Raw genomic sequence first — 57,671 nt, 5'->3', positions numbered from 1 at the left:
GAAACCCGGAACACGAACAGCAGATGGGGGCAGCCTTGCGCAAAGCCGGTTTTCTGGTGACGCTTTCCAGTGAGCTTTCCTCCGCCATTCAGTATTTGCCCCGCACACAAACGACGGCTGTCGATGCGTATCTGACCCCGGTTTTGCGTTCGTATTTGTCCAATCTGACCCGGCAACTCGGCGGCAATCCCGTTCGGGTGATGACCAGCGGAGGGGGGCTGGTGAAAGCCGACCTGTTTCAGCCCAAAGACAGTTTGCTGAGTGGCCCCGCTGGTGGGGTAATTGGTGCCGGACACGTTGCCAAAAGTCTGGCTGGTTTTTCGATTAACCGGACGCTGACCCTCGATGTCGGCGGCACCAGCACCGACGTGGCCCGGTTCGATGGCCGGGTCGACTACCAGTTTACGACCAAAGTAGGCCCGTTTACACTGCAATCCCCTTCGCTGGCCGTAGAAACCGTGGCGGCCGGGGGTGGTTCGGTTTGCTGGTTCGACGAAACCGGGTCGACGTTCGGGCAATTGCGGGTTGGGCCACAGAGTGCGGGCGCATCGCCAGGGCCGGCCTGTTACGGAGCGGGTGGCCCGCTGACGATTACCGACGTCAATCTGTTGCTGGGACGGCTGCATCCGGCCTTGTTTGGCATTCCGGTTCAGGTCGAAAAGGCAAAGGCGGCTTTGCAACGGGTTCAGAAACAGGTAGAAGAGAAAACCGGCAAAGCGGTAGACGAAAAAAATCTGCTGCTGGGATTCGAACGGATCGCCAACGAAACGATGGCCGGGGCGATTCGTAAAATTTCCGTGGCCCGCGGGTTCGATCCGAGAGATTATGCCTTGCTGGTTTTTGGTGGTGCCGGGGGGTTGCACGGCTGCGCCGTCGCGCAGTTATTGGGCATTCAGACGCTGATTCTACCGTTCGACGGTGGCCTGCTGAGTGCCTATGGAATTGGTCAGGCCCGGATTGAGCGGATGGCTGCCCGGCAAATCCTGCAATCGCTTGAAAAAGCTGCGCCCGAACTAAAACTGGTGGTCAATGAGTTGATCGGAGAAGCAACAGCGGTTTTACGGCAGGATATTGGTGAACAAACGGCTGTTGAGGTAAATAACGTTCTGTTTTTCATGCGGTTGAAGGGCCAGGAAAGTGCGATTGAAGTCCCGTATACCGAAATGATGGACCCAAAAACCGGGTCGGTTTTGGATCGGGAAAAAGCCCTCGAAGCTCTTTTCCAGGAACGGTATCAGCACCTTTACGGTCATTTTCCCGCCAATCGGGCGATTGAGCTGGAAAGCATTCGGGTCCTGGTCAGTGAAAAAAGCAAAGAACTGTTTTCCAGCCAGAATGGTGTACGAAACGTAGCGGCAACACCTGCTTTTTTCGTTGAATCAGTTCCTGTTTACGAGTGGACCACACTACCGGAAGGCGCGTTTTTCAAAGGCCCGGCCTTGTTGTTAAATAGTACATCCTCCGGTTATCTGGACGAAGGCTGGGAGGTTACCATTGGTGCGAATCGAAATGCCGTCGCCCGGTATACGGGTGAGGCTCAAACCGCCGATGCGCCCTTGCTGGAAGCAGCTCAAACGGAATTGTTCGCCCGCCGGTTTACGGCCATTGCCGAAGAAATGGGCGCTCAGTTGCAGCGAACGGCTTTTTCGGTCAATGTGAAAGAGCGGCTGGATTTCTCCTGTGCCTTGTTGAATGAAAAGGCCGAACTGCTGGTCAATGCACCCCACATTCCGGTGCATCTCGGAAGTTTAGGGATTTGCACGCGTCTGGTCTTGAGCAGGTTGTCGCTGGGTCCGGGCGATGTTGTGATCACCAACCATCCCAAATACGGCGGTTCGCATTTGCCCGATGTGACCTTGATCGCGGGCGTTTTTACCGAAACCCATGCCTTGATTGGCTATGTCGTCAACCGCGCCCATCATGCCGAGATTGGCGGAAAAGTGCCCGGTTCGATGCCGCCCGATGCTACGCGACTGATCGAGGAGGGCGTGGTGCTTGAACCGCAATACCTCGTAAAAAATGGCCGCTTTTTGTGGGATGACGTCCGGAAGCGGTTTACGGAAGCTACTTTTCCAACCCGCTCGCTGGCCGAAAACCGGGCCGATATCGAAGCCGCGCTGGCGTCTCTGCGGGCAGGCGAAACCGCTTTGCAGGCATTGGTTCGTCAACACGGTTTGGCAACGGTTCACGGCTACATGCACCGTCTTCAACAGGCGGCTGCCCATTCATTAGAACCGGTTTTGGAGCACTTTGCCGGACAAACCTTTTCGGCTCAGGAGTCGCTGGACGATGGATACCGGATTTGTGTTAACATTACCGTTGAGAAGGAGTCGATTCTCTTTGATTTTGCCGGTACGTCGTCCGTGCATCCCCATAACCTGAATGCAAATCTGTCCATTTTATACAGTGCGGTTTTGTATGTGCTTCGGTTGTGGTGTGGACAGGACCTACCGCTCAACGAAGGCCTGATGGCCCCGGTCTCGCTTCGTTTGCCCGAGTGTTTCCTAAATCCGACGTTTTCGGATGAACCGGCAGACTGTCCGGCCGTGGTGGGCGGCAATACCGAAGTCAGCCAGCGGCTGGTGGATACCCTGCTGAAAGCCCTGGGGTTAGCTGCCTGTAGTCAGGGAACGATGAATAATTTCCTGTTTGGTAATTCGGCGTTTGGCTATTACGAAACCATCGGCGGGGGTGCGGGAGCCGGACCCGGTTTTGCAGGTCGTTCGGCGGTTCATCAACACATGACCAACACCAAACTCACCGATCCGGAAGAACTGGAAAGGCGGTATCCGGTGCGCCTGCATCGGTTTGACATTCGGGCCGGTTCGGGAGGAGTGGGGGCGTGGCCGGGTGGCGATGGCATTGTCCGGGAAATCGAATTCCTGGAGCCCGTTCAGGCCACTTTGCTCAGCCAGCACCGGGAAGCAGCACCGTACGGATTACAGGGCGGTGCGCCAGGTCAAACAGGACAGCAGGTGCTGATTGATCCGAATGGAACCGAAACCGCCTTGCCGGGCATTTTTACCCGCACCATGACCCCGGGCGAACGGATCCGGATTGAAACGCCGGGCGGTGGCGGTTATGGAAGTCCCAAACCCGACCTAACCTAACGCTAAACGCTTCACTCTTAACTCCTCTTTTCGTGCCAAAATCCCTTTCTTTTCGTTCCGGTCTCGGAAGTGTATTGTTCTGGTCGGTCATCTCAGCGGCTTTCATTGGGCCCGGAACGGTCACGACCTGTGCCATGGCGGGTTCACGCTTCGGACTGGATTTACTCTGGGCGCTTACCTTCTCGACCATTGGCACGATTGTTTTGCAGGAAGCAGCCGCCCGAATCACCATCGCTTCCGGGTTAAGTCTGGGACAGGTGGTGGCCCGGTCCTACGGAACCGGGAGCCGTTGGATTGCCGGTTCGCTGCTGTTTGCCATCGGGTTAGGGTGTGCTGCCTATCAGGCCGGAAACATTCTGGGGGCAGTGGCAGGATTGTCGATGATCCTTCCGGTGTCACCGGTTTGGCTAACCGTGGGAATCGGGCTGGTCTGCATTTTTCTGCTCTGGCAGGGCTCAACACGCCTGATTGCTAATTTTTTGGGCGTGGTTGTTTTTGTTATGGGCGTTGCGTTCGCTTATGTGGCAACCCGTAGTGACGTGTCAGCCGGTATGTTTGTGAAGGCTCTGGTGGTACCGGTTGCCTCCGCCGATTCGTTTGTGCTGGTGATTGGCCTGATCGGAACGACCATTGTTCCTTATAATCTGTTTCTGGCGTCGGGCATTGGAAAGGGGCAGTCGCTGGCGGAAATGCGCTGGGGAATCGGACTGGCGGTGCTGATTGGCGGACTCATTTCCATGGCGATTTTGGTGACCGGAACCCTGGTGACCGGCGAGTTTTCATTCCAGCATGTCGCCGACACCCTGGCCAACCGGGTTGGTGGCTGGAGCCGGCGTCTCTTTGCGTTTGGCTTGTTTGCGGCCGGTTTTACGTCGGCTCTGACGGCCCCGATGGCCGCTGCGGTAACGTCCCAGAGTTTGCTGGGCTGGGCCAATGCTTCCTGGCGCTATCGGTCAGTATGGCTGGGTGTCATGGGGGTAGGATTGGCATTCGGGCTGATGAACGCGAGGCCCGTTCCGGTTATTATTGTGGTTCAGGCCATTAACGGGGTTTTACTGCCGGTGGTCACGCTATTTCTGTTTCGGGCGGTGAACGACAAAAAACTCATACCGGAAGCTTACCGGAATTCAGGACTGCAAAATCTGGCGATGCTGGTGGTGGTGGCCGTCTCCCTGCTTTTTGGCGGCTGGAACGTGTGGCTGGCGGTTCAGAATTGGCTGACGTAACAGATTAAACCCGTTCCCGTTCGTTCATCACAAAACCTTTTGATTTTGGTTCGGGAGAAGTGTATCTTCGATTAATCAAACAAATGATGGTATGAAAACGAGGAAGACTACACTGACTTTGTGGATTTCAATGGTGTTGCTGGCCGGATTAAGCGGCTGTGCGACAAAAGTATACCAACTCAAACCGGTTTCCGGCGATGTGGCCCTGATCGACGGTCGGCCGACGACCAAAGCGGAACGGGACGGCATTGTCGTCGTGGCTTCCTACGAGCGGCTGGATTTGCAGTATGTAGCGCTGGATATTGAAGTAAAGAACAAGACGGATCGCCCGTTCGAGGTTAATCCGGCCAAATTTGAATATACGGCCCTGGATGAAGAACAGCACACGGTTTTCCGGACAGCCAGTTCACCCCAGAAACCGCTCATGTTTTCGGCGGCCGACCCCATACACGAAGCCGACCGCACGGTTTACAACCAGGAGCGGGAGGTGAAACGGCTCAAAACGGCGAAAGTTATCAATACGGTTTTGCTGGTGGCGGCAGTGGCCAGTGATGTCGCCAGTTCGTCGTCGCGCAACAACCAGCGGCCCGAACGCTGGGTACAGAACCGGATTACCCACAATAACATATACTCCGCCATTCAGGCCAAACGCATCATCGACCACGGCATGTTTGCCGACCGGATGCAACGCTACGATTACGAATCCTATCGCTGGAAGGAATTAGCACTTAAACCCACGACCTTACAGCCCGGCGAATCCGTTCGGGGTCTGGTGTATTTACCGATGAGCCGCGATGCCAAACACCTGCTGGTCAACTATCCGGTGTCTGATTATGAATCGGTTATGATAACCTTTCAGCAGGAATGGGTGAAAGCGGAAAAGCGGAGGAAGTAACATGCACAAACGGATTCCAACCAGCTTTCTTACGGAGCGAATAATCTCGTCGTAGCTTTATCCGAAACCGAAGTGGCCAAGGTTTTTCGGGGGATACGTGTTCGGATATCGGTATGAAGCTGAAAAACTGAAAATTGCCAATCATATCAATGGATTGGTCGCCCGGTTTATACGGCTGGATTACGATGAAGCGAACGAGTGGGACATGTTGGTGATGGAAAGGCTTTATCCTCAGGATTTTCGCGGTATTGAAATTTCCAAACGGGAATTGTTGCTGGATGTTTTTGAGGATGAATTGAAGGAACTGCATCAGGCCGGTTTTGTCCACCAGGACATCCGTCGCCCTTCCAATCAGAGCGGGAGTACGATAATATTCTGCTGACTGATAAAGGATTACGGCTGATTGATGTCGGAATTTCGGCTCTAAAGACCCAGGTGGGTGAAAAATTGTTTGGGAAGTATCTGGAAGTTGAGTTGGAGGAATTGAATGAGTTTAAGGTATATTTTTTAAGCTGCTGAAAATCAGATTCGGGTAAATATTCTGGAGACAAACGGGTATATGCTCGTCCGAAAGCGTTATTTTAGCCTGGAAATCTCTTCTGTAACAAGTACCGATGCAATTCTCACACCTCCATTGCCATACCCAATACTCACTGCTTGACGGGCAGGCTGAGATTAAAAAACTGATTAAAAAAGCCAAATCCGACAACATGCCGGCCGTCGCCATCACCGACCACGGCAACATGTTTGGCGTATTCGAGTTTGTGGCTGAAGCCGCCAAACAGGGCATCAAGCCGATTGTGGGCTGTGAGTTTTATGTCGTCGAAGATCATACCAAAAAGCAGTTTACCAAAGAACAGAAGGACATTCGCTATCACCAGCTGCTGCTGGCGAAAAACCCGCAGGGCTATAAAAACCTGATCAAACTCTGTTCACTGGGTTATACGGAAGGGCTGTATGGCAAGTACCCCCGGATTACGAAAGAACTGATCGATCAGTACAAGGAAGGCCTGATTGCTTCGACCTGTTGCATCGGGGCGTCGGTTCCGAAAACCATTCTGAAAAAAGGCGAGGAAGCGGGTGAAAAAGAATTTCAGTGGTGGCTCGACCGGTTTGGGGAAGATTATTATGTGGAACTGCAACGCCACGAGATTCCCGATCAGATCAAGGTCAACGAAGTGCTGGTCAAATTTGCCCGGAAATACAACGTCAAAATCATTGCTTCCAACGACTCGCATTACGTGGATCGGGAAGACTGGGTGGCACACGACATCCTGCTGTGTGTCAACACGAACGAAAAACTGAGCACCCCGTCGGAAAAGGAATTCAACGATGAGGAAGGTTCTAAAAAAGGAACCCGCTTCGCGTTTTTCAGTGACCAGTTTTACTTCAAAAATACCCAGGAAATGTCGACGCTCTTCCGCGATTTGCCGGAAGCGATTGACAACACCAACGAGATTGTCGACAAGGTCGAAACGCTGAAACTGAAGCGCGACATTCTGCTGCCCAACTTCGTGATTCCCGACGGTTTTGCATCCCAGGACGATTATCTCGAATTTTTGACCTTCGAAGGTGCTAAACAACGATACCGGGTGTTGACCCCCGAAGCGGACGAGCGATTGCGGTTTGAGCTGGGGGTGATTCGCCAGATGGGTTTTGCGGGTTACTTCCTGATCGTTTCGGATTTTATTCAGGCCGGGCGCGATCTGGGTGTGATGGTGGGACCGGGCCGGGGGTCGGCGGCTGGTTCGGCGGTGGCCTATTGCATCGGGATTACGAACATCGACCCGATCAAGTACAACCTGCTTTTTGAGCGGTTTTTGAATCCCGACCGGAAGTCCATGCCCGATATTGATACCGACTTTGACGACGAGGGTCGCCAGAAGGTGATCGATTATGTGGTCAAAAAATACGGCAAGCAGCAGGTAGCCCAAATCGTGACGTATGGTACGATGGCGGCCAAATCGGCCATCAAGGACGTAGCCCGCGTGATGGAATTGCCGCTGCCCGAATCGAATGCCCTGGCGAAACTGGTGCCTGATAAACCGACGTACAACATGACCCTCAAGAAAATTTTTGAGGATTCCATCGAGTCGCTGGGCATGATGATTCAGCCGGAAGAGGTCGAGAACGTAAAAAAGATGCGGGCGATCGAGTCGGGAAATGACTTGCAGGCAAAAGTGCTGAAACAGGCCCGGAAACTGGAAGGAAACATCCGGAATACCGGTATCCATGCCGCCGGGATCATCATCGCCCCCGAGGATTTATCGAACATCGTGCCGGTTTCGACGTCCAAAGAATCTGACCTGATCATTACCCAGTATGAAGGGAAAGTGATTGAGGATGCGGGCGTTATCAAGATGGACTTTCTGGGTCTGCGAAACCTCACGATCATCAAGGAAAGCCTGCGGCTGATCAAGCAAAACCACGGCGGTTTGTTTGTCAACGGGGTCGAAACCGACATTGACGACATTCCGCTCGACGACGAAGAAACGTACAAGACTTTCCAGCGTGGTGAAACGAACGCGATTTTCCAGTTCGAATCCGACGGGATGAAGAAATACATGAAAGACCTCAAACCGGACCGTTTTGAGGACTTGATTGCCATGAACGCCCTCTACCGCCCCGGCCCGATTGCCTACATTCCGAACTTTATCAACCGGAAACACGGGCGGGAAGAAGTCAAATATGACTTACCCGAAATGGAAGAATACCTGGCAGACACCTATGGGATTACGGTCTATCAGGAGCAATTGATGCTGCTGTCGCAGAAATTGGGCAACTTCACAAAGGGGGATGCCGACGTGTTGCGGAAGGCGATGGGGAAGAAGGACCGCGCAACGCTCGACAAAATGAAGGGCAAGTTTATGGATGGTTGTGCGGCTAACAAGCTGGCCATCAAGACGTGCGAGAAAGTCTGGACCGACTGGGAAGCCTTTGCCTCCTACGCCTTCAACAAATCCCACTCGACCTGTTACGCCTTTGTTGCCTACCAAACCGCGTATTTAAAAACGCATTACAAGTCGGAGTATATGGCGGCCGTGTTGACCAGTTCACTGGGCAACATCGAAAAAATTACCTTCTTCATGGAGGAATGTAAAGCCATCGGTATTCCGGTTCTGGGGCCGGACATTAACGAATCGGAGCGGTTTTTCGGGGTGAACCAGAAAGGGGAAATCCGGTTTGGACTGGGGGCTATCAAAGGCACCGGCGACGCAGCGGTAGATTCCATCATTGAAGAACGCAAAAAAGGCGGGCCGTTTAAAGATGTCTACGATTTTGTGATTCGGATCAACCTGCGAACGGTGAATAAAAAGACGCTGGAAAGTCTGGCCTACGCAGGAGCCTTTGATAATCAGGAGGAATTCCACCGGGCGCAGTATTTTACCCCCGCCGAAGGAGAAACCGCTACCTATATTGAAAAACTGACGCGATACGCCAACAACTACCACGCCGAGAAGTCGGCGGCCCAGCAGTCGTTGTTTGGCGGAATTGGCGGAGAACCCAACATTGCCCGGCCCAAACCGCCCATTGTGGAACCCTGGAGCGAAATTGAACGCCTGAAATTTGAAAAAGACGTGGTCGGTTTTTACATTTCCGGTCACCCGCTGGATGAATTTCGGATTGAACTGGAAAGTTTCTGTACCTGCACGCTCGATAAACTATTCGATGAAGCGAATCAGGGACGGGAAATAACCGTGGGCGGCATTGTGACGACCAAGCAACTCCGGCAGTCGAAAAACGGAAACCCGTTTGTGATTTTCAAACTGGAAGATTATAACGGAACGGTCGAAATGAGTTTATTCGGCGAGGATTTTGTGCGAATGGGCAATTACATCGAAGAAGGCTTGTTTCTCCATGTGAAAGGAAAACTGCAAAACCGCTGGAACTCCGACGCCTTCGAATTCCGCCCGAATTTCATTCAGTTACTAACCGAAGTCCGGACAAAATACAGCAAAGAATTGTGTGTTCAACTGGATTTGAAGCTGATTAACAACGAGTTTGTGACCAAAATTGCCGATCTGGTGAAGTCCTATCCCGGTTCCTGCAATCTGGTGTTGCGGGTAACGGACGACGAAGACCGGGTTGACGTCAGCATGTTGTCGAGGCCGTTTAAAATCTCGCCGGTCAATGAATTACTGAAAGAATTGGACGCGATCGACGGGGTCGGCTATCGTTTGAATTAACACGTGAAGAAATCATGCTAACGTCATTGATTGAACGTAATCTTGAGACGATCAGGCAAATTGCCTCGCGACATCACGTTAATAGGCTGTATGCGTTCGGTTCAGCCTGTACCGGAAATTTTTCGACGGATAGCGACATCGATTTATTGCTTAGTTTCGATCAAAAAAAGATAAAAATCGAAGATTACGCAGATAACTATTTCGAGTTGGCGGAAGAATTGGAAACCTTATTAGGACGCCCGGTTGAATTGGTAGAAGAAGTAACTTTGCAGAATCCGTATTTTATTCGTTCCGTAAACCGTACTAAAATACCGATTTTGGAATGACTGATGAAATTCGTAAATGTTTGACAGATATTGTAATATCGATTGACTCGATTGATGGCTATCTGGCAAATAGCCGATCTTACCAGGTATATCAAACCAACAAAATGCTTCGTAGGGCCATAGAACGGGAACTCGAAATTATTGGAGAAGCAACCAATAATGCGTTACGACTGGATTCTTCGCTATCAATTTCAAATGCCCGGAGAATTGTTGATACCCGAAATCGAATCATTCATGCGTATGATGCTGTTAACGATACAGTTGTGTGGTCAATTGTGATCAAACACCTGCCAATTCTGAAAGGTGAAATAGTACAATTGTTAGAAAATGCGAATGATTCTACCGCGTGAACTTTTTTCCAATTCAAAACATTGTACGTACAGATGAGTTAAAGAAGACAAAAAATCGAGATACAATCATGGCAAAAGCGATTGAAATAACCGACGCCAACTTCGCAGAAGTAATCAATTCTGATATACCGGTACTTGTGGATTTTTGGGCTGAATGGTGTGGCCCCTGTAAAATGATCGGACCCGTTGTGGAACAACTGGCGGGCGAATATGAAGGCAAAGCCATCGTGGCGAAAATGGATGTGGACATGAATGCCCAGATTCCGGCCCAATTCGGTATCCGCAGCATTCCGACTTTGATGGTTTTTAAAAACGGAAAAATGGTGGACAAGGTCATTGGTGCCGTTGCCAAATCCGTTCTGGAACAGAAATTAGTAGCCCAATTGTAAGAATTGCGCGCTATTTTATCATAGATTGCCAAAGCCCGACAGCCATGTCGGGCTTTTTTGTTTGCATTTTGGGTAATTGAGTCACAATCTAATTCCCAAAACTTGCCCGTTTTCGCGTTTTGGCCTATCTTACGAAGGAACGAATACCGCCTTACACCCTGTACGATGCGATCTCTTTTCCTCCTGTTTTTTCTCCTGAGTGCATTCCCCGCCTGGACGCAGGCTTTCCGTCCTGACGAAGTCAAACGCTGGCAGCAGCGGGCCAAAGGCATTACCATCACCCGCGACACCTGGGATATTCCGCACATTTACGGAAAAACTGATGCCGATGTCGTTTTTGGGTTGTTATACACCCAATGCGAGGACGATTTTGCCCGGGTGGAAGAAAATTACATCGACGCCCTTGGCCGCATGGCTGAGGTCGATGGCGAAGACGCCCTGTACCACGACCTCCGCGCCCGGCTTTTTATGGATACGACTCAGGCCATGGCGATCTACAAAAAATCACCGGCCTGGATGAAAAAACTGCTGGATGCCTTTGCCGAGGGCACAAATTATTATTTGGCCACCCACCCCAATGTCAAACCCCGCTTATTGACCCGGTTTCAGCCCTGGATGCCGCTGATGTTCAGTGAAGGCAGCATCGGCGGGAACCTGAGTGTTATTTCTACGGAGCGGATCAAAGCGTTTTATACCAATTCGAAATGGTCGGCGCAGGCGCATGATTTTGAGAAGTCCGACCGTGAACCCGTCGGCTCGAACGGTTTTGCCATTGCGCCTTCCAAAACCGCATCGAAAAACGCCATGCTGTTGATCAATCCGCACACCTCGTTCTATTTTCGGTCGGAAGTGCATGTGGTCAGTAAAAAAGGTTTGAATGCGTACGGGGCGGTCACCTGGGGGCAGTTCTTTGTTTACCAGGGGTTTAACCAGAATTGCGGCTGGATGCACACCTCCGGTGATGCCGACTCGATGGACGAGTACCTGGAAACGGTAGAAAAGAAAGACGGCATTTACCAGTACAAATTTGGCACGGAATGGCGTCCGGTGAAAACCGAAAAAATCTCGTTGCCCTACAAATCCGGGAATGAAATCAAGCACAAGGACTTCACGATTTACCGCACCCACCACGGGCCGGTGGCGGGTCAGCTCGGTGACAAGTGGATCACCATCAGCATGATGAACGACCCGTTGAATGCACTCGCGCAATCGTATCTGCGGACGAAGGCCAGGGATTACAAGAGTTATCAGAGTGTCATGAAGCTGAACGGCAACGCGACCAACAACACGGTTTATGCCGACCGCCAGGGAACGATTGCGTATTGGCACGGAAATTTTATCCCGAAACGAAACCCGAAATTCAACTGGAACGAGCCCGTCGATGGGAGCGATCCGGAAACGGACTGGAAAGGACTACACGACATCACCGAGATTGTTCAGGTGAAAAACCCGGTTAGCGGCTGGATTCAGAACTGCAATTCAACGCCGTTTTCCGTTTCGGGACCCAGCAGCCCGGCCATTAGCCAGTATCCGACCTACATGGCACCGGATGCCGAAAATTACCGGGGCGTCAACGCGGTTCAGGTGTTGAGCCAGAAGTCGGTTTTTACCCTGGATACGCTGATTGCAGCCGCCAATGATCCGCATCTGCCCGGTTTCGACGACCTGATTCCGTCGCTGGTACAGGCCTACAAAACCGTTTCTGCCAAGTCAGAGGAACCTTCAAAACCGCTGGCCGAAGCCATTGACCTGTTAAACAACTGGGATAAAACGTACGGAACAACCTCGGTGGCCACCACGCTGGCGGTATTCTGGGGCGAAAAGATTCAACGGCTGGCCCGTGCGCAAATCAAAGGAAATCAGCGATTTGACTTTCTGACGTTTACGGACTACGTCGTGAAAAACACAAGCCCGGAGGATAAAGTGAAAGCACTTGCCGAAGTGCTGGAGGAGCTCACGCGGGATTTTGGCACCTGGAAAACCCCCTGGGGCGAAATCAACCGGTTTCAGCGACTCACCGGAAAAATCAAAGAAACCTTCGATGATCAGAAGCCCAGCTTTCCGGTCGGTTTCACCTCCGCTACCTGGGGATCGCTGGCGTCATTTGGAGCACGGACCTATCCGGGAACGAAAAAAAGATACGGCAGTGTGGGCAATAGTTTTGTCGCTGTCGTGGAGTTTGGCGACCGGGTGAAAGCCCGGACGGTTGTCAACGGCGGCCACAGCAGCGATCCGGCTTCCCCGCATTTCAATGACCAGTCAGCGCTGTTCAGTGCCGGGAAATTCAAGGACATCTGGTTCTACCCGGAAGATATTCAGCAACACGTTGGCAGGACGTATCATCCTGGGGAATAGGATTTCTAATTTCAAATGAAAAAGGTTGAATGTTGAATGTAAAAGTGTTTAAAGAGCGTTAAGCCACTTTTACATTCAACATTCAACCTTTTTCATTTGAAATTCTTTATGAAACAATTTATTGAAACATCCGAATGATGGCGAGAACTTCTTCGCCGATCATTTTGACTTTCGTTTTTCCGAATCCTTTTACGGTTAATAATTCATCCAGCGTTTTGGGCCGGATGCGGCTTAGTTCCAGGATCGTTTTCCGGGGTAACACCATATACCCGGCACTATCGTTTTCCCCGGCCAGATCATCCCGCCATTTCGTCAGGGCTTTGTAGAGGCTGGTACCGTTTTTACTGCCGCTGCTGTCGGACGGCTCACCGGTTTTCCGACGGTCCTTCAATTTCCGGTTTGGCTGAAAAACCAGTTCGGATTCGTTCCGGGCTTTCAGGTAAGCCAGGGCTTCAAAACCGTTTCGGCAACCCTCAAAGCAATGCATTTTGATGAACAATTCTTTTTCGAGTTCTTCCAGCGATTCGCGCAAGGATTCCTGAACCAGTTTGTTATCAGAACCGGTTGGATAATTATAAAGAATGGGTAATAGTTCGTTGTTGATCAGGTTGTCGAAGTAAGAACCTGCTTTTCGAATGCGCTCTTGCAACGGCCGGTTATCCTCTGGCAGGAGACTTTCGGCGAAGTAAGCCGGCAGTTGCTGGCGGAACCGCGTGGCCAGACTACCGGCTTTTTCATTGAAGAGGGTTTTGAAATGTCTCAGGATTTGCTCGGCCCCTTCGTCCAGACTGGCAGCATTTTCGACCACCAGCCGCAGCGATTTGTTGATTAAATACTCCGATCGGTCGAACAGAAAAAGATCCAGCAGCAGGTTTTCCTGGTTGGTTTGTTTCGAATTCCACAACTCCTGTTCGTCGGGCGTTTGCAGTTGAACCTGTTCGTGAAATTCCTCCAGCATCAGCTCGGTTTTGATGCTGTGGGAGGGGATGGGCGCGCGCAGCACCAGACCATCCAGCGATTTGCAGCGGCTTAGCGCCACGTAGACCTGCCCGTGGGCAAAAGCCGCCGACGCATCGATAATGGCCTTTTCGAACGTCAGCCCCTGGCTCTTGTGAATGGTGATGGCCCAGGCCAGTTTGAGGGGATATTGAACAAATTTACCGACCGGTTCTTCTTTGATTTCATTCGTAGTCGCATCCAGGGAATACCGGATATTCGTCCAATCCATTCGATCAACCGCGATCGCGTCAACCTCTTTGGGACATTTTACATAAATAAAATCGTCGTCGATGTCAGTTATTTGCCCGATTTTTCCGTTGTAGAACAGCTTATCGCGGGAAATGTCATTTTTAATGAACATCACCTGCGCTCCCACTTTCAGTTCCAGACTGGCATCAGTAGGGTAAGCGTGGGCCGGAAAGTCGCCCTCGATGGTGGCTTCAAAAGAGTGTGTGGGCGTCTTTAAAGCCCGCAATTTCTGGTGGTTGATTTGCTGAGCTGCGTTGTTGTGGGTCGAAAGGGTGATGAAACCTTGGGAATCGTCCGGCGAAAATTCGGGGATAAACCGCTGGTTCAACTCGTCCAGTTGCGAACGCGTGACGCGTTTTTCGCGAATGCTGTTCAGAATCTCAATAAAGCGGTGGTCAGATTGCCGGTAAATGTGTTGCAGTTCGATGGATATGTACGGCGTTTTGCGCAGGGCGCGGCTTCCGAAGAAATAGCCGGTTTCGTAATACGGTTTCAGAAAAGCCCAGTCGTCATCCCGAATCACCGGCGGCAACTGTTGCATGTCGCCAATGAGCAGCAACTGAACGCCCCCGAAAGGTTCCGGGCGGTGGCGGTAGCGTCGCAACACCTCGTCGATGCCATCGAGCACATCGGCGCGAACCATGCTGATTTCATCGATAATCAACAGGTCCAGGGTCCGGAATAATTTGATTTTTTCCCGGTTTATTTTTTTGGATTCCTGGCCGGCCGTTCCCGGTACCAGCGGGCCAAACGGCAGTTGGAACAGCGAATGAATGGTAACCCCCCCGGCATTGATAGCAGCCACGCCGGTGGGAGCCACCACCGCCAGTCGTTTGGACGTCAATTGTTTAATCTCGTGTAAAAACGTTGTTTTTCCCGTGCCCGCTTTTCCCGTCAAAAAGACATTTCGATGGGTATGCAGCACGAAGTCATGCGCAAGTTGGAGCTTTTCGTTTACAATGGTGGGCATAAGGTGACAACTAATAACAGATAGCCGATAGCAAGTAACAGATTGGGAGGAATCTTGCCGGTCTTTCCCGGAAAAGGTGAAGATAACAAATGGAAAGGGGACTGCCAACCCTTTTTTTTCCAAAAACCGCATTACCAATGTGCCGTGTTGCACCGCCGTTTTGGCTCGTAGGGTCATCGAAATAGCACTATTCTTTTAACAATATTTATTTATCACACGGATCCTGGTAAAGAAAAAATCATACTGACTGTAGGGCTTGCGGTTTTGGTGACTGCGACTTATTTTTACTCATCAGATGATATGATGACTACCGATACGATCCTAATCAAGCGCGAGAGTCTGGCCGATGCCGTTGTCAACAAGCTCCAGCACCAAATCGCGTCGAATCACTACAAAATTGGCGAAAGGCTGCCTTCCGAGCCCGAACTCATGCAGCAGTTTGGTGTGGGCCGCTCGACCGTCCGGGAAGCGATTCGTATCCTGGCCAACAAGGGTTTGATCCGGGTGCAACAGGGGGTAGGCACCTTCGTGGAACTCCAGCAGAACAGCGTCGAACCATTTCACCAGAGTTTATCGCGGGCCGAGGGCGACGATGTGAACGAGGTTCGCCAGTTGCTGGAACTCAAAATTGCCGAAAAAGCCGCCCTGAACCGGACGCAGGAAGACATCGAACTCATGACCGGCTACCTCCAGAAACGGCACGAAGCCGCCCTGCAAAACCGCCCGGAAGAATGCATTGAGGCCGATATTCAGTTTCATATCCGCCTGGCGATGGCTTCGAAAAATGAAGTCCTCGTGGATCTCTACAAGATCATTGCCAATAAAATGAAGAAGTCGTTCATGGAAGTTTTTATAACGACGGAGACGTTGCTGAGTAAACAAAACATGCACACCTCCCTGCTGCAAAGTGTCGCCGACCGTGATCCTAAAAAAGCATGGTATTGGGCGGCAAAGATTACGGGCCAGATCCGGTAGTGCGTTCGATACCCGTAGATTCCAACTTCTAACAAAGGACAGTACGTTATGGATTTAATCCGATCAGCCCTTCGCAAACCCATTACCGTGCTGGTATTGGTGGCGGGTTTATTTTATTTCGGTGTCGGTGCCGTTCGCACGATCAAAATCGACATTTTTCCCAATCTGGATTTACCGGTTATTTACATTTCCCACCCTTTTGGCGGTTACACACCCAACCAGATGGAGTCGTTTTTCGGGAAACAGTACGTCAACCTGTTGCTCTACGTGTCGGGCGTTAAAAGCATCGAAACCAAGAACATCCAGGGGCTTACGCTGATCAAACTGTCGTTTTACGAAGGTACGAACATGGCGCAGGCGGCCGCTGAAGTGTCGTCGTATACCAACCGGGCGCAGGCCATTTTTCCACCCGGATCCCAGCCACCTTTCATCCTTCGGTTCGATGCGTCGACGCTGCCGGTGGGTCAGTTGGTGTTGAGCAGTCCGATCCGCACCAACAACGAACTACAGGATTTAGCCAACGTGTATGTCCGGGCGCGGTTCAGTGCCATTCCCGGTCTGGTGGCTCCGGCACCCTTTGGCGGCAACTCACGAACGATCGTGATCCGGGCCGACCCGGCACTGCTGCGTTCCCACAACCTGACGCCCGATCAGCTCGTTCTGGCTTTGCGGGCCAACAACCAGGCGACGCCGGCCGGTAACGTGCGGGTGGGCGATCTGAATTATTTTACCCCGGCCAACACCACCATCCGGGAGGTGAAAGACTTCGGAAACATTCCGTTGTATACCGGATCGGTTCAGAGTCTGTACCTGAAAGATGTGGCGCAGGTGGAAGATGGCGCGGACATTACGTCGGGTTATGTGCTGGTAAATGGCCGCCGGTCGGTGTATTTGCCCATCACCAAATCGGCAGATGCGTCGACCTGGGAAGTGGTTCAGAATCTGAAAAAAGAGCTGCCCAATTTTCAGTCGTTATTGCCCGAAGACGTCACGTTATCGTATGAATTTGACCAGTCGGTTTACGTCATTAACTCGGTCGAAAGTTTGATTACCGAAGGCGTCATTGGGGCGATTTTAACCGGGTTGATGGTCTTGCTTTTTTTGGGCGATCCACGGGGCGCGTTGATCGTTATTATCACCATTCCGATCTGTATTATTGCCGGGGTTTTATTCCTGTCGCTATTCGGGCAAACCATCAACATCATGACGTTGAGCGGTTTGTCACTGGCCATCGGTATTCTCGTGGATGAATCGACGGTAACGATCGAGAATATTCACCAGCACCTGGACATGAAAAAGCCCAAGGCGCTGGCCATCTGGGATGCCTGCCAGGAAATCGCTTTCTCTAAACTGCTGATTCTCTTTTGTATTCTGGCGGTTTTTGCCCCGGCCTTTACCATGAAGGGCATACCGGGGGCTTTGTTTTTGCCGCTTTCGCTGGCCATCGCGTTTTCCATGATTACGTCCTACATCATGGCCCAGACGCTGGTGCCGGTATTGGCAAACTGGCTGATGAAAGCGCACGTCATTAAAACCAACGGAAAAGCCGGGAAACACGACGCCAACCAGGCTCAGGCGATTCCGGTGGCGGCCCAGTCGTCGGAAGAACGAATCCTAAGTGGAAAACAGAAATTAGCGCACCAGGCCGATTTGAATAATGACGGTAAAATTGGCCGTTTCGAGCGGTTACGGATTAATTTCGTGCGCTTTATTTCATGGACTCTTCCCTATAAAAAATCCATAACCGTCGGCTATGTCGTGGTTGCATTGGCCAGCACGGCTTTCTTTTTGAGCACCATTGGCCGCGATGTTTTACCACGCGTCAACGCCGGTCAGTTTCAGGTAAGATTGCGGGCTCCGGATGGCACCCGGCTTGAGAAAACCGAGCTTACGATGTTGAAAGCGATCGATGTATTGCACCAGTTGGTGGGGAAAGAAAATGTCGATATTACCTCCGCCATGGTGGGCATGCACAGCTCCCAGTTCTCCACCAGCCCGATTTATCTCTTCATGGCCGGGCCGCAGGAAGGCGTTTTACAGGCGAGTTTAAAACCCGATTATGAGGTCGATCTGGATCAGTTAAAAGACCAGTACCGCGACAAAATGAAGGAGGCTTTGCCGAATATAAAGATGTCGTTCGAGCCGATTGAACTGACCGATAAAATCCTCAGCCAGGGTTCGCCAACGCCCATTGAAGTGAAGGTGATCGGGAAGAACAAACCGCAGAATGAAGAATACGCCAACAAGGTAATTGCCAGTCTGAAAAAGATCCCCTATCTGCGGGATATCCAAATTGGTCAGGCGGTCAATTACCCGGCCATCGACATTGAAATTGACCGCGTCCGGGCGGCCCAGTTGGGAACGGACATTTCGGCGATTTCGCGCTCGCTAACGGCCTCGACCTCGTCGTCACGGTTTACCGAAAAAAACGTCTGGATCGATCCGAAAAGTGGTCAGATGTACAGCGTTCAAGTGGTAGTGCCGGAAAGCAAGATGGCGAACCTCAGCGATATTGGCGAAATTCCGGTGACGCCCAATGCCAATCGCCCGGTTCTGAGCGATGTCGCCACCATTAAAAAAGGGCGGACCTACGGCGAAAACGACAACATTGGTGCCGTACCGGTTTTATCGGTCACGGCGAATCTGAACGACATGGATTTGGGAACGGCGACGGTCGACGTTAAAAAAGCCATCGCCGATCTGGGTGAATTGCCGCGCGGCTTGACCATCGAAACCCGGGGACTGACCCAGGTGCTGACCGAGACCCTGGACAGTTTACAAACCGGTTTATTAACGGCGATCATCGTGATTTTTTTGATGCTGGCGGCTAATTTCCAGTCGTTTAAAGTGTCGCTGGTCGTTTTGTGTACCGTTCCGGCGGTTTTGGCGGGCTCCCTGGCCCTGTTGCTGCTGACGGGCTCAACGCTCAACCTGCAATCGTACATGGGCATGATCATGTCGGTGGGGGTGTCCATTTCCAATGCGGTTTTGCTGGTGACCAACGCCGAGCAGTTGCGGATGAAAAATCACAACGCCCTGCTGGCGGCCAAAGAAGCCGCTTCGCTGCGGATGCGACCCATTCTGATGACCAGCGTGGCGATGGTGGTGGGCATGCTCCCCATGGCCCTTGGGTTTGGGGAAGGCGGTTCGCAAACCGCCCCACTGGGCCGGGCCGTCATTGGCGGGCTGATCGCGTCAACGTTTGCGGCTTTGCATATTTTGCCGCTGGTATTTGCCTGGGTGCAGGAAAAATCATCGACCCAGTCGGTATCGTTAGACCCTGAAGACAAAGAAAGTAAACATTATATTCCCGGCGTATATGAATCGGTTAATTAACAGAGTAGGGTATTCAGTATTGGCGGTTTTTTCCGGAATTCTGGTGGTCAGTTCATTGAATGGCTGCCACTCGAGTGAGGGGAAAACAGAAAAGACAGCCGTGGCGGAGGAGCCGCAACCCCTGGAAGTGATTGCGTTGCGCAAGGGCAAACTGTCGTCGAGTCTGCAGATTCCCGGCGAACTGATGGCTTTTCGGGATGTGGATATCTACGCCAAAGTGAGCGGTTTTATCAAGTCCATTCATGCCGACGTGGGCACGGAAGTGAAAGAAGGGCAGTTGCTGGCCCTGGCCGAAGCTCCCGAACTGAATGCGCAACTGTCGGCTGCCCATTCGAGATTGAAGTCGCAGGAAGCGTTGTACATCGCCAGCAAGGCCAATTACGACCGCTATGTGGATGCCGCCAAAACGCCGGGAACCGTCGCCCAGACGATGATTGAACAGACGCTGGCGAAAAAAGAATCGGACCTGGCCCAACTGGAAGCCGCCAAATCATCGTACCGGGAAGTGTCCGATATGCGCAAATACCTGGAAATCCGGGCACCTTTCAGTGGGATCATCAGTCTGCGGAACGCCAGCACCGGGGCTTATATCGGGCCGTCGGGAAAGGGTTCGGAGTTTCCGCTGTTCGTATTGACGGAACAAAAACGACTGCGGCTGGTCATTGCCGTTCCCGAAGCTTATACGGGGTATGTCGACCTGAATGACGAAGTGACGTTTACCGTGAAAGCCTATCCCGATAAAAAATTCAGTGGAAAGGTGAAACGGCTGGCGGGGGCGCTCGACAAACGCCTGCGCTCGGAACGAACCGAAGTGGATGTGATCAACAACGACCGCAAACTTCTGCCGGGTATGATTGCTGAGGTAACCATTCCGTTGCCGACCAAAAACACGACTTTCGTGGTGCCCAAATCCGCCGTCATCAATGCCACAACGGGCGTTTTTATCGTCAAAGTGATCAATCAGAAGGCCGAATGGGTTCCGGTTCAGAAAGGGCTGGAAGACGGCGACAGCGTCGAGGTGTTTGGCGAGGTGAAAGAAGGCGATCAGATTCTGACCACCGCCACGGAAGAAGTGCGGAACGGTTCTGCCATTCGTTCGGTAAAACAACGGACGTAGTCGCCGGCGATCCGCTTTTCAGGAATCGATGGCATTCAAAATAACCGCGCACGCTTCCCGAATCTGTTCATCGGTGATGATCAGCGGGGGCGCAATGCGCATGGAATTGTCGCAGAACAGAAACCAGTCCGTAATCACGCCCTTCGCAATGGCCCGGTCGATGACCGGTTTCAAAATGTCGAATGATTCAAATTCGGCTGCCAGCATCAGCCCTTTACCACGGACCTCTTTGATGGCCGGATGAACCAGCAACTGCTTGAACAACTGGCCTTTGGCTTCAGCCTGTTCGTGCAGTTTTCCGTCCTGAACAACGCGCAGGGTGGCCAGCGAAGCCGCCGAGCAAACCGGGTGGCCGCCAAACGTCGTGATGTGTCCCAGGATCGGGTTGGTTTTGAAAACGCTCATGATTTCGGCGGAACTGATGAACGCGCCGATCGGCATACCACCCCCCATGCCTTTGGCGCAAACCAGCACGTCGGGAACGACCCCAAAATCCTCGAAAGCCCAGAAGGTTCCGGTTCGCCCAAAACCGGTTTGAATTTCATCAAAAACCAGCAACGCGCCTACCTCCGAACAACGCTGCCGCACTGCCTGAAGATATGCCACTTCCGGTACCCGGACGCCCGCTTCACCCTGCACGACTTCCATAATCACGGCAGCGGTTTTTTGGGTGATTTTCTCAAGGTGCTGCCAGTCAGCGTGCTGGATGTGCCGAATGCCGGGTAGGAGGGGGCGGAAACTGCGTTTGAAATTCTCACTGCCCGACAGCGAAAGCGCGCCCTGTGTGGCGCCGTGGTAGGCATTGAAACAGGAAATGATTTCCCGACGTCCCGTAAACCGTTTGGCGAGCTTCATGGTGCCTTCGATGGCTTCCGTGCCGGAGTTGGTGAAATAGACGCTGGACAGCGGTTCCGGCAGCGTTTGGGCCAGCGCGTGGGCCAGTTCGACCTGGGGCGTCTGCACATATTCACCGTACACCATCAAATGCAGGTATTTATCCAGTTGTTCCTGAATGGCCGCCAGTACCCGTGGATGCCGGTGTCCGACGTTGCTCACGCCGATGCCGGAGATCAAATCGAGGTAGCGCTGCCCGGAACCGTACAGGTAAATGCCCTCAGCCCGCTCGATTTCAAGAGCCAGCGGAAAGTCGGACGTTTGGGCGATGTGCTGAAAAAACAGTTGCCGATGGGTTACTACTGTGTTGTTCTTCAAGGAAATAGTTAGTTGCCGGTGCAAAAATACACCTATATAACGCTTGGGCGAAATCGGTAAGTTTATTAACTTTAATAGTTATGAAAAAAGTCTGCCTATGAAGCTAATCTACCTGTCTGTTTTTCTGGGAATTTTGCTGGTTTCGAAGGGGTGGTCCCAGGACGTGTATTACGAACCGGGTCAGTCGCATATTCCCGGAACGTATGATTTTCTGCTCAAAAATGGCACCACAATACGTGGACAATTCGTCCGGCGGGATAGTGCTTCCTATCTCATCCGAACCAAAAAAGAGGGCGACCGGTTGCTGGCAGCCCACGAAATTCAACGCGCCGATCTGGTTGGCGGCACCCTCCGCAGTGGCCCCGACTTTCCGAACGGTTTTCCCTTCCGGTTATTTTTGATGCCCACAGCGTATATGCCCGAAAAAAAGAGCCTGTATTTTCAAAGCAGCTACGTTTTATTCAGTCGGCTGGACGTTGGAATCACCAAAAACCTGAGTGTGGGCACGACCTTTCAGACCCTGAATCCCCGAAATTTCCACACGTTTTCAGCCAAATACGGTACCAAACTGATGCACCGAACCCACATCGCGCTGAATGTCCAGTACATCGGTATTCGCCTGAACGAACGCTTGCTGACCAAACTGGGATTAGCCCAGGGCGTGGTGACTGTGGGAGATGCGGAACGCAATATTACTGTGGGAGCCGGTGTCACTTTCTCCCGGCAGGGCATTGCTTCGTCGGGCGTTGTCACCATCGGCTACGTCCGCAAACTGACGCCGGATCTGACGTTCATCAATCAGAACAACATCCTGGTGGGAGAAGCCATCGAGCCGCAATATACCTACCTGTCCGGCTTGACTTCGGCGGGTTTGCGGTTTAACCGCCGTCGACACGCATTCGATACGGCGATTCTGCTCCCCGTCTACAGTTCCAACGGCCTGATTCGCACCAGCCCGCTGCCGTATCTGAGTTACCAGGTCCGGCTTGGAAAGTGAATATGAATAGAGAGGTGAGACCAGAGAGTACAGACCAAAAACCGTTAAGGAGGTCTTTACTCTCTGGTCTCACCTCTTTATTCTATTGCTCACTCTTCAAAAAAACACACGGTTCCGCCCACCCAGTCGAAGTCTTTATTGAATCGAACGCCAATCATTTCGCCCCGGCTCAAACGCGCCAGATTGGTCAGGAGCGTTGGGCGCGGGTCTTTCTCGTGCCAGATGTAGAGCATCCGGATTTCGCACTTCACCAACCCGTCCGGTGATTGAATGACCGGTTCGTATTTGACTTTTTTCTGGAGTAAATAATTCTCTTTGTCAGATATTGAATCCAGATCTTCTTTCGAAATATTCAGCATGACGCCACTGCCTGCGAAGGAAAAAAGCGGTTTCAAAACGTAATTTTCCAGATCATCAGGATAGGTTTCTACCCGATCCAGGTATTGACTGGTCGGAACATACGGGCTGTTCAGCAGCGGCAGCGTGTGTTTGCTGATGCGGAAAAACCAGTTGGGGTGGCCAATCCATTCGACGTCTACGTCGTCCGTTAAGGAAAAAGCGGTTTTTAGTTCCGGAAAGTTTTCTAACTCATCGAATATCAGTCGGTTATAGATTCGTTTGATGTGGTAACGCTGACCGTCTTTTTCGTAATAGAGCTTCCGGCCCTCTTTCTGAATCTTCGTCAGGCAAACCGCTTCGATGCCCAGCATCTCGTGGGTGATGGCAAAATCGATGCGGGTTTTCTGTTTTTCCGGGTAAATTTCCAGCAGAATCACCTGTTCCGGCGGCTCCGTTCCAATGATCAGTCGGCGCAGATGCTGGCGGTAGGTTTCGTCGGAATCGACGTCGAACAAATGGTTGAAACCGTCGGGAATGGGAAAGTATTTTCTGAAATTACCGGACAAATAAGACTGAAAGCCGAATATCGACGGAAAGCCCTGCAGTTCGATCAATTGCGGCAGTAAATCGCCGTTTTCATCCTTACAAATGGCAAAGTCGATGGCCAGAAAAGACGTATGCCCGTTCTCGTTCGGCACCCGCTGGCCCGGCGGAATGGCGGCTTCCGACCACGCTTTAAACTGCTCTTCAGTGATCGTATCGACAATTGCATCGCAGGCTTCCAGAATCCGGTTTTTCAAGGCCAGGGGCACAAAAACCGGGGTTTCGGCCACCCGGAAATCCAGTTGGCCCGGATAATCGTGCTGAATCTGATCCAAAAAAGCCCGGTAATTTTCCGGGCTGAATGCTTCATTGTAGGCCTGACGAATCGATTGAATCATAGTGGTTGGACGTGACCCGATGTCTGAAAAAACGGGCCACGTTTTAAAGGTGGTCAGATGGTTTGGCGTAGAAAATCCGGAATCAGCACCGATTCGGTCAGCCCGATTTTTTGAGGGTCCAGCAGCGACTCGACCATTTCGTTGTACTTTTCTTCGCCGTGGTTCTCGACAATCTGCCGTCTTTTCTCGTCTTTCATGAAATACCGCAACATGCCTTCGCCGTCGGCTTCCGGGTGAAACTGGGTGCCAAACACCTCGTCGGTGAACCGGACAGCCATGATTGCCCGTTCGTAGTCGACGTGGGGACGGATTTTTTCCAGACACAACACCTTGGCATCCAGTTCACTAATGCGCTGCCAATTGGGTTCGGTGAGTTGGTAATCCCGCGAATCGACCGCAAAAAACGGATCGGGCAATTTCTGAAACAAAGGATCGGTCTGGCCTTCGTCGGTTTTGTGAATCGGGAAAATACCAAAGGAGGTCGACCGCCGTTTGCTGATGGTGCCGATGCCGAGGTGCCGTGAAACGAGTTGAAAAGAATGGCAAATCAGAAACAGATATTTCTTCTGGTTGCTCGTCCGGTTGTGCGAAAAAAGCTGGTCGATCAGCTGGAAATAGGGTTCTTCCCAGGGTTCATCGCTCGGCAGCGGACTGCCGGGGCCACCGCTCGAAATGTAAATATCGTAGTCGAGTCCGGGCACTTCGTTCTTGCCGCGGACATCGAAAACCGTATGGGTTAATTCAAGCTGTTCTTTTTCGCTGATATTCCGGATCAGTTGCAGAATACAGCGCATGCCTTCATTCGGGACATTGTTGTACAGGTCTAAAACGGCCACTTTCATCGATTCCATTGGGTACGTTTTTAGAGCCTCCGGTCTTTTATGGGTGACCGGAGGCAATATGGTATAGTTGATAACTATCTCAAACCGTGAGAAGTTTCCTCCACAATGTAATCTACAACACGCTTGAGATCATTGGTTTGCCGAAAAACCGCCAATTGACGATCGGCACCGGTGCCCGTTTCGAGAATGGTTTTCACGTATTCGACATCTTTTCGGCTACCGAGTTCGTCGACCACATCGTCGATAAAATCGAGCAGTTCCTGCGCCAGGGTGTGGTACGGAACCTCCTCCTGTTTGCCGAAGTCGATCAGTTTTCCTTCAATACCGTACCGGGCCGCCCGCCATTTGTTTTCGTTGATCAGCAACCGGCGATATGGTCTGAAATTCAGGTTTTGCTTGTGCAGTTTGTGGATCTTCGCCACCAGCGCCTGCATCACGGCCGCCAGACAAATCGTTTCATCGACGCGCATTGGCACGTCACAGATCCGGAATTCGATGGTGTCGAAAAACGGATGGAGCCGGATGTCCCACCAGATTTTTTTGCCGTTGTCGATGCAATTCGTCTTGACGAGCAGGTTGATGTAATCGTCGTATTCGGCCGCCGACGAAAAATAGTCGGGAATGCCCGTTCGCGGAAATTTATCGAACACCTTGGAGCGGTATGACTTGAAACCGGTATTTCGCCCGCACCAGAACGGCGAATTGGTCGAAAGGGCATAAATGTGGGGCAGAAAATACCGCACGGCATTCATGATGTGAAGCCCTTCGTTCCGGCTTTCGATGCCGACGTGAACGTGCAGGCCAAAAATCAGGTTCGACCGGGCCACGTCGCGCATCTCGTCGATGAGCTTGTCGTAGCGTTCGTTGTCCGTGATGAGCTGATCCTGCCAGTCGGAAATGGGGTGGGTGCCCGCAGCCGCAATCCGCAGGTTCTGCTTGTCGGCCAGATCCAGAATCATCTTGCGGAGGTAGGTAACTTCCTCGCGGGCTTCGTGAATGTTTGTGCAGATGTTCGTACCGACTTCCACCACGGCCTGGTGCATCTCGGCTTTCACCCGTTCCTGCAACTGAATTTGACCGCCCTCCACAATTTTTGACATGTGCGAACGCAATTCGCGCGTGACGGGGTCGATCGTCTGAAATTCTTCTTCGATTCCTAACGTGAATACTGGCATGAAACAGAGTTGGGCTGCGTGAACCGATTACTTAGTGGACTTTTTCGCCTTTTTCTTCTCGACAGGTGCCGCCACGGGTTCTTCCACCAGCGTTTCCGGAACAAAAAGCCGACCGTGCGATGAGCTTTGAACATACGACCCCCAGGTCAGGTTGTCCTCGCCCGGTTTTTGGGCTTTCGCCCGCGCAATGGCCATGGTGGCGGCTGCTTCCACGACCCACTCAAAATTATCCTGGCCCACCGAATGAATATCGGCGTCCGGTGCCGGGTTGCAGAAGTCAATGGCGTAGGGAATGCCGTCGCGGATGGCAAACTCGACCGTGTTAAAATCGTAGCCCAGCGCCCGGTTGAGGGCGATGACGTAATTTTTAACGGTGGTCATCAGTTTTTTGTAGGCATCGCCGGTCACTTTTGGCTCAGCCGCGTAGCGCAGGTGGTGCGGATTGCGCGGTTCGTAAGGCATAATCCTGACGTCGGTGCCGCCAATGCAATAGCAGCGGAAATAGTCATCGAAAATGATTTCTTCCTGCAACATCATCACCAGCTGAGCGGTTTCGGCGTATTTTTCCCACAAATCCTCCGCGTTGTAGATCTTGTAAACACTTTTCCAGCCCCCGCCGGAATGCGGTTTCATGTAAGCCGGAAAACCGATGTACTTGAAAATGAATTCCCAATCCATCATTTTCAGGTTGCGGAACGAGTTTTCGTTCGTATCGTCGGGCCGGTCTTTCGAGGGCAGCAGAACGGTATTCGGAACCGGCACATTCAGTTTGGTCGCAATCGCATTGTTGAAAAATTTCTCGTCAGCACTCCACCAGAAGGGGTTGTTGATGACGGCGGTTCCGCACAGGGCCGCGTTTTTCAGATAGGCCCGGTAAAACGGAACGTCCTGCGAAATCCGGTCGATGATGACGGCGTAGTCGGTGGCTTCGCCTTGAACAACCTTGTCGATGGTCACGAATTCGGCCACGATGTCGGTTTCTTTTTTGCTGTTGACGCGGTCGATAAAGGCTTGGGGAAAAGAGTTTTCCTGCCCAAATAGTATTCCAATTTTCTTCATATGCGTTTTATGGGATCAAAATCGGTCGTAACTGGATAAAGGATATGCCCACTAAAATTGTTTAAAATGATGCCCTAAATGCGCCACATAATCGTCGATGAGCCACAGAAGGGTTACCGTCGGCGAATCATCAGGCGGTATCACCGGCTTTTGAAGAGTTTCCTCCGGCATATTTTCGGTAACATACAAAATTTGTCGATTCAACGATTGCCAGTACGTCAGTAAATGTTCCAGCGGAAGTTCCTGATAGCGGTTATAGACCACCGACTGGTTCTGATCATACCGCTCAACGACAAACGGCGACGGCAGAAACTGCGCATCCGTAAACCGCTTGAGGTTGTTGAGACCCGAATCGATCAGGTGCCCCAGAATTTCTTTTCGAGACCATTTTCCGGGCTTTCGAAAGGTCAATTCCTCCTCACTGAAGCCCCGCAAACGCACCGGAACTTCCAGGAGGTACGTTCGAAGCTGCTGCAAAGCCTCCGGCAGCGGGCGCTGGTTTTCGATATAGCCGTATTTCAAAGCGGAAGGTGGTTTATGGTGTTCGGTTTTCGGTATTCAGTTTTCGGTTGTGGGAACTGGCAGATTCCGTATTTTTCTTTCGTTATTCAAAATTCGTTATTCATTATTCGATATTAAAAAAGCGAACGCCAGCCTCCATAAACCGCCTTCACACCTGTGACAGATAATGCGGAAACATTTCGCGCCAGACGGGCCAGTCATGGGCGCCCCAGGGCCGGACATCGAGCCAGTGGTGAATGCCTTTGCGGTTCAGGATGCCCGACATCGCATAGTTATCCGGTTTACAGAAATCATACTCCGACGTTCCCAGAATGATTTTCATCTGGTAAAACTGATCGTTGTGGGCATTCGGAATGTAATCCGGCGGGTTGTTAAAATAAACGTTATCGTCGTAATAACCACCCATAAACGATTTAATGTCGAACTTGGCACCCATCGACCAGAGGTGGGCAACTTTGTCGGGATGGCGGAACGCGAAGTTCAGGGCCTGAAAACCGCCGAAACTGCAGCCGCCCACCGCGATTTTTCCGACCTGACACTCGTGCTGAATCCACGGCACCAGTTCTTCGTTCACCATTTTGTCGTACCAGATGTGGTTTTGAATCCGGACCGAGGGATGCAGGTGTTTGGCATACCAGCTATCCCGGTCGATGCTGTCGATGCAATAGATTTTAATTTTTCGGTTGTCGACAAACCATTGGGCGGATTCGATCAGTTTAAAGTCTTTGGCTTCGTAATACCGCCCCATCGTGGTGGGAAAAAGGAGTACGGGATACCCCCAGTCACCATAAACCAGCATTTCAATGTCGCGACCCAGGTGGCGCGAATACCATTTTCTATAGTGTTCCTGCAAAATATCGGTTGTTTTTTTGTTGATGATTCCGGAGGAAAGATAACCATATTTACGAACTACCACGAAAACTGTCCGTAATTTTGGGGTAATTTGCCGATCAAACTTGGGCACTTCTCAGCGGAATGAATGGACGATGAACAGGTGGTAACTTTCTTATAATGCGTATAGTTGGTGAAATAGCTTCGCTTGCCGATGGCGTAACGAGCCGGGCAGACACCGGTTTGGTATCCGTTTACCTGAACCGGAGCGTTCGGCTGGATGTCGTTTTGCCGAAAGAATACGCGGGGTCAGCCGAGTCCTTTCCGGTTTTGTTTCTCAACGATGGTCAGGATCTGGAACGACTCCGTCTGGTCGCGGTTTTGAATACTCTGTACGACCAGAAAGCCATCCAGCCGTTTATTCTGGTGGCCATCCATTGCGGGGACCGGATTCAGGAATACGGCGTGGCCGCGCAGGCCGATTACCTGCACCGGGGTGCCAAAGCGGGGGCTTATGCGGACTTTGTCATTCACGAATTACTCCCGCACGTACGGAAACAATACCGGGTTTCGACTGATCCGAACGAGTCGGTTTTTGCCGGTTTTTCACTCGGTGGTCTGTCGGCTTTCGACCTGGTCTGGCATCGCCCGGAACTGTTCCGAAAAGCCGGTGTGTTTTCGGGTTCCTTCTGGTGGCGGCAGCGCGGGCTGAACGATGGCTATTCGGATGATAACGACCGGATTATGCACGCCCAGGTTCGCGAAACGAAGCCGCCGGTCGGCTCGGCGTTTTGGTTTCAAACCGGAACGCTGGACGAAACCGACGACCGTGACCACGACGGTATTATCGACTCCATTGCCGACACCCTCGACCTGATTGCCGAAGTCGAGCGCCGGGGTTTTCGCTGGGGCCGTGATGTGCAGTATGTGGAGGTGAAAGACGGTCGGCACGACCCTGAAACCTGGGGGCAGGTGATGCCGCAATTTTTGACCTGGGCGTTTCCCCGGACTTTAGAGACAACTAGTGTGTTAACTGATTCCTGAAACCCATGAAAACGATCCTTTCAACCGTCGCCATTGCCACCTTAATCGCCTGTAATTTCCCGGAACCGGCCGGAACTGTTGCCAAACGCAAGCTCGTCTGGTCCGACGAATTCGACAAGGCCGGGTTGCTCGACCCCGGAAAATGGGCGTATGACGTGGGCGGCAGCGGTTTTGGAAACAACGAACTGCAATTTTACCGCGCATCCCGCCCGGAAAATGCCCGCGTTGAAAACGGTTTTCTGATCATCGAAGCCCGGAAGGAAAAGCACGAAAACCGCGACTATACCTCCGCCAAACTGATCACGAAAGGGATTGCCGAATGGAAATACGGACGAATCGACGTACGGGCGAAGCTGCCGAAAGGGCGGGGAACCTGGCCGGCGATCTGGATGCTCAGTGCCAAAACGCCCCTGAAATGGCCGCTTGACGGCGAAATCGATATCATGGAACACGTCGGTTTCAACGAAAACCAGATTCACGGCACCATTCATACCGAAGCCTACAACCATACCAAAAACACCCACAAAACCGGCATCAAAGTCATTCCCGGTGCCACGGACGATTTTCATACCTACTCCATCGACTGGACAGCGGAGAAGATTGATTTCCTGATCGACGACGACACGTATTTCACGATCACCAAAAAAGAAACCGGCAGCAGTTACGAACAATGGCCGCTCGACCAGCCGTTTTATCTCATCCTGAATCTGGCCGTTGGCGGCAACTGGGGTGGGCAAAAGGGCGTCGATGAGTCAATCTGGCCGCAGCGGCTGGCGGTCGATTTTGTCCGGGTGTATCAATAAACCGCCTTCGGTTTCCGGCTTCGCTGGCGGAATCGTCGGCCCATCACAAGGGCCAGAATGACAACGAAACCGCCCCCCAGCCACCACCAGGTCGTGTGGTAGACAGACAGCGGTTCGGCATTGCCCACCAGAATCAGTCCGGCCCAGCGGTACGGCAACTGGTCGGCGCGGGAAGCACTGGCCAGCCAGTCGAGCTTCGCCTGCTGAAGGGCCTGATCTTTCGGAAGTCCCTCGCTTAAATGGTAATAAAACCGCTCCGTTAGCTGGTACGTCGCCTGATCCTCCACACTCCAGAGCGTGGTCAGAACACTTGGAATCCCGAGCGTGGCAAATCCGCGCGCCAGACTGAAAATGCCTTCGCCCTGCTGGTTGACACCCAGACTGGTTTTACAGGCCGATAAAACGATGAGTTGCGTCTGGTAGGGGCCATCGTCGCTGAGTTCCGACAACCGCAGGGTCGAATCGGCAAAGTATAGCAAAGGCTCACGGCCAATGCTATCGGCTTCGGCGTGCGTAAACAACTGAACGACGCGGTAATTGGGAGCCATTGTCCGGAACGCCCGGCGGGTCGCGGCCTGGTCGGTCAAAATCGTCGGATGACTGAACAGCTCACCGATGTTGGCCAGCACCTGGTCAGAGCCGGTGAGCGTGGCCTGCTGGAAGGTCTGGTTGAAATGCACCGGAGCCAGGCCCAGAAATTCCGAACTTTTCGCCGATGAACGTTCCGTCTCTTTCAGCAAAACCGTGGCCGAATAACCGTAACTGAACGCGTGGTGATTGAGGAGAAAGTCGGGTTGGTTGGCGGATTTACTGAGGGTTTCAAACGGGATAAAGTGGTAATCGGGCGAAACAATGACGCGTTCGGTGGTCAGAGTCAGCGGTTTAAGAAGTTGGTTGTAAACCTGGTGGCTCAGCGTTAAGAACCGCCCGAACTGCCGGTTTTGCCGTTCGGTGGCACAGAGCGGCAAAAATTCATTCACCACCTTTTGATAGTCCTGAACGGATTGTCGCACCAACCGGGTGACCGATGGCCCAACGGCCAGACTATACAGGGCACTGTCGCCGACAAAATAGGAAACCAGCGTCGATTTTCGGTCGTTCAGCCAGTTTTGAAGACGCGAAAGGGACGGAACCGTATTGTCGAATTTGTAGCGGTAATACGTGGGGTTTTCCTGCTCCAGTTTTTTGAGAAACGCATCCAGTTTTTCCTGTTCGGTCAGCAGAACGGTTCGCGTTGAATCGTAGGAACGGTTGCCGGGTTTCAACTCCGACAACGCATTTTGCATCGTGTTGATCCGCTGGCGAAAATCCTGTTCCTGCTGCGCTTGTTGCGGGGGCAATTCCTGCCGTGCGCCCAGTTCGTTGAGTTTGTCGCTCAGCAAAACCGCCCGGCTTTTTTCAAAAAAATGGAACGCCAGCCCACTGTCATTCAGTCGGTAAGCGGTTTCAATCGCCCGTTCATACATGCTGTGTGTTTTCTGCCGCCAGTAGAGTTTCGACTGCTGACCCGGCTGCTCAAACCGCATGATGTCGATCATCTGGTCGGCAATCTGGTAGCGTTTCAGGGCTTCTTGAAAAAAAACACGATGGTTTCGGGGCCTGCTTTTGGCGTAGTCGAGCCAGGTGTCGGCCTTGTTCTGGATCACCGTCAGCAGGTACTCTTTGTAGGGCGTCAGCCGGATGGTCCGGGTCAGTTCGGCCGGTTTTTGCCGGTCATCGAAGTGCAGCGTGTCGAGGGCTTGCTGGAAATACCGGAGAGCGGTTTGGTAGTTTTTTTTGCGCCAATAAACTTCACCAATGTTGCTCAGGATTCGTACGCGACCATATCGGTCGTCGGCAATGGTTTCCAGCGCTTTCCGGTATTGAACCAACGCCTTATCGTACTGGTGGAGGTAATTGTCATACAAAAAGCCGATGTTGGAGGTCACTTCCGACTGGCCGGCTGGGTTCTGGATTTGCACATGAACTGCATAGGCTTTTTCATACGATTTAAGGGCCTCCCCAAATCGACGCAAACGGCCCAGCACACTGGCCTGGGACGAATATGCATTGGCCAGCCTGATCGACGGCTCGGGCGAAGAGCCAAACAAAAGGACGATCTGGTTGACGATTTGTAGCGCCTGTGCGTTATCACCGGTTTCTTTCAGGCAGTTGGCTTTTTCGGTGAGATTAGCCGCCATCAATTCGGCGTTACCGATTCGTTCGGCATACGAAACCCCTAATTCAGCCTGGCGGATGCTTTTCTGGTAGTCGGACTCTTTAAAAAACAGATTGGCCAAGTGCCAGTAGGCCAGTCCCACCAGCTCATACCGTTCGGGATAGCGGCTTCCCATTGTGACAAACTGCTGAAAAACCAGTCGGGCCGTTCGAAAATCCTGCTGGTCCAGGTAAATATTGCCCAGGTTAAAATAGCTTTTGGCCAGAAAAGAGGGGCTGACATCGTTTCGTTTCTGGGAATTCAGCCGGATGGCCCGGCGGGTGTAGTCGATTGCGGTTGGGTAATCTTTTTTAAGATAAGCCAGGGTGCCCAGCCGGTGCCAGATCTTGGCATAAGTCGAGTCGCGGTTGAGCCGACAGCGGTCGCAGAGCCGAACCAGCGCAGGAAAGCCAATGGCCTGTCGGTCGTTATCCAGTGTCATCAGGCTATCATACCGCGACCGGATCATTTCGGGCTGCGGACATTGGCCCAGGCCCTCGAAAAACAGGAAAAAGCCGGTCAGAATACCACAAAACCGCCACCCTGCCCGACGTGTTCGGAAGGGGAGCGTGGCTCCGGCAAAACCGCCTGGCATCATGGGGTGGGTTTGTTAGGGTTCATGACGAAGCACGTAGTGATCTTTTAGCTGATTGGTCAGGCTGGGATCGGTTTTAAGTGTTGTCGGAGAAAGGGTACGCATTTTGGTGTACAGTCCCGCCCGTTTGTGAGCAGACCAGTCCGGTCCGAGTTTGTTGACCAGTTTGCCCGTCACCACCGGAGCCGCGAAGGAACTCCCCGATTTTGTTCTTCCATTAGTGGCTGTAATGTCGAGCACCTCACAGCCCGGGATGATCGGGCCGGTTTCTTTCAGGTTGAGGTTATTCAATACGCCGATATTGACCGCATGACTCGAATAATTCTGGTTGGGGCAAACGGCAAACGGCCCCTCCGGTAAAACGGCGGGATTGGCTTTGCTTTCTTTGGAGTCAGAATGAATGGTCGTAACCGCAATAACATTTTCATGGGTCGTACTGAATGCCGCCGGCCAGAAAGGATTGGTGTCCAGATTGCGGTAGATCCCCGTCAGCCACCCCAGTGGATTTCTCTCCAGACTTTCGATTTTATTGCCGGCGGCTGCCACCAGGGTAATTCCGGTGGTGTTCAGTTGTTGAATGAAATGACCCAGCAGTTTGCTTTCCTGCTGGCTGTAAAATCCCCAACTGGCATTGATCATTTTTGCGTTCATTTGGCGGGCATACGACAGGGCGCAGAGGTTATCGAAGAGCGTTCCCTGGCCGTTGGCACCAAAGGTTTTGAGGTGCATAAAGCGGACCTTGCCCGTGGCCCAGGGGTTGTTTCTGAGCTGTTCGTGAATGAGCGAAGTCACCAGCGTTCCGTGGTTATTGTCGTCGTACGGAAAACTGGCATTGTTCACAAAATCATAGCCAAACTGGTCACCCACCAATCCATTGTGATCGTGATCGGAACCGGAAACTTCGGCCGTGTTGACCCAAAATGAATTGGAGGCAGGAGTATAGAGAGAGCCATCAAAGCCCGTATCCAGTATCGCGATAATAAAAGGTTGATCGGTTGGATTCGCCGGTGGAAGTATTACCTTAACCGCCTTACCCGGCTCATTAACGGGACCGTAGGGCATTGAAAGCCGGTAGTTTTTAGAACCTGGGGAGTCCAGTTGCGGCCAGTTCAGACTGCCATCGGGATTCCATTTAATTCCATACGGGGGCTCTCCACTGACGCCACTGCCCCCCCCTGTACTGGACGCCATTTCTTTTCCGCTGATAATCAACTGGTCCAGTCTTTTTCCTTCCAGCAACACGAGGGCGCTATCACAAGGACACCAGTGCTTAATTTTTAGGGTCTCTTTCCCGTTTCTTAAAAGCACTTTATTGACTGAATCGACCATCTCCTTTTGCTTGGCAACTGGGATGGCAACTTTTGCACCTTTCACATCGATGAGGGAAAATAAAATGATGTTCTGGTCGGGAAGATGCCCGGATTCTGGGTACGATCGAATCAAATCGCAGGATAGCAGGGCCCAAAAAGCCACAGAGAGGATGAGCAGTCTGGTAAAAATACGCATGGGAGTATGAAAAATTTAGTTAGTTGAACTTGATCTTCTCGACCAACTGCCCGGCTTCTTCCTTTCCTTCCAAATTGCCTTGAATAACAGTCAGTAACAATTTTTTAGCCTGGTTTTTATCCATCGGTTGTCCGCGCTTCAAAAGGGCGAGGGCTTCCAGAAAAATACCCGGGTTGGCATACAGATCGGTTTGCTGGCCAAGCCGACGAAACCGTTCAATAGCTTGGTCGTAATTTCCGAGCCGCAGGGAAACAAGACCGGCCCGTTTTAGTGCTTCTGGATGCGTGGGTTCCCGCTCAAGCATGCTTTCAAAAACCGTTTCTGCTTTTCTGAATTCCCCCATATTGTAGTAGTGAGAACCGGTTTTCAGGCTGTCGCTCTGGCCATCGAGCGAAACCGGCAGTTGACCATAGCGTTCTGAGAGATACTGATCGGCCACTTCGACGGCCGACGGGGGCTTTTGCCAGACCGTCAAAAACCAGCCCACCCCCAGTACCAGAAGCAGACAGGCGGCCAGGAGCGTCAAAAACCGCACCGGCAGTCGGCGCACCGGCACCGGTTTCAGCATCCGCCGGGCTTCCTGACGGGCGGTTTGGCGGGCCAGCAGGTAAAAGGCCACGGAGCGGGCGAGGGCCGGATTGTGGGGTAAAGTGGCCTCAAAACGATCCCGGTCGGCGGGTGGCAACCGCCCTGCGAAGTAATCGTCGATTCGTTCCAGTTCTTTCATCACGGGCGATGCGTTTCCACCTTGGGTTGGTGTGGAATGCGTCAACCCCTTAGTCGTTTTTTTGTCGGATCAGGCTAACAACTTGTCTGGAAATTCAGGGAGGTATACGGTTTTCAGTTTTCGGTGGCTGTCGCACACGAAACTGCCAATAGCTTGTAAGGCGGTAGACTCGCCGAAAACCGTATACCGTAAACCTGTTTCCCTTTCACCGACTTCTGCCGACTAAGAGAATGAACCCAACGTAAGGAAATGTATGGCAGTTCGTATTGTGATTTATGAGGGAGATTGTAGTTTTCGAAAAGCCCTGTCCAGTCAGATTGCCGTCACGGCGGGATACGTCTTGCTGGGCGCGTTTGCGGATACGCAGGAATTGGAAAACCAACTCCGCGGGCTGAATCCGCAGGTGGTTCTGCTGGATATTGAACTCTCCGTAGAGCACGGAAAAACCGCCAACGGGCAACTGCATCGTGAATTTCCGGAGGTCGATGTGTTGTTGCTGACCAGCGATGACCTGGACGAACGGGTGATGGAAGGGATTTGCGCGGGCGCTTCCGGGTATTTGCTCAAAAAAAGACCCCCCGACCGGATTCTACGGGCCATTTGCGAGATTTACGACCGGTCGCAATAACCGAAAAACCGTCTGGCAAAACCGGCTCTATAGTTTTTCAATCAGCACTTCGGCTTCCGCCTTTCCCTCCAGATTCTGCTCGATGACCGTTTTGAACAGCGTTTCGGCCTCACGAAGATCGCCCGGTTGTCCGCGTTTGAGTCGGCTCAGGGCTTCCAGAAACAGACCGGGGTTGGCAAACAGATCGGTGCGTTCGCCCAGCCGGTGGAAATGGTCGATGGCCTGGTTGTACTGACCGGTTCGGAGGGCAACCAGGCCAGCCAGTTTCCGGGCGCGATCATCGGTGGGGTTGCGTTGCAGCAGGTCATTGAAAACCACCCCGGCTTCCGGTAGTTTTCCTTCATTGTAGCGGGCAATCCCGGTTTGAAGGCTGTCGGTTTGTCCATCCATCCGGGTAGGCAACTGGCTGAAATGCTGCCGAATATACTGATCGGCCAGTTCAGCAGCCGATGGCGTCTGACGCTGGAACAGCCAGTAACCACCCAGTCCGAGAACCAGCATTACGCTTGCTGCCATGGCGAGCCAGACGCGAGCCGGCAACTGACGAACCGGCCCCGACTCTTCCCGCAACGTTTCAAACCGCGCTTTGCGGTCGGCGCGGGCTTCGTTTTGGGCCGCTTGCCGCGCGGTCAGGTAGAAAGCGACGGCTTCGGCCAGCGCGGAATCGGTTTCCAGGGAAGTTTCAAACCGCGCCCGTTCCTCCACCGGCAAGCGGCCCGAAAAATAGTCATCGATGCGTTCCAGGTTGTTCATTTGTATAAGTCCCTCAAACGTTCCAAACACCGCAACCGGCTGGTTTTGGCAACTGCCGCCGTGTTATAATTCAGTTGCCGGGCAATTTCCTCGTCAGAATACCCTTCACCCCAGGCCAGAATCATCTCCCGGCACTTGTCACCGAGCGTACCAACCAGTTTACGCAACCGCTCGACATCGCTCTGGGCAATGAGTTGTTGCACAACCGAACGGGCCGAATCGGGCAGTTGCAGCAGCGAATCATCCAGTGAAAGTGTATCATGAACCCGATCCCGCTGCGTTGATTTTCTCCGAATCAGATCGATACACTTGTTGGTAAAAATCTGGTAAATATACGTTTTCAGTTCTGACCGCCCTTCAAACTGACCCGCAAGGATATTCTCAATGACGGTGAGAATGGTATCGGAATAGGCACTGGCGCAGTCGTCTTCCCCCAAACGGTGTTTGCGGGCACCGTCAACAATGAGATAGGCGTATTTCTGGTACAGACGATCTTCACATTGTCTGCGCTGAACACTACCGGCTTCTAGTCCGGCAATCAGGTCTGAATCGGTTGGCTGGCGAGCAAAAAACCGCATGAGTAGAAGAGTCTGCTTGAACCAAATATGCCGAAAAAAGCGCGCTTTTCAATTTTTTCTGCGCAAGATGTTACCAACGTGGGGGAAGTGTGCGACTAAGAAAGCAGAACAAAACTTCTGCACACACCATGAAAACGATTTTAAGTAGTTCACTCCTCTGCCTGCTTTCTGTTGGGACGTTACTCGCACAAACGAAGTCTTCCGCCGATGCGGTTACACCAATCGACCGGCCCGGTTATTGGGAGGTCTCGACTGATTACCGCACCAACGGAACGGCCATCCGGTATTTCAATGCCGACCAGCAATTGATTCACCAGGAAGTTCATTCCAACAAACTGGTCAAACTGACAAAAAACAACGTACGACGGCTGAATGCCACGATGACGAAAGTGACCCGAAATCAGTTGCAACCCGCCAACGTCAAAACGGTGAACCTGCCGATCAGCAACGAAGACCCGCGAATTGTCCACGACCGCAACCGACTGATGAACGCGGAACGCCGGGCCTCGACTGCCGATATCATGGCAAGGGTTGTGCCCGCAGCGGATGGCTATGAAGCCTTTCTGAAAGTGTTCATTTATAATCCGCACGAAGAACGGTTGCGGATCGAAATTCTCAACTCGAAGGGCTACTCGGTTTGTCAGGAGTTCAGCAACAGTTACCAGCGGTATTACCGGTTTAACCTGAGCAGCATGCCCGCCGGTGATTACCGGGTTCAGATCTATAAGACGTCGGGGAAAAAGCCGGCCTTCGACAATTTGGTTTCACTGAGTCGCAAACCCGCACAGACGTTATGGTCGATGAAGTCCGAAATGCCATTGGGAGCCAGAACCGACTCGCTCATTTCGGAGAAAGACTGACCATGCTGATAGGTTAACGAATCGGATTCCGGGAAGACGCGCTGACTTCCCGGAATTTTGTATGGGTAAACCGCTGCAATCAGATGGTGAGCAGAAAGGCCATCGTATCGACCCCGTCCGCATAATCGCTCAGGCCGGGACGCTGCGTGTGGCCAAGGGGGACGCTGCCCGGATAAGAACCGTCTTTCGAAGCCACACACTGAATTCGGTCGGAAAGGGCGTTCAGTTTTCCTGCCAGGTTTTCCGGGTCGGCGTAGGTTTGGTAATAGAGGGTGGAAATGGGTGAGACCAGCCCTTCGTTTTCAGTTACCAGCAAAAAACCGTTGTCGTAGTGGGGCACACCGTTGATGAGGTAAATCGACTTATTGTAGTCGTAGTTGTTGTTGTATTTGTGGTGGCTCGTGAATTGAAAAGCGAGCGGATCCAGTCGTTGGAGGAACGGAATGAAATCGTAATGTTCCGGAACGAACAGCGTGGAGACGTTGCGGCAGCCCAGACCGAAATAGTCGAGGGCGTCGTGACCCAGTTTGTCCAAATCGTCGGTTGTTTCTTCGCCGGTCAAGATGGCGACGGACGAGCGGTTTCGGCGAATAATGTGCGGTTTTTTGGAGAAATAATACTCAAAGTACCGGGCCGAATTGGAACTACCGGTGGCGATGAACGCATCGGCCTGGTTCAAACGTTCACTAACCTGGATACGATTCGCAAATTTGGGGTTAATTTCAATGATTTTTTGTATTAAATAATTGATAAGTACAAAATCGGGTGTACTTAGCTTGGCCAGCAAGTGGTGGCCACTCAGCAATACACACAGCAAATCATGAAAACCGACGGCGGGGATATTGCCCGCCATGACAACGCCCACATTTTTAGGGGTTTCAGTAGTGACGTTATAACCTTTTATCCATGCCGATAACTTTTCTTCATTTAGGTATTCATCGGCAATGGCCAGGAGGGCTTTTAAGCTGTTTTCCGGCGTAAACCAGTGGTTGGAATAAAAGGCTTTTTCGGCGATTTCAGGCAATTCAGACGTGTTTTGGGCTTCTTTTAGAAAAATTCCCAACTGGACAAATGTGGCAACGCGTTCGCTTAAATTCATTCTGATACGGGATACTGGACGGACTATTGAACGGGCAAAATTAAATTATAGTTTGGTGTCAAACTTTAAATAATTATATTTGTTGATTAATTAACATTCACAATTAACCAGCAACCGTTTCGAAAGGTACGATTCTTTCCTGGAAGAAGGCGTTCCCCACGAATCATTAACTTTCTACCTGCAAATGGCAATCATGATCACAGATGAGTGCATCAATTGTGGTGCCTGCGAACCCGAATGTCCGAACACGGCCATCTATGAAGGTGGTGTCGAATGGACCTGGGGCGGAGGAACCGAATTGGATGTCGTCGATTTTGGTGATGGTACGGTAGTCAACGGTAAAGATCCGCAAACCCCGGTATCCGACGAATTTTATTACATCGTTTCTGATAAATGTACGGAATGTGTTGGTTTCCATGAGGAACCACAGTGTGCAGCCGTTTGTCCGGTCGACTGTTGTGTACCCGATCCGGACAATGTGGAAGAAGAAGATACGCTTCTGGCCAAAAAATCCTGGCTCCATGCCGAAGCGGCCTGATTGACTCACCAGATACCAAAAAAAAATCCCGGATCGCCGATCCGGGATTTTTTTTTGCCCCACGCTTTTCAAAATTGTAAACTATAATAGGATTATTTAAATAATTAATTGAATGGCATGTTAAGGTCTAACTTGTATATTATTCCAAAATAACGTCAGTTTACAAAATATGCTATATTGGTATATTTCATTTAAAAATACTCAATATGGCTCTAGTTTTAAGTGACTTTTGGCAATTTTTATGTATTTATAAGGAAAACTGGATTAAATTTTAGCAAATACTTGCAAATTAGGTATTGAGTAATAATATTTGTGCGTCAATTTAATTAATCAGCTAATTCTCGAACAAACCAAAGAAAATTATGAAAAAAACTGTTTTACTGGTATGTTGTTCGTTTTCTATCTTATTGTCCAAAGCTCAGGACGCCACGACGACTACTTCTAAGCCGCAGGAAGTAGCCGCCACAGAGCCTGAAGCCGAAAACAAGGGTAAATTTTCTTTTTCTGGCTACATCGATTCTTTTTACAGCGGTAATCTCAATAATCCTCGTTCGGGCAGCAACCTCGGAGCAGCCGGCACGGCTCGCGTTTTTGATCAGCGGGCTGGCCAAATTTCTCTGGGTCTCATTCAAACCAAAATCGGGTACAGCACTGACAAGGTCGATGCCGTACTTGACCTGACCTTTGGTCCGAATGCTGATCTGGGCAACTATGGTAACGTGATCGGTCCCCTCTCGGGCGGTACGTCACTGGCCGCCATCAAGCAGGCTTACATCAACTGGAAGACGTCCGATAAATTCTCAATCATGGTGGGCCAGTTCGGTACCCACATCGGGTATGAAGTAATCGACGCTCCGGTCAACTACAATTACTCTTTATCGAACCTGTTCAACAACGGTCCTTTCTATCACACTGGTATCAAGGGTACATATGCTTTCAGCGACAAAGCGTCGTTGATGCTGGGTATTGTCAATAACGTCGATAGCTGGAGAGACAACAACAAGGCAAAAGGCATCATTGGTCAATTGTTTTTTGCACCGGTTTCGGGCTGGAACGTCTACCTGAATGGAATTGTGAGCAACGAGGCCAACCCGGATTCGACGGGAAAAGCCGTAAAAGGGATGTATTCTGTATTTGATCTGACGACGACCTACCAGATCACGGAGAAATTCTTCCTGGGTTTGAATGCCGCCATCGGTTCACAGAAAGAAGATTTTCAAGGCTATGCACCGGTTAAAACGGGGACTTCAACCTGGAGCGGGGTTGCCGTATACACGAACTACGCTTTCACCGGCAAATTTGGCCTGGGCGCTCGCTACGAATATTTTGACAACAAAGATGGTGCGCGCGGTCTGCGTAATTTCAATGGCGAAGGAACGAGTGTCAACTCCATCACCATCACGGGCAACATTACGGCTGCCGACGGTAATTTGCTGATCAAACCGGAGTTCCGGCTCGACAGCTACGCCAAACCCGCTGGCAGCAACACGGCTGAATCCCAGCAGTTTGAAGACAGCGACGGCGCCTATACCAAATCCTCGCAATCGACGCTGGGACTGGCCTTTATCTACAAGTTTTAGTACGCAACCCCACACTGGTCTTTCGGGACCTTTCTCAACCTAATGTACAACTAAACCGTTCAAGTATCATGCAAAAACCATCTTACTTACCGCTTGCCCTACTGCTGATAGTCAGTGTATTGGGTGTGATTTTTCCAGCCGTTCCGAAGGGAATTGTCACCGAAGGCATTAATTCGGGGGATACGGCCTGGATGCTCGTTTCCGCTGCGCTGGTCTTGTTGATGACCCCTGGTCTGGCCTACTTCTACGGAGGTATGGTGAACAACAAAAACGTCATCTCGACGATGCTGCAAAGCTTCATTGCGATGGGTGTCATCAGTATTCTCTGGGTGGTAGTCGGTTTTAGTCTGGCTTTTGGCGAAAGCATCGGGGGTTTTATCGGAAACCCAACCACTTTCTTCATGTTCAATGGCGTACTGGATGGCAAACCATGGCCGTTAGCAGCAACAGTTCCCCTGGTCGTATTCGCGTTCTTTCAATTAAAATTTGCCATGATTACCCCGGCTCTCGTAACCGGTTCGATGGCAGAACGGGTGAATTTCAAATCCTACGTGTTGTTCATGATCCTGTTCAGCCTGATTGTGTATACGCCCCTGGCTCACATGACCTGGCACCCGGACGGTTTCCTGTTTAAACTGGGTGTTCTGGACTTTGCCGGTGGTACGGTGGTGCACATGTCGGCCGGTTGGGCTGCTTTGGCGGGTGCTTTGTACCTGAAACGCCGTAAATCACACATGGAAGCCAGCTACTTCCCACCAGCCAACATTCCTTTCGTTCTGCTGGGTACGGGCTTGCTGTGGTTTGGCTGGTTCGGGTTCAACGCCGGTTCGGCAGTAGGTGCAACGCCCCTGGCTGCTTCGGCTTTCGCCACCACCAACACGGCTGCGGCTGCGGCTGGTTTGGGCTGGGTGTTGTTCGATGCTGCTAAAGGCAAGAAAGTATCCGGCTTAGGATTTGCCATTGGTGCGGTTGTCGGTCTGGTTGCCATCACGCCGGCGGCTGGTTTCGTAACGATCCCGACGTCAATCTTTATCGGAACGGTCGCTTCACTGGTTAGTAATACGGTGGCTCACCTGCGTACGAAATCAAGACTGGATGATACGCTGGATGTGTTCCCCTGCCACGGTGTAGGCGGTATGGTCGGGATGCTGATGACGGGTATTTTCGCTTCGAAAGGTGTTAACTCGGCGGTTGTCGACGAAGGTCTGGCGTTCGGTGATACCAAATTGTTCTTCATCCACCTGATGGCCCTGGTGATCGTATCGGTTTTCGCTTTCGGGACTTCATACCTGCTGCTGATCATCACCAACGCCATCCTGCCACTGCGGGTTAGCGAAGAAGACGAGAAAGTGGGTCTGGATGTGAGCCAGCACGACGAATTCTTAGTAGACGCTTAGTCCAAGATATACTGACAGAGCCACAGGGGTTGCCTGTGGTTTTGTTGTACTCGATGAAGGTATCTGTCTTTGACGGATACCTTCTTTTTTGGAAAAGGAATTATAAATATAAAATGATGAATGCTAAATGTAAAAGGGATTGAGGATGCGATCCTTACCTTTTAAATTTAGCATTCATCATTTTATATTTATAATTCCTTGATTTTAAAGGTGATACCTTAGTGAAGATAAACGATGGATGGCTCTGAAACACTTTCCGTCACTTCCATTAACCCGGCGCTGTTCAGTCCCGTCAGCAGAACGTGTTTGGTTTCGTTGATGAGCAGCGGATCGTAGGTGGCCGTCACCCGAACGTAGTTTTCGGTGAAGCCCAGCATCTGACCGTTTTCGATGTCTTCTTCAAACAGAACGGAGGCTTCACGGCCAACCTGCTGTTCGTAGAAAAACCGCCTTTTATTGTCGGAAAGGCTGTGCAGCATTTTCGAGCGGTCGGCCCGTTTTGACGGATTGACCACCGGTTTTAGGTTCAGGGCGTGCGTGTTGGGCCGCTCGGAATACGTAAAAACGTGCAGATATGAGACCGGAAGTTCGTTCAGAAAGTGGAAGGTTTCCAAAAAAGCCTCGTCCGTTTCGCCGGGATGGCCCACAATCACATCGACGCCAATGCAGGCATGCGGCATCAACTCCTTGATTTTTGCCACCCGTTCGGCATACAGTTCGCGCTTGTAACGACGGCGCATCAACGCCAGGACGGCATTGGAACCCGACTGGAGCGGAACGTGGAAATGGGGGACAAACCGCTTCGAGCGGGCGACGAACGCAATGATGTCGTCGGTCAGCAAATTGGGTTCGATGGACGAAATCCGGAACCGTTCGATGCCTTCCACCTCATCCAGCGCCTGAATCAGTTGCAGGAACGTTTCTTTCGGCAAAACATCCTGCCCGGTTTGGGGTTGCCGCCCAAAATCGCCGATGTTCACCCCTGTCAACACAATTTCCTTCACGTTGCGGGCGGCAATTTCGCGGGCGGCCCGCACCACATTGGCAATCGTGTCGCTCCGGCTGCTGCCGCGCGCCAGTGGAATGGTGCAGTAAGCGCAGGGGTAATCGCAGCCGTCCTGCACTTTCAGGAACGTGCGGGTGCGGTCGTTGAGTGAATAGGACGCATGGTAATCGACGGCTTCTTCAATGGGCGAATTATAAACGGCAGCTTTCCCGGACGGTTCCTTGACAAAATCGCCCAGCAATTCGGCCAGCCGAAATTTCTCGGAGGCTCCCAAAACGGCATCCACACCGGGAATGGTAGCAATTTCCGTCGGTTTGAGTTGCGCGTAACATCCCACAATGGCCACATAGCCATCGGGGTTGATGTGTTGCGCTTCCCGGACAATCTTTCGGCATTTCTTGTCCGCATTGTCCGTAACCGAGCAGGTATTGATGATAAAAATATCGGGCTTTTGATTAAATTCTACGCGCTCATATCCCTTTTGCTCCAGGATGCGGGCCAGGGTGGAGGTTTCGGAGAAGTTGAGTTTGCAGCCGAGTGTATAAAAGGCAATTTTTTTCATTGACTGCAAAATTACAAAACTATTCGGTACAGCCGCAACGAAAGCCGCAAGGTCTTTGAGACGGGGGCACCCAGACCTTGCGGGTTCAAAGCTTTTCGGGATTTCAAGATTATTTATTCAAAAAATCCTGATAGGATTCCTCTTCGTAGGCTTCTCCCAGTTCGATGTCCTGTTGTTGAATGACGCCATTGGAAGAAATGAGTTGGCGGCTGTTGTTGTCGAACAGCAGATGCCGGTTGGGCTGGACGACGCCAAAACCGTTGTTAAACGCAAAATAAGCAAAGGGGCGGTTTTGTGGATTCAGCAAATCCCGGCTCCATTTAAAATCGGTAGCGTCGACCTTCAGTTGTTGTAACAGGGTGGCGGCCAGATCGGTTTGGGATCCGATGCGGTCGATGACCTGCGGTTTGGCTTTCAAAGCGCCCCCCAGCCACAACATGGGAATGTGAAAATCCCGTACCCGGTCGGTTGACAAAACCGGCAGCCGGTGTCCGTGATCCGCCGTAATGACAACGAGCGTGTTTGCCCACCACGGCTGCTTTTTAGCCTGGGCGATAAACTCGCCCAAACTGCGGTCGGCATAATACATCGAATTCAGAAACAAAGATTCTTCATCTGTGCCGGGAAATACCGTCGGCATTGGCACTTCGAAAGGTTCGTGACTGCTTAAGGTGAATAGCGATACAAAAAAAGGCTGCTTGGCTCCGCTCAGATCCGACAGAATACGGCTGTACACCACATGGTCGTGGGCGCCCCATTTGGAATTCCAGTCGCTGGATTTAAAATCCGGTTTGGAAATGATCCGGCCAAACTGGTTGTGGTAGAGGTAGGATTTGATGTTGGCAAATTCGGTTTCACCGCCGTAATAAAACGACGTCTGGTAACCGGCTTTTTTAAATTTCTCGCCCAGCGTTGGCAATTTCGCCGATTTGGTCGGTAAAGTCATAATCGAAGCAGTGGCCTGCGCCGGAAAACCGCTCAAAAGCGCAATCAACCCTTTTTCACTGCGGTCGCCACTGGCGAAGAGCTGGTTGAACAGGATGCCTTCGCGGGCGAGCTTTTCAAACTGCGGGGTAACACCGGCCCGCCCGCCCAAACCGGCAACGGTTTTGGCCGTAAAGCTTTCCCAGACGATGAGAATGACATTCGGTTTCGGGGTGTTCAGCAACGACTGGTGGTTGGTGACCGGCTGAAAGAGTGGTTGTAACGTTCGGTTTGCCTGCCCTTTCGGGAGAAAATGGAAGGGGTTTTTGCCGTATTTATTCCGTTCCAGAACCGAATGCATAAAATTCCATTGGGGGGTTACGGCGGCATAGTTGGCAAAAGCGACCGGTGAGAAATATACGGCACTGACATTCATCGGAGCCAGTTGGGTTCCACCCCGAATGGGAATAACCAGAGCCGCCGTTGCGACCAGCAAAACGGGCGACGCAATCCACCACCGAACCGGTTTCAGCCGAAACACCAGGGGGTGAATCAGCCGTTTAAAATAATAATCGCCCACGAGTAACATACCCACAAAGAGCGTAGTCAGTGATAAAACCGGCGAAGCCGCCACCGACGCGGCTGCTTCCCGCGGGGATTTTAAATAATGCAGTGGTGTAATATCCAGGTGAAAACCCCAGGTTCGGAACACCTCAAGATCGGCCACCGTAATGAGGGAAACAACGATCAGTTCGATGAAGGTGATGATTCGCAGGGACCGCGTGAGTTTCGGGGAAGACCAGTTGGGCAACAACGTGATGAGCAGGGCGGGGATAACGGTCAGGTAACCGGCCGTTGAAAGGTCCATTCGCAAACCGTTGGCAAAAACACCGGCTACAGCCGCGGCATTCAACTGACTGGATTGGGGTTGATACATCAAAAAGAGAACGCGGCTCACCAGCAACCAGCCGGTCCAGCCCGTCAAATACGCCATTAGAATAAGCAAACGACTCTTCATTATTTTGGTAAATACAATGGCCAGGGGAACGCAAAGGTAATACGATTCCGGGCGGGATAATGGCTTATTATGTAAACGGTTATAGAATTGTGGTTTACTTTATCTTTCGTAGGTACAATTTGTTCTGGGGTAGGTGCAAAATTTGGATGAAATAGGTATTTTCTCAGATGAAGGAATTTCAATAGTCAAAAACCAATTTTTGTAATTTTCAGCAATTTTTCGTGAAAAATAGGTTAAAACGGATGTTATTTCTTGGAAATTACAACAAATAATCAGTATTTTTGGGTGTTTTTAATCCAAAAACCACCTCGAACCTAATATGTCAAACTTTCGGTTTAAAGCTCTCGAAATTGCACAAAGTCGGCAAGCCCTCACTGTTCCACCTCCGGCAGAACGTGTAACGGAATACTATGGTTCCTACACATTTAACAACGAGGTTATGCGTTCCCTGCTGTCGCCGGAAGCATATCTGAAAATTACACAGGCCATCGATACCGGCGGTAAAATTGACCGCGACATTGCCGACGAAGTGGCAAATGCCATGAAAGCCTGGGCAACGGCGAAAGGTGCCACCCACTATACGCACTGGTTTCAGCCTTTGACGGGAGCAACGGCCGAAAAACACGACGCTTTCTTCGATGTGACGATGGACGGAAAAGCCATCGAAAAATTCAAAGGGGGCGCTCTGGTTCAGCAGGAACCGGATGCATCCTCGTTTCCAAGTGGTGGTCTGCGGAACACCTTCGAAGCACGCGGCTACACCGGTTGGGATCCGAGCTCGCCGGCTTTTTTAATGGACAATGGCGCGGGTGGAAAAACCCTTTGTATTCCCTCCGTATTTATATCGTATACCGGTGAAGCGCTTGACTACAAAACGCCTTTGCTGAAAGCCCTCCTGGAAGTTGACAAAGCCGCTACCGCAGTTTGTCAGTATTTCGACCGGAATGTTACCAAAGTAACCCCAACCCTGGGTGTCGAGCAGGAATATTTTGTCGTTGACAAAGCCCTGTTCTATGCCCGTCCGGATTTGGTTATGGCCGGTCGCAGTGTTTTCGGACATTCTCCGGCGCGTGGTCAGCAACTGGAAGACCACTATTTTGGCACGATTCCTCCCCGGGTGAATGCCTACATGGTTGACTTTGAATTTGAAGCCATGAAACTGGGCATGCCGGTTCGGACGCGTCACAACGAGGTGGCACCGGGTCAGTTCGAGGTAGCGCCAACGTTTGAAGAAGTAAACCTGGCCATCGACCACAACGCCCTGTTGATGGATTTGATGGAAAAAGTGGCCGAAAGACACAACTTCAAAGTGTTGTTCCACGAAAAACCGTTCGCCGGTATCAACGGTAGCGGGAAGCACAACAACTGGTCGCTGGGCACCAATACCGGCGTGAACCTGCTGGCTCCCAGCTCGAAACCAAAAGAAAGCCTGCGGTTTCTGACGTTCCTGGTCAACGTGGTAAAAGCCGTTCACGATCACGCGGATCTGCTGCGCGCCAGCATTGCCTCGGCGGGTAACGAATACCGTCTGGGTGCCAACGAAGCGCCCCCGGCTATTGTATCCGTGTTCCTGGGCGAGTCGCTGACAAAAGCTCTGGAAGACCTCGAAACGAAGTCGGAAGTGATTGTCAACAAAGGCGATAACGTCTATTACAAATTGGGGATCAACCGCATTCCGTCACTGCTGCGGGACAACACCGACCGGAACCGGACCTCACCGTTTGCTTTCACCGGAAACAAGTTCGAATTCCGCGCCGTGGGTGGTGGAGCCAACTCGGCGTCTACCATGACGGTTCTGAATACGATCGTTGCCGCCCAGTTGGTTACTTTCAAACAGGAACTGGATGCCCGTCTGGCCAATGGCGAGAAGAAAGAACTGGCCATCGTCGAGATTCTGAAAGACTACTACAAGTCGTCGAAACGGATTCTGTTCGAAGGAAACGGCTATTCGGATGAGTGGGTTGAAGAAGCCGCCAAACGGGGTCTGTCGAACATCAAATCGACACCGGAAGCATTGGGTGTGTATCTGAAACCCGAATCGCTGGAATTGTTCGAGCGCGTAGGTGTTCTGAGCCATGCCGAAGTAGAATCACGCTACGAAATCGAACTGGAGAAATACATCAAAAAAGTACAGATCGAGTCACGGGTTGTGGGTGATCTGGCGATGAATCACATCGTTTCAACGGCGCTGAAATACCTGAACAAACTGGCAGAAACCGCCAAAGCGCTGGTGGATCTGGGCATGACTGACGAAGCTGAGCCGATCAAAGACCTGATCAAAGAGATTTCAGCCCGCGTCATCGCCATCAAGAAAAACGTCGAAGAAATGACGGAAACCCGCAAGAAGGCGAACAATTTGACTGATACGGCCGAAATGGCGAAGCTATACGCTACAGAAGTAAAAGACTTCTTTGACGTTATTCGCTACGAAGTTGACAAGCTGGAACTCATCATCGATGATGAAGACTGGCCTCTGGTAAAATACCGCGAGTTACTTTTCGTCAAGTAATAGTAATTTTCCAACCATATCGTTACATAAAGCCTGCGCCAATTGGTGCAGGCTTTTGTTTTGCTACGGCACGAGGCTTTTTTTTAGTCCTAATTATCGGTTTTGACAACAATGAGTGGTTTATTTACATTTCTGCCCGCAAAACCCAAAAACCGGTTTTGCGCGTTTAGAAAGTAAAGGCCCAACCTCTAACCGAACAAGTAATGCCGTTTTCGATGGACACCCTGCTGCGCGATTTAAGCCGCCTGCCACACCGGGGGGCGGCCACGGCTTTCGAAGCGTCCGCGATTGAACGGTTGTCATTGGCCCTTCGGGAACTGCAGGCCACCGTAACGGTCGAATCCTTCCGGACGCCCCGTACCTATGTGACGGTGATTTACTGGTTAATCGCCGGCATCGTTACCGGGCTGCTGACGGCACCCTGGCTGGGCTGGCTGGCGGTGCTCTGGACGTGGGGCTGGGTAACGTTGGCCTGGTTGTTTTTCAACTGGCGGTTTTCGCCTGTCACCCGGCTTCCTCCCCAGGTAACTTCCCACAATGTCATTGGCCGATGGCGTGAAACCGGGTTTGGGTATGCCGGTGACCAGGAAAAACCGGTGATGAAAGCCATTTTGATGGCGCATTACGATACCGCTCCGATCTCGCTCTTATACCGAACCGGCACCGTCAATAGTTTCCATACCACCCTTGTTCTGTCGCTGGTGCTGATGCTGGGGGCCGGGCTGTTGGTACTCTTCGAACAACTGGGCGTAAACAGCGACTGGATGCCGTGGATTCGCTACGGTCTGATTGCCTACTTTGTTCTGCAGGCCCTGCTCGGAACGCTCGGGTATTGGCTCTATGGCTACACCAACGGAGCAAGCGACAACGCAACGGGGGTAGTGGCCGCCATCGCCACCGCCGAACGGCTGAAGCAATTGTATATGCCCGGACTGGAAACCGAAGTGGTGCTGACCGGGGCGGAAGAAGCGGGTATGATTGGCTCCCGGGCCTATCTTGACAAACACATCGACAGTTGGCCCAAAGGACGGACAGTGGTGGTTAACTTCGATACGCTGGGCAATGGATCACTGCGGATCATTAAACATACCGGAACCGTTGAAGTTATTGAATACACCAACGACCTGATGAAAACGGCGGAGCGTTTGCTGGAGGAAAAACCGTTCCGTGGGGTGGTCAAACCCGGGCGCTGGCACACCGCCGATTTCGACAGCGTCTGGTTTGTGCGCCGGAAAATTCCGGTAATGACCCTGACGGCGATGGATGCCAAAGGCCGGATGCCCAACATTCACCGCCCGGAAGATCAGTTGCTGGTGACGGATGTCAGTGCCATTCCAACGGCGGTCGATTTTGCCATTCAGACGCTTGTCCGGCATTACCAGACGTATGAAATCACCGCCGAGCGGTTGTGAATTGAACGGTCTGCCGGTTTTAGATGTTGAATTTTACGGGCGGGTTTGTAGATTTGCCCAATCGATCACACGCAAATTTTAACGATTACTGCCATGGGGACGTATAAAAACGAGGGATTTGAACCCGCGACGATTCAACTTCTGAAAGAGGAATGCCAGGAAGAAGGAAGTTCATTCGTCTATGTAGAGGATGAAGATGACGATTTGGAGGTTCTGAATTCCGGCGAATGCGTTCACGTTCAGTTTGTTGGCAAACATAAGGATAACGAAGTTATTTACGATGCCATTATCTATACGTTGCGGCTTCACCACAGCAGCCTGGTGTATGAAATGGCCATGGAAAAGGTCAAGAAATCGTTCCCTCAATACATTCCCGTAGAAGAGCGGAAACCCGATTATCGGATTGACGCGGAACTGGAAGAGGAAATTGAGTTGTTCTTAACCGAGTTGATCGAAGAAATCGAAGAGACCGAAGCGGTTAAGGTGCAGGAACACATTGAAATCGATCACGAATTTGAATATGGAATTAGTCTGGATGTCTGCCTGAATGTGGAAGAAATTTCGGAAGAGGTCATCGAAGATTTCATCGCTCAGTTCAACAGCAATTCACTGAAACTGGACAAGACGATGTATTCCTTTACCAACGACGAACCCGAAGAATAAGCGTTAATTTCGACGGTTCGTCCGCATTTATGCACCTGTTTTATCAGCCCGAATCGGAAACAAACGCTTTTCTGAGCGAAGAAGAATCCCGGCATTGCGTCAAAACGCTGCGGCTGACCAAAGGAGCGGCTATCGATGTGACCGATGGTCGGGGCAAACGTCACAACTGTGTCATTGAAACCGCCGATCCGCGCCGGTGTACTTTTCGGATTGTTGACACGCGTAGCGAAGTTCCCCGGCCGTACCGGATTCACCTGGCCGTGGCTCCGACCAAGAATATGGACCGGATCGAATGGCTGGTGGAAAAAGCGGTCGAATTGGGCGTCGATCAGTTCAGTTTTTTTGTTAGCCAGCATTCTGAACGCCGGATGCTCAAAACCGACCGACTGGAGAAGATCGCTGTCGCTGCCATGAAGCAATCCCTGCAGTTGTTTATGCCGGTGATCGATCCTGTGCAGGATTTCAAAACCGTACTGATCCAACCTGCCGACGAGCGATTTATTGCGCATCTTCCCGAAAACGCACCAGCGGAATCTTTGTTGAAAGCCGCTAAACCGGGACGATCGACTTTGGTGCTGATTGGTCCTGAGGGCGATTTTTCGGAGCGTGAAATTCAACAGGCCCTTGAAAATGGGTTCAAAATGGTTAAATTAGGGGAGACCCGGCTGCGGACTGAGACGGCGGCTCTGGCGGCCTGTCATACGATTCATCTACTTAATACGTTAACCTGAGCATGAAGCGACGTACTGGATTTCTTTTAACGGTTTTGTTTTTCACGTTGACGACAACGTTGTCGGTGAAAGCCCAGTATTCGTATAAAATTGCCAAATTGAAATACAACGGCGGGGGCGACTGGTACGCCAACAAAACGTCCATTCCCAACCTGATCAAGTTTTGCAATGCCAACCTGCGGATGAATATTTTTCCGGAAGAAGACATTGTGGAGGTAGGAAGCCCCGAATTATTTTCGTATCCCTTCGTTCACATGACGGGCCACGGGAACGTCGTTTTTTCGGATGCCGAAGCCCAAAACATGCGCCGGTATCTGATGTCGGGCGGTTTTTTGCACATCGACGACAACTACGGGCTGGATAAATTCATCCGGCGCGAGATGAAAAAGGTGTTTCCGGAACTGTCGTTCATCGAATTGCCGTACAATCATCCGGTTTATCACCAGAAATTCAACTTCGCCAACGGCTTGCCTAAAGTACATGAACACGATGGGAAGGCACCACAGGGATTTGGATTAATCTGGGAAGGGCGTTTAATCTGTTTTTACAGTTTTGAGTGCGATTTGGGGAATGGCTGGGAAGATCAATCCGTTTATAATGACCCTGAAGAGGCTCGCCAGCAAGCTTTACGCATGGGAGCCAACCTGTTACAGTATTCGACGACCGCTTTTTGAGAAAATAAATAAAAAATAAAAATTTGTCTTATTCGGTTAACTATCGGCGTTATTGTTGTAGATTTGTAGAATCTAATTGCACTGAAGTTGGTTTTTAGCCATTCACCTTTAACAAATTTAATCCCGTGGTAATAATCCTTATTGCCTTTGTTGTTCACTGGTACGTATCGCTTTTCTGCCAGACATTTTTTCTGCACCGGTATTCGGCTCACAAAATGTTCACGATGAGCAAGGTATGGGAACGCTTTTTCTTTTTCCTGACCTATCTCTCACAAGGGTCCTCGTATTTGAGTCCTCGCGCTTACGCCGTTCTGCACCGGATGCACCATGCTTTCAGTGATACTCCCAAAGACCCGCACTCTCCACACCACACGAAAAACGTGTTTACGATGATGTGGAAAACGAAAGATCTATACAATGCCGTCCTGAACCGGGTGCGGCCAATTGAAGCTAAATTTGACCGCAACTACCCGGAATGGTATGCACTGGAAAAAATCGGTGATTCCTGGATTTCACGCGTAGCCTGGGGAACCGTGTATTCATTGTTCTACATCTTCGCCTTCGTTTACCTGGATATGCACTGGGCGTTTTTCTTCCTGCTGCCGATTCACTTCCTGATGGGACCGATCCACGGAGCGATTGTGAACTGGAGCGGACACAAATACGGTTACGCCAACTTCGACAACCACGACCGGTCTAAAAACTCGATGTTTTTTGATTGGCTGATGATGGGCGAACTGTTCCAGAACAACCACCACAAACGTCCGAATGCCGCTAATTTCGGTGCGCGTTGGTTTGAACTCGATCCGACTTACCCGGTTATCCGGCTGTTGTCGGCGGTGGGAATCATTAAAATGCGCCCGGCAAAAGTGACCAGCCCGGAATTTGAAACGGGTCATGATCGTCTGGTTGAACATAATGAGAAAATGTCGGCTTAATCTGCCTTGACTTCTAACATAAAAAATGCCCGCCAGTCTGACTGGCGGGCATTTTTTATGTTAGAGAAGAAAGAGGGTAGACAAGAGAATAAAGACTTTATCATGGTGGAACGGTCTTTATTCTCTTGTCTAATCTCTTTCCTCTCTTTCTACAACAACTCCTTCGCCACTTCATTCCACGAGAGCACCCGTTGGAAAATGGTATTGTCGCGGTTGTGGGGGGCGTCGAACAGAAGGCCTTTTCCCTGAAAACTGACCAGATTATACGGCATGTCGTCGATCATGATGTCGGCCCGCAGAATGCTCTTGTCTCCACAGAAGACCCGGTTTTTCCAGTGAATGTGCGGGAAATGCTGATCCAGCCAGTCGTATTTTTCCGAAAGGGAATTGCGAAACTCCATAGCCGCCGAGGTAACGAACAGGTCGTATTTTTCGGAAAGCGCCTGCGTCACTTCAATGGCTCCGGGCATAACGGGAATGTCGGCAAAGAAACCCGGTTCGTGGACATAATCCGCCAGACGTTTGTACACATCCTTTTCCAGCAGTTCATGAAACGAATTCTCCCGGAATACAGTGGGCAATGCCGATGTATCAAAATCACGGCGGTAAATGGCAATAAACTTGCCGACGGTGTCCGCCAGCACATCATCCATGTCGATGGCAATACGTGGTTTCATTCTTTGAATTTTATACCAATGGCTCTTTTGCCGCTTGAATAGACAATGGCGTCGATGGGCTTCTTGGCTTCGGTTGCTTCTTTTTTTACACGGCGAACAAATTGTTCGATATCTTCTTCAATGGAATTGTTCACAATGCCACTGGTAAAGTAGGATTTGGCTTTCACACCCCCGGAAGCATCGACTACAGTTTCGTAATCCAGTAGCGGCTCATTCATGACGTAAACGGCCAACCCGTCAATTTTTCGGACCTTAGCAAGTCCTTTGTTGGCGCCCGCTTCCTCTTTGAATTTAACGGCAATAGCGGTTTTTGAGCCCGAGATGACGACAGCATCGAATGCTTTGTTGTCTTTTTTGCCGTCCTTACTGGCCCGTCGAACAAACTGGGCGGCTTTTTCAGAAACCCCTTCATTCACGACTCCGCCGGTAAACAGGGATGCGGCTTTGGCACCGGATGCGATTTCGAACACGGTTTCGTAGGCGCGCAGCGGTTCGCACATCACGTACGTTTCAATGCCCTGAATTTTATCAACCCGTGCGTTTGTCTGCGCGAAAACGGTCGTAAAACTAAGAATGCTACAAAAAACAGCAGGAAAAACGAGTTGCAATTTCATGAGTAAAGTATGTCGTTTGGGTGAAATGATCCGAAACTACAACTTTGACAGACCCAAAAACCGTATAAAATGCTTCGCATGGCATTTTTGAGTCCTGAAAGGCATAAATGCCGGGATGAACGGTCAGACAATCTTTCGGTCCGGATCGAACCCTTCCAGGTAATCCGAAACGCGCTTGACAAATTGCCCGCCCAGCGAACCGTCGACCACCCGGTGGTCGTAGCTGTGGGAGATGAACATCTTTTGCCGGACCCCGATCAGATCGCCCTGGGGCGTTTCGATAACCGCCGGTTTTTTCTCAATCGCTCCAAAAGCCATGATGGCCACCTGCGGCTGCACGATAATGGGCGTTCCCATCACATTGCCGAACGTGCCGATGTTGGAAACCGTGTAGGTGCCGTTGGCCAGGTCGTCGGCGGTGAGTTTATTCTCTCTCGCACGACGGCTCAGGTCGTTCACTTTCCGGGTCAAACCAACCAGATTATACTGATCGGCATTGTGAATGACCGGCACAATGAGATTACCGCTCGGCAGCGCCACGGCCATGCCAACATTGATGGCTTTTTTAACGATGATCGTATCGCCATCCACGGAAACATTAATCATTGGGAAGTCTCGAATGGCTTTTACAACGGCTTCGATCAGGAGGGGCGTGTAGGTGATGTTTTCGCCGTACTGTTGCTGAAACGCCGTCTTGTTGCGTTCGCGCCATTGCACCAGAACCGTCATGTCGGTTTCGACAAACGAAGACACGTGGGGCGCAATCCGCTTCGATTCGACCATCCGTTCGGCAATCATCTTCCGCATCCGATCCATCTGAATGATGTCGTTCTGGCCGGTGATGGAAGCGGCTTTGGGAAACGAAGAACCTGTCGAAACCGGTTCGCTTTTCCGTTTTTCAACGTACGCCAGAATATCGTTTTTGGTGATGCGGTTCTCAGCACCTGTACCCTTGATCGACGCCAGTTCAGCCTGAGAAATTCCTTCGGCCTTGACAATACTTAACACCAGGGGCGAATAAAAACGGTTGTTTTCGGCTACAGCGGTTTCGGCATCGGTCCGGATTTCCGGATTGCGCACCGAAATTTGCGAAATGTCGTCTTCGAGTTTAGCCGCCACGCTGGCTACGTCCTGCTCCTCGGTTTCTCCGAATGGGTGCGATAGCGGTGCCGGGACAGCCGACTCATCCTGGGCAATCTCCCCGGCATGTTCGACTTCAATGCGGGCCACCGGGCTGCCAATGGCCACAACATCACCATCGTTTACCAGAATTTCTTTGAGAATACCGGCATGGGAAGAGGGCACCTCGGTGTCCACTTTGTCGGTGGCCACTTCCAGAAGCGAGTCGTCGGCTTCAATGCGGTCGCCGGGCTTTTTGAGCCAGGAAATGATCGTACATTCTACAATACTTTCGCCCATTTTGGGCATAACCATGTCAACAAGTGCCATTGGCAGTGAGTTTATTTTTCTTCCAGCAACGTTTGCCGGAGAAGGTTTAAGACTTGAACCGACGTGTTCTGAATATTCTGCTCGCGGTAAGGCCCCAGTTTCAGCAAGCGGGCGACGGTCTGTTTTTCGGTCGAACAGGCAATCCAGATCGTACCAACTGGTTTTTCGGGGGTTCCACCGTCGGGGCCGGCAATCCCGCTGGTGGCAATACCGACGTTGGCACCCAGCCTCGTTCGAACGCCTTCCGCCATCTCCCGCACGGTTTGTTCACTGACCGCGCCGAACTGGCTCAGGGTCTCCGGTTGAACACCCAACTGGTTGACCTTAACGGTATTGCTGTAACTGACTACCCCGCCGACAAAATACCGGGACGAACCGGCGTATTTGGTCATCTGACTTGCCACAAAACCGCCCGTGCAGCTTTCGGCGGTAGCCAGCATCCAGTTTCTTTCGGACAACAACTGCGCCACTTTCGTTTCCAGTTCATCGTCGTCATACCCAAACACAAAAGGCTGGATCAACGGCAGAACGGCTTCGACCTGTTCATCGATTTCCTGTTTCAGCACCACCGGATCGCTGCCGGTTCCGGTGAGCCGCAGCCGCACCTGGCCAAAATGGGGCAGGTAGGCCAGTTTGATGTGTGCGGGCAGCGCATCTTCCCAGTTGGCAATTGTTTCGGCCAGAAAAGACTCGCCGATTCCCACCGTCCGAATCATTTTATGAACGATCGTCGGCGTTTCAAACTGGTTTTGCAACATCGGAATGATCCGATATTGCATGAGGTTCTTCATTTCAAACGGTACGCCCGGCAGGGAGACATAAATGGTTTCATTTTCATTGAACCACATGCCCGGCGCGGTTCCCCAGTCATTCGGCACGTAAGTACAGTTGAGGGGCAGATCGGCCTGTTTGGCGTTTATTTCGGTAATCGAACGGCCCCGGCTTTCAAAGAACTTCGTCACAAACGCCAGTGCTTCGGGATTTCGTTCGAGGGTCGTATTAAAATACTCGCAAATCGTGACTTTCGTAATGTCATCCTTGGTGGGGCCGAGACCACCAGTCAGAATGACCAGATCGGCGCGTTCGGTCGCTTCTTTCAGGATGTTCAGAATGGCTTCTTTCTGATCGCCAACCGACGATTTTCGGACGGTCCGGATTCCGATTTTTGTCAATTCCGCCCCAATCCATTGGGTGTTGGTATCGGTAATTTGTCCAAACAGTATTTCGTCACCAATCGTTATAATTTCGGCCAGGATGGGTTTCATGAAAAAAAATCTACAAGTTTTTGTGGCTCGACCCTTTACTTTTTATCAGTTTTGCTGTCTTATAGAGAAAGGCCGATTGACAAACTAACAGCAGAACGCTGTCTTTCGAGCCAAAAATACGTAAAAAAACGGTTTATCTTTTGCCGACCAGCCATCGGCGAACGTTTCACAAAGAGAATCAACCTGAGAAGCACATGAAAAAAACAGTCCTTTTTGCCCTCTTGCTTGCCGGTTATTCCGGTGCCGCAATGGCCCAGTCCGATTCAACCCAACCGAAAAAGAAGGGTATCTTCGGACAAATTCTGGATAAAGTAGGCGATGTCGCTTCGGGCGGAAGCTCATCCAATGATGAAATTGCCAATGGATTGAAAGAAGCCCTCCGGATCGGGATCAGCAAAGGCTCCGATCAGGCTTCGGCGGTGGATGGATATTACAAAAACACGCTGATCAAGATTCTGATGCCGCCGGAAGCCCAGAAGGTGGAATCGGCCCTGCGGAAACTCGGCATGGGAAAACAGGTCG

At 51.4% G+C, this 57,671-nt stretch carries 47 protein-coding genes (2 of these 47 only partly in view); 27 read left to right on the top strand and 20 right to left on the bottom strand.

Going from position 1 to position 57,671, the window contains the following annotated elements:
• The 9 genes from FH871_RS13390 to FH871_RS13350 form a co-directional block, all read left to right on the top strand.
• Positions 1-3,110, top strand: the 3' portion of a protein-coding gene (locus FH871_RS13390) for a hydantoinase B/oxoprolinase family protein (RefSeq protein ID WP_138991916.1). It extends 682 nt beyond the left edge of the window; 3,110 of the gene's 3,792 nt are visible here — the last part of the coding sequence; the start codon falls outside the window, past its left edge; its stop codon occupies positions 3,108-3,110.
• 32 nt (positions 3,111-3,142) lie between these two features.
• Positions 3,143-4,336, top strand: a complete 1,194-nt coding sequence (locus tag FH871_RS13385) for an NRAMP family divalent metal transporter (protein WP_138991915.1) — start codon at positions 3,143-3,145, stop codon at positions 4,334-4,336.
• A gap of 91 nt (positions 4,337-4,427) precedes the next feature.
• Positions 4,428-5,231, top strand: coding sequence for a hypothetical protein (locus FH871_RS13380; RefSeq protein WP_138991914.1), 804 nt, complete (start codon positions 4,428-4,430; stop codon positions 5,229-5,231).
• A 97-nt stretch (positions 5,232-5,328) separates the two neighbouring features.
• Positions 5,329-5,613: a hypothetical protein gene (locus tag FH871_RS33480; protein WP_212768227.1), complete on the top strand. Its 285-nt coding sequence runs from the start codon at positions 5,329-5,331 to the stop codon at positions 5,611-5,613.
• Between the two features lie 232 nt (positions 5,614-5,845).
• Complete coding sequence (gene dnaE / locus FH871_RS13370; RefSeq protein ID WP_138991913.1) at positions 5,846-9,418, top strand: DNA polymerase III subunit alpha; 3,573 nt, start codon at positions 5,846-5,848, stop codon at positions 9,416-9,418.
• A gap of 14 nt (positions 9,419-9,432) precedes the next feature.
• Positions 9,433-9,744: a nucleotidyltransferase family protein gene (locus FH871_RS13365; protein WP_138991912.1), complete on the top strand. Its 312-nt coding sequence runs from the start codon at positions 9,433-9,435 to the stop codon at positions 9,742-9,744.
• Positions 9,741-10,094, top strand: coding sequence for a DUF86 domain-containing protein (locus FH871_RS13360; protein WP_138991911.1), 354 nt, complete (start codon positions 9,741-9,743; stop codon positions 10,092-10,094). The genes FH871_RS13365 and FH871_RS13360 overlap by 4 nt, the downstream gene beginning before the upstream one ends.
• A 68-nt stretch (positions 10,095-10,162) precedes the next feature.
• Positions 10,163-10,483, top strand: coding sequence for a thioredoxin (gene trxA / locus FH871_RS13355; RefSeq protein WP_114406522.1), 321 nt, complete (start codon positions 10,163-10,165; stop codon positions 10,481-10,483).
• A 165-nt stretch (positions 10,484-10,648) separates the two neighbouring features.
• Positions 10,649-12,838, top strand: a complete 2,190-nt coding sequence (locus FH871_RS13350) for a penicillin acylase family protein (RefSeq protein ID WP_138991910.1) — start codon at positions 10,649-10,651, stop codon at positions 12,836-12,838.
• Between the two features lie 118 nt (positions 12,839-12,956).
• On the opposite strand, the gene FH871_RS13345 is transcribed toward FH871_RS13350, so the two are convergent.
• On the bottom strand, positions 12,957-15,056 hold the full coding sequence (locus tag FH871_RS13345) for an HRDC domain-containing protein (RefSeq protein WP_138991909.1): 2,100 nt from the start codon (positions 15,054-15,056) through the stop codon (positions 12,957-12,959).
• 300 nt (positions 15,057-15,356) lie between these two features.
• Here FH871_RS13345 and FH871_RS13340 point away from each other — a divergent pair, with 300 nt between their 5' ends.
• The 3 genes from FH871_RS13340 to FH871_RS13330 are packed head-to-tail and all read left to right on the top strand — an operon-like array spanning position 15,357 to position 20,484.
• Positions 15,357-16,031, top strand: coding sequence for a FadR/GntR family transcriptional regulator (locus FH871_RS13340; RefSeq protein WP_212768226.1), 675 nt, complete (start codon positions 15,357-15,359; stop codon positions 16,029-16,031).
• A gap of 48 nt (positions 16,032-16,079) precedes the next feature.
• Positions 16,080-19,367 (top strand): efflux RND transporter permease subunit, encoded by a 3,288-nt coding sequence (locus FH871_RS13335; protein ID WP_138991908.1) that lies wholly within the window; start codon positions 16,080-16,082, stop codon positions 19,365-19,367.
• Complete coding sequence (locus FH871_RS13330; protein ID WP_138991907.1) at positions 19,351-20,484, top strand: efflux RND transporter periplasmic adaptor subunit; 1,134 nt, start codon at positions 19,351-19,353, stop codon at positions 20,482-20,484. Before FH871_RS13335 ends, FH871_RS13330 begins: the two co-directional genes overlap by 17 nt.
• Before the next feature lie 18 nt (positions 20,485-20,502).
• Here FH871_RS13330 and FH871_RS13325 read toward each other — a convergent pair whose 3' ends face one another.
• A complete protein-coding gene (locus FH871_RS13325; protein WP_138991906.1) occupies positions 20,503-21,696 on the bottom strand; it encodes an aspartate aminotransferase family protein in 1,194 nt (397 codons plus the stop codon).
• 97 nt (positions 21,697-21,793) lie between these two features.
• On the opposite strand from FH871_RS13325, the gene FH871_RS13320 reads away from it, so the two are divergent.
• Complete coding sequence (locus FH871_RS13320) at positions 21,794-22,693, top strand: hypothetical protein (RefSeq protein WP_138991905.1); 900 nt, start codon at positions 21,794-21,796, stop codon at positions 22,691-22,693.
• Positions 22,694-22,782: 89 nt separating this feature from the next.
• Here the strand turns inward: FH871_RS13320 and FH871_RS13315 are convergent, their stop codons facing one another.
• From FH871_RS13315 to FH871_RS13290, 6 genes are all read right to left on the bottom strand, one after another.
• On the bottom strand, positions 22,783-23,973 hold the full coding sequence (locus FH871_RS13315) for a hypothetical protein (protein ID WP_138991904.1): 1,191 nt from the start codon (positions 23,971-23,973) through the stop codon (positions 22,783-22,785).
• Positions 23,974-24,026: 53 nt separating this feature from the next.
• Positions 24,027-24,824, bottom strand: a complete 798-nt coding sequence (locus FH871_RS13310) for a type 1 glutamine amidotransferase (protein ID WP_138991903.1) — start codon at positions 24,822-24,824, stop codon at positions 24,027-24,029.
• A gap of 65 nt (positions 24,825-24,889) precedes the next feature.
• Positions 24,890-25,990 (bottom strand): carboxylate-amine ligase, encoded by a 1,101-nt coding sequence (locus FH871_RS13305; protein ID WP_138991902.1) that lies wholly within the window; start codon positions 25,988-25,990, stop codon positions 24,890-24,892.
• A 27-nt stretch (positions 25,991-26,017) separates the two neighbouring features.
• Positions 26,018-27,049 (bottom strand): RimK family alpha-L-glutamate ligase, encoded by a 1,032-nt coding sequence (locus FH871_RS13300; protein ID WP_229317269.1) that lies wholly within the window; start codon positions 27,047-27,049, stop codon positions 26,018-26,020.
• A gap of 51 nt (positions 27,050-27,100) precedes the next feature.
• Positions 27,101-27,571, bottom strand: coding sequence for a DinB family protein (locus FH871_RS13295; protein WP_171062837.1), 471 nt, complete (start codon positions 27,569-27,571; stop codon positions 27,101-27,103).
• 148 nt (positions 27,572-27,719) lie between these two features.
• Complete coding sequence (locus FH871_RS13290) at positions 27,720-28,424, bottom strand: esterase family protein (protein ID WP_138992014.1); 705 nt, start codon at positions 28,422-28,424, stop codon at positions 27,720-27,722.
• Between the two features lie 158 nt (positions 28,425-28,582).
• Here FH871_RS13290 and FH871_RS13285 point away from each other — a divergent pair, with 158 nt between their 5' ends.
• Together FH871_RS13285 and FH871_RS13280 are read left to right on the top strand one after the other, a co-directional pair.
• Positions 28,583-29,446 carry an esterase family protein gene (locus tag FH871_RS13285; protein WP_138991900.1) on the top strand — a complete coding sequence of 288 codons (864 nt, stop codon included), beginning with the start codon at positions 28,583-28,585 and terminating at the stop codon, positions 29,444-29,446.
• 5 nt (positions 29,447-29,451) lie between these two features.
• Positions 29,452-30,249 (top strand): family 16 glycosylhydrolase, encoded by a 798-nt coding sequence (locus FH871_RS13280; RefSeq protein WP_138991899.1) that lies wholly within the window; start codon positions 29,452-29,454, stop codon positions 30,247-30,249.
• On the opposite strand, the gene FH871_RS13275 is transcribed toward FH871_RS13280, so the two are convergent.
• The 3 genes from FH871_RS13275 to FH871_RS13265 are packed head-to-tail and all read right to left on the bottom strand — an operon-like array spanning position 30,243 to position 35,274.
• Positions 30,243-33,044: a CHAT domain-containing protein gene (locus FH871_RS13275; protein ID WP_138991898.1), complete on the bottom strand. Its 2,802-nt coding sequence runs from the start codon at positions 33,042-33,044 to the stop codon at positions 30,243-30,245. The genes FH871_RS13280 and FH871_RS13275 overlap by 7 nt on opposite strands.
• Before the next feature lie 12 nt (positions 33,045-33,056).
• Positions 33,057-34,547, bottom strand: a complete 1,491-nt coding sequence (locus FH871_RS13270; protein ID WP_138991897.1) for a S8 family serine peptidase — start codon at positions 34,545-34,547, stop codon at positions 33,057-33,059.
• A gap of 19 nt (positions 34,548-34,566) precedes the next feature.
• A complete protein-coding gene (locus tag FH871_RS13265; protein WP_138991896.1) occupies positions 34,567-35,274 on the bottom strand; it encodes a tetratricopeptide repeat protein in 708 nt (235 codons plus the stop codon).
• Between the two features lie 253 nt (positions 35,275-35,527).
• On the opposite strand from FH871_RS13265, the gene FH871_RS13260 reads away from it, so the two are divergent.
• Positions 35,528-35,902, top strand: a complete 375-nt coding sequence (locus FH871_RS13260; RefSeq protein ID WP_138991895.1) for a response regulator transcription factor — start codon at positions 35,528-35,530, stop codon at positions 35,900-35,902.
• Positions 35,903-35,929: 27 nt separating this feature from the next.
• Here FH871_RS13260 and FH871_RS13255 read toward each other — a convergent pair whose 3' ends face one another.
• Positions 35,930-36,655: a hypothetical protein gene (locus tag FH871_RS13255; protein ID WP_138991894.1), complete on the bottom strand. Its 726-nt coding sequence runs from the start codon at positions 36,653-36,655 to the stop codon at positions 35,930-35,932.
• Positions 36,652-37,233 (bottom strand): RNA polymerase sigma factor, encoded by a 582-nt coding sequence (locus FH871_RS13250; RefSeq protein WP_138991893.1) that lies wholly within the window; start codon positions 37,231-37,233, stop codon positions 36,652-36,654. The genes FH871_RS13255 and FH871_RS13250 overlap by 4 nt, the downstream gene beginning before the upstream one ends.
• A 128-nt stretch (positions 37,234-37,361) precedes the next feature.
• Between FH871_RS13250 and FH871_RS13245 the strand changes: the two genes are divergently transcribed.
• Complete coding sequence (locus tag FH871_RS13245; protein WP_138991892.1) at positions 37,362-38,093, top strand: hypothetical protein; 732 nt, start codon at positions 37,362-37,364, stop codon at positions 38,091-38,093.
• Between the two features lie 79 nt (positions 38,094-38,172).
• On the opposite strand, the gene FH871_RS13240 is transcribed toward FH871_RS13245, so the two are convergent.
• Positions 38,173-39,192 carry an acyl-CoA reductase gene (locus tag FH871_RS13240; RefSeq protein ID WP_138991891.1) on the bottom strand — a complete coding sequence of 340 codons (1,020 nt, stop codon included), beginning with the start codon at positions 39,190-39,192 and terminating at the stop codon, positions 38,173-38,175.
• 184 nt (positions 39,193-39,376) lie between these two features.
• Here FH871_RS13240 and FH871_RS13235 point away from each other — a divergent pair, with 184 nt between their 5' ends.
• The 3 genes from FH871_RS13235 (at position 39,377) to FH871_RS13225 (ending at position 42,707) form a co-directional block, all read left to right on the top strand.
• On the top strand, positions 39,377-39,730 hold the full coding sequence (locus FH871_RS13235) for a 4Fe-4S dicluster domain-containing protein (protein ID WP_114406544.1): 354 nt from the start codon (positions 39,377-39,379) through the stop codon (positions 39,728-39,730).
• 362 nt (positions 39,731-40,092) lie between these two features.
• A complete protein-coding gene (locus tag FH871_RS13230; protein ID WP_138991890.1) occupies positions 40,093-41,310 on the top strand; it encodes a porin in 1,218 nt (405 codons plus the stop codon).
• Between the two features lie 68 nt (positions 41,311-41,378).
• Positions 41,379-42,707, top strand: a complete 1,329-nt coding sequence (locus tag FH871_RS13225; protein ID WP_138991889.1) for an ammonium transporter — start codon at positions 41,379-41,381, stop codon at positions 42,705-42,707.
• A 218-nt stretch (positions 42,708-42,925) separates the two neighbouring features.
• On the opposite strand, the gene mtaB is transcribed toward FH871_RS13225, so the two are convergent.
• Together mtaB and FH871_RS13215 are read right to left on the bottom strand one after the other, a co-directional pair.
• Positions 42,926-44,275, bottom strand: a complete 1,350-nt coding sequence (mtaB, locus tag FH871_RS13220) for a tRNA (N(6)-L-threonylcarbamoyladenosine(37)-C(2))-methylthiotransferase MtaB (protein ID WP_138991888.1) — start codon at positions 44,273-44,275, stop codon at positions 42,926-42,928.
• 109 nt (positions 44,276-44,384) lie between these two features.
• Complete coding sequence (locus FH871_RS13215; protein ID WP_138991887.1) at positions 44,385-46,217, bottom strand: LTA synthase family protein; 1,833 nt, start codon at positions 46,215-46,217, stop codon at positions 44,385-44,387.
• Between the two features lie 319 nt (positions 46,218-46,536).
• On the opposite strand from FH871_RS13215, the gene FH871_RS13210 reads away from it, so the two are divergent.
• The 6 genes from FH871_RS13210 to FH871_RS13185 all read left to right on the top strand — a co-directional run bounded on the left by FH871_RS13210 (position 46,537) and on the right by FH871_RS13185 (position 53,144).
• Positions 46,537-48,726 carry a glutamine synthetase III gene (locus FH871_RS13210; RefSeq protein WP_138991886.1) on the top strand — a complete coding sequence of 730 codons (2,190 nt, stop codon included), beginning with the start codon at positions 46,537-46,539 and terminating at the stop codon, positions 48,724-48,726.
• Positions 48,727-48,929: 203 nt separating this feature from the next.
• Positions 48,930-50,138 carry a M28 family peptidase gene (locus tag FH871_RS13205; RefSeq protein WP_138991885.1) on the top strand — a complete coding sequence of 403 codons (1,209 nt, stop codon included), beginning with the start codon at positions 48,930-48,932 and terminating at the stop codon, positions 50,136-50,138.
• Positions 50,139-50,231: 93 nt separating this feature from the next.
• Complete coding sequence (locus FH871_RS13200; RefSeq protein WP_138991884.1) at positions 50,232-50,801, top strand: hypothetical protein; 570 nt, start codon at positions 50,232-50,234, stop codon at positions 50,799-50,801.
• A gap of 29 nt (positions 50,802-50,830) precedes the next feature.
• Positions 50,831-51,532: a 16S rRNA (uracil(1498)-N(3))-methyltransferase gene (locus tag FH871_RS13195; RefSeq protein ID WP_138991883.1), complete on the top strand. Its 702-nt coding sequence runs from the start codon at positions 50,831-50,833 to the stop codon at positions 51,530-51,532.
• A gap of 2 nt (positions 51,533-51,534) precedes the next feature.
• Complete coding sequence (locus FH871_RS13190; protein WP_138991882.1) at positions 51,535-52,206, top strand: DUF4159 domain-containing protein; 672 nt, start codon at positions 51,535-51,537, stop codon at positions 52,204-52,206.
• A 125-nt stretch (positions 52,207-52,331) separates the two neighbouring features.
• The gene (locus FH871_RS13185) at positions 52,332-53,144 is read left to right on the top strand and encodes an acyl-CoA desaturase (protein WP_138991881.1); all 813 of its coding nucleotides are present in this window, start codon (positions 52,332-52,334) and stop codon (positions 53,142-53,144) included.
• A 149-nt stretch (positions 53,145-53,293) separates the two neighbouring features.
• On the opposite strand, the gene FH871_RS13180 is transcribed toward FH871_RS13185, so the two are convergent.
• From FH871_RS13180 to FH871_RS13165, 4 genes are all read right to left on the bottom strand, one after another.
• The gene (locus tag FH871_RS13180) at positions 53,294-53,821 is read right to left on the bottom strand and encodes a 5'(3')-deoxyribonucleotidase (protein ID WP_138991880.1); all 528 of its coding nucleotides are present in this window, start codon (positions 53,819-53,821) and stop codon (positions 53,294-53,296) included.
• Positions 53,818-54,435 (bottom strand): hypothetical protein, encoded by a 618-nt coding sequence (locus tag FH871_RS13175; protein ID WP_138991879.1) that lies wholly within the window; start codon positions 54,433-54,435, stop codon positions 53,818-53,820. Before FH871_RS13175 ends, FH871_RS13180 begins: the two co-directional genes overlap by 4 nt.
• 123 nt (positions 54,436-54,558) lie before the next feature.
• Positions 54,559-55,884 carry a dihydrolipoamide acetyltransferase family protein gene (locus FH871_RS13170; RefSeq protein WP_138991878.1) on the bottom strand — a complete coding sequence of 442 codons (1,326 nt, stop codon included), beginning with the start codon at positions 55,882-55,884 and terminating at the stop codon, positions 54,559-54,561.
• An 11-nt stretch (positions 55,885-55,895) separates the two neighbouring features.
• On the bottom strand, positions 55,896-57,149 hold the full coding sequence (locus tag FH871_RS13165; RefSeq protein ID WP_138991877.1) for a competence/damage-inducible protein A: 1,254 nt from the start codon (positions 57,147-57,149) through the stop codon (positions 55,896-55,898).
• Positions 57,150-57,343: 194 nt separating this feature from the next.
• On the opposite strand from FH871_RS13165, the gene FH871_RS13160 reads away from it, so the two are divergent.
• A protein-coding gene (locus FH871_RS13160) for a DUF4197 domain-containing protein (RefSeq protein WP_138991876.1) crosses the window boundary here: on the top strand, positions 57,344-57,671 show its 5' end (the start). It continues 425 nt past the right edge of the window; only the first 328 of its 753 coding nucleotides appear in the window; it begins with the start codon at positions 57,344-57,346; its stop codon lies off the right edge, out of view.

It is taken from the genome of Larkinella sp. C7, assembly GCF_006149005.1.
GTDB lineage: Bacteria > Bacteroidota > Bacteroidia > Cytophagales > Spirosomataceae > Larkinella.
This window is presented reverse-complemented; position numbering and strand designations above follow the sequence as displayed.

Bases quoted from the DNA above. Each gene is read 5' to 3' on its own strand.
- FH871_RS13380 (WP_138991914.1), top strand. From the start codon at position 4,428: ATGAAAACGAGGAAGACTACACTGACTTTGTGGATTTCAATGGTGTTG.
- dnaE (WP_138991913.1), top strand. From the start codon at position 5,846: ATGCAATTCTCACACCTCCATTGCCATACCCAATACTCACTGCTTGAC.
- FH871_RS13365 (WP_138991912.1), top strand. From the start codon at position 9,433: ATGCTAACGTCATTGATTGAACGTAATCTTGAGACGATCAGGCAAATT.
- FH871_RS13360 (WP_138991911.1), top strand. From the start codon at position 9,741: ATGACTGATGAAATTCGTAAATGTTTGACAGATATTGTAATATCGATT.
- trxA (WP_114406522.1), top strand. From the start codon at position 10,163: ATGGCAAAAGCGATTGAAATAACCGACGCCAACTTCGCAGAAGTAATC.
- FH871_RS13350 (WP_138991910.1), top strand. From the start codon at position 10,649: ATGCGATCTCTTTTCCTCCTGTTTTTTCTCCTGAGTGCATTCCCCGCC.
- FH871_RS13345 (WP_138991909.1), bottom strand. From the start codon at position 15,056: ATGCCCACCATTGTAAACGAAAAGCTCCAACTTGCGCATGACTTCGTG.
- FH871_RS13340 (WP_212768226.1), top strand. From the start codon at position 15,357: ATGATGACTACCGATACGATCCTAATCAAGCGCGAGAGTCTGGCCGAT.
- FH871_RS13335 (WP_138991908.1), top strand. From the start codon at position 16,080: ATGGATTTAATCCGATCAGCCCTTCGCAAACCCATTACCGTGCTGGTA.
- FH871_RS13330 (WP_138991907.1), top strand. From the start codon at position 19,351: ATGAATCGGTTAATTAACAGAGTAGGGTATTCAGTATTGGCGGTTTTT.
- FH871_RS13320 (WP_138991905.1), top strand. From the start codon at position 21,794: ATGAAGCTAATCTACCTGTCTGTTTTTCTGGGAATTTTGCTGGTTTCG.
- FH871_RS13315 (WP_138991904.1), bottom strand. From the start codon at position 23,973: ATGATTCAATCGATTCGTCAGGCCTACAATGAAGCATTCAGCCCGGAA.
- FH871_RS13310 (WP_138991903.1), bottom strand. From the start codon at position 24,824: ATGGAATCGATGAAAGTGGCCGTTTTAGACCTGTACAACAATGTCCCG.
- FH871_RS13305 (WP_138991902.1), bottom strand. From the start codon at position 25,990: ATGCCAGTATTCACGTTAGGAATCGAAGAAGAATTTCAGACGATCGAC.
- FH871_RS13300 (WP_229317269.1), bottom strand. From the start codon at position 27,049: ATGAAGAAAATTGGAATACTATTTGGGCAGGAAAACTCTTTTCCCCAA.
- FH871_RS13285 (WP_138991900.1), top strand. From the start codon at position 28,583: ATGCGTATAGTTGGTGAAATAGCTTCGCTTGCCGATGGCGTAACGAGC.
- FH871_RS13280 (WP_138991899.1), top strand. From the start codon at position 29,452: ATGAAAACGATCCTTTCAACCGTCGCCATTGCCACCTTAATCGCCTGT.
- FH871_RS13275 (WP_138991898.1), bottom strand. From the start codon at position 33,044: ATGATGCCAGGCGGTTTTGCCGGAGCCACGCTCCCCTTCCGAACACGT.
- FH871_RS13270 (WP_138991897.1), bottom strand. From the start codon at position 34,547: ATGCGTATTTTTACCAGACTGCTCATCCTCTCTGTGGCTTTTTGGGCC.
- FH871_RS13265 (WP_138991896.1), bottom strand. From the start codon at position 35,274: ATGAAAGAACTGGAACGAATCGACGATTACTTCGCAGGGCGGTTGCCA.
- FH871_RS13260 (WP_138991895.1), top strand. From the start codon at position 35,528: ATGGCAGTTCGTATTGTGATTTATGAGGGAGATTGTAGTTTTCGAAAA.
- FH871_RS13255 (WP_138991894.1), bottom strand. From the start codon at position 36,655: ATGAACAACCTGGAACGCATCGATGACTATTTTTCGGGCCGCTTGCCG.
- FH871_RS13250 (WP_138991893.1), bottom strand. From the start codon at position 37,233: ATGCGGTTTTTTGCTCGCCAGCCAACCGATTCAGACCTGATTGCCGGA.
- FH871_RS13245 (WP_138991892.1), top strand. From the start codon at position 37,362: ATGAAAACGATTTTAAGTAGTTCACTCCTCTGCCTGCTTTCTGTTGGG.
- FH871_RS13240 (WP_138991891.1), bottom strand. From the start codon at position 39,192: ATGAATTTAAGCGAACGCGTTGCCACATTTGTCCAGTTGGGAATTTTT.
- FH871_RS13235 (WP_114406544.1), top strand. From the start codon at position 39,377: ATGGCAATCATGATCACAGATGAGTGCATCAATTGTGGTGCCTGCGAA.
- FH871_RS13230 (WP_138991890.1), top strand. From the start codon at position 40,093: ATGAAAAAAACTGTTTTACTGGTATGTTGTTCGTTTTCTATCTTATTG.
- FH871_RS13225 (WP_138991889.1), top strand. From the start codon at position 41,379: ATGCAAAAACCATCTTACTTACCGCTTGCCCTACTGCTGATAGTCAGT.
- mtaB (WP_138991888.1), bottom strand. From the start codon at position 44,275: ATGAAAAAAATTGCCTTTTATACACTCGGCTGCAAACTCAACTTCTCC.
- FH871_RS13215 (WP_138991887.1), bottom strand. From the start codon at position 46,217: ATGAAGAGTCGTTTGCTTATTCTAATGGCGTATTTGACGGGCTGGACC.
- FH871_RS13210 (WP_138991886.1), top strand. From the start codon at position 46,537: ATGTCAAACTTTCGGTTTAAAGCTCTCGAAATTGCACAAAGTCGGCAA.
- FH871_RS13205 (WP_138991885.1), top strand. From the start codon at position 48,930: ATGCCGTTTTCGATGGACACCCTGCTGCGCGATTTAAGCCGCCTGCCA.
- FH871_RS13200 (WP_138991884.1), top strand. From the start codon at position 50,232: ATGGGGACGTATAAAAACGAGGGATTTGAACCCGCGACGATTCAACTT.
- FH871_RS13195 (WP_138991883.1), top strand. From the start codon at position 50,831: ATGCACCTGTTTTATCAGCCCGAATCGGAAACAAACGCTTTTCTGAGC.
- FH871_RS13190 (WP_138991882.1), top strand. From the start codon at position 51,535: ATGAAGCGACGTACTGGATTTCTTTTAACGGTTTTGTTTTTCACGTTG.
- FH871_RS13180 (WP_138991880.1), bottom strand. From the start codon at position 53,821: ATGAAACCACGTATTGCCATCGACATGGATGATGTGCTGGCGGACACC.
- FH871_RS13175 (WP_138991879.1), bottom strand. From the start codon at position 54,435: ATGAAATTGCAACTCGTTTTTCCTGCTGTTTTTTGTAGCATTCTTAGT.
- FH871_RS13170 (WP_138991878.1), bottom strand. From the start codon at position 55,884: ATGGCACTTGTTGACATGGTTATGCCCAAAATGGGCGAAAGTATTGTA.
- FH871_RS13165 (WP_138991877.1), bottom strand. From the start codon at position 57,149: ATGAAACCCATCCTGGCCGAAATTATAACGATTGGTGACGAAATACTG.